We start from the raw sequence: 42,850 nt of genomic DNA on the forward strand, positions 1-42,850 counted from the left end.
GACTTAACAAGACACCTCTACTTTAGCATAAAGAAAAAGTAGTGAGTACTCTCTCCCGTCGGAGATTTCCTCACTACTAATCTTAGTATGTTTCTTTACATTTTCTAGCAGCAATGGAACGCTACAAGGAAGCCCACCGTTTGAATGTTTTGGTTATCTGTGCAACAGGTTACGGTAGTGCACAAATGCTAAAGAATCGAATTGAGAATGAACTGGGACAGCTTGTAACAATTGTTGATTTGGTAGGCTACTATGACCTATCAGACGAGAGATTAGAGGGGATAGATGCAATTATCTCATCTATTGATCTATCTCATCTGGTCTTTACCGTTCCTGTTTTTACGGTGAGTGTGTTTTTGAAAAGTGATGAAGTTAGTTGGATTAAGAATCAGTTGCAGATGATTGATGCTTCAAACAATCAATCATCTCAAGAGCGTTTAGAGGAAAGTGACGACTTTGATTCAATTTTTTCCAACTACTTCACCGAAGATGCTTTCTTTGTATTTGAAAATGCAGATAAGGAAGAGGTTTTAACAAGGTTAGTGGAGAGTGTCTGTCATGATTGCCAAAAGAGTAAGTGGCAGTTGTTAGATTTGATTAATCAAAGAGAGTCAATGAGTACGGTTGTCTTTGATCAAGATATAGCGGTTCCTCATCCTATCAAGGCTTTTGATGAGAGGCACCGTGTGGCAGTAGCTATCATTAAAAATGGTCTTAAATGGGATGATAATTTTCATGAGATAAGACTAGTATTCCTTGTTTCTCCATCTATTCATCAAAATACAGGATTACCAGTAATTACAAAAAGAATTGTTGATTTGACAGATTCCGATAATCAAAAACAAGAATTAATGTCTTGTCAGACATTTAAAGCGTTTAGACAAGTATTTCTAAGTCGTTAGACAAAAGGAGGATATATGAATACAGAGGAATTGCAGGTAGCTGCCTTTGGTATTATTTTAAGTAGTGGAAATGCTCGGACAACTGTACATGAAGCATTTTCAGCTATGAAGGAAGGCAATTATGAACAAGCATCTCAATTGTTAGAGCAAGCAAATGAAGAATTACTAGAAGCTCACCATGCCCAGACGGAATTGCTTCAGAAATATGCTAGTGGTGTAGAGATTACAATTGAAATTATCATGGTACATGCTCAGGATCATTTGATGACAACTGTTACCCTTCGAGAGGTTGCTTTAGAGATGCTAGAGTTATATAAAAAAATAAACTAGGAGTAGGCATATGAGTAAGAAAAAACAGATGACTAAACAGATTGTTAAATCCACTAATTCTAAAAATTTCCGACGAGAAATGGCGATTAAGAATAATCTTTTTAACCGATATATGCTTTTTCGTTACTCACTTGCAGGACTTTTCTTCTCTAATGTTTATTGGATTATGATTCAATTTTATCAGCCAAGCATTTATATTACTTTGCCGATTTTATTGGCAGTCCTTGTTATCATCGCTTGCGCTGAACAATTTAAAATGTATGGCACTAAAGAAGTCTATCTAAAATATACGGAGCTTGCTTTGAGACTTCAGGCTGGTCTCCAAGTATTGATGTTAGTCTTGTTGTGGTTGCCAGGTCAATTTGCAAAAGCTTTTCCAATATTCGCAGATAATAGTGTTGGTCATATCTTTATTGCACTTATCTTAGTTTTAGGTTTCTTGATGGTAGGAGTTAATATTAGACGTCTTAACCAAATTAAGAAAAATGAAGATAAATACTATTATCGTTTCTCAAATATTGAAAAATTGATTTAAATGACATTCAGGCAAACTCTATAAAAGTTTGTTTAGTAGCTTTGTATCACGTTATTTGAACACGGGACTAATTTCCGAGAAAAATAGGGAATTTTCGGTAAACCGAGTCGTCCCTTTGTATTATAAATTTGAAAGGAGTTCTTTATGGAAGAACAAAAAGGATTCTTCGGTTTCTTAGAAAAATACCTAATGGGACCGATGGGAGTTATTTCTCAATATAAGGTTGTTCGTGCAATTGCAGCAGCTGGTGTTGCAGCTGTACCGTTTACGATTGTAGGGTCAATGTTTTTGGTCTTTAGTATCTTGCCACAGGCCTTCTCATTTTGGCCAGTTGTAGCAGATATCTTCTCAGCTTCATTTGATAAATTTACAGATCTTTATATGGTTGCTTACTATGCAACAATGGGCTCTTTGGCGCTATATTTCAACCTGGTTATGGGATATGAATTGACAAAAATCTATGCAGAGGAAGAAGGGCTCAATCTGACACCACTAAATGGTGCCATGTTATCACTATTTGCTTTTATTATGACTGTTCCTCAAATTATTTTTGAAGACGGTGCAATGTCAGCGGTTACAAGTCTTGAAGAAGGTTCAGTAGTTGCTGATGGTTGGGCAATGTCAAACGGTGTAACACGATTTGGTACAGCTGGTGTATTTACAGCTATCATCATGGCAGTACTTGCAGTGCTTCTTTACAGAATGTGTGTGAAACATAACTGGGTTATTAAGATGCCTGATTCTGTTCCAGAAGGAGTATCACGAGGATTTACAGCTTTGGTTCCAGGCTTTGTAGTAGCATTTGCTGTCATCTTCATCAATGGTATTTTGGTTGCCTTAGGAACAGATATTTACGATGCAATTTCAATTCCATTTTCATTCGTAGGAGGCTTGACTAATACTTGGATTGGAATTATGATTATTTACCTCCTAACACAACTTTTGTGGATTGTGGGTATTCACGGTGCTAATATCATCTTTGCCTTTGTTAACCCAATCGCACTTGCTAATATGGCAACAAATGCTGCAGATGGAACACGTTTGATTGTAGCAGGTGAGTGGTCAAATATGTTTGTTATTGCTGGTGGTTCTGGTGCAACTCTAGGACTTTGTATTTGGATTGCCTTCCGAGCTAAATCTCAACAACTTAGCGCTATCGGTAAAGCTTCAGTAGTTCCAGCATTCTTTAATATCAACGAACCTCTAATCTTTGGTCTTCCGATCATTTACAATCCAGCTCTTGCAGTACCATTTATCCTAGCTCCGATGGTTTCAGCAACAATTTACTATTTCTCAATGAAATTAAATCTCATTCATGCTGTTATTGCTCAAGTTCCTTGGCCAACACCAGTAGGTATTGGTGCCTTCCTTGGTACGACAGATGTTAAAGCTATTGTAGTCGCTCTTGTCTGTGCTCTTGCAGCATTCCTTGTTTACTATCCATTCCTTCTTGCTTATGATAAGCAGTTGGTTGCACAAGAGCAAGGTGTCTAGGAAAAACTAAATCTAAGACAGGTGTTAGATGGCCTGTCTTTTCGTATCGGAAAATTGTCTTTTCTATCATTTTTCGATATGATAGGGCTATCAAAACAAAGTGAGGTTTTTCTATGACAACATTTGCAGAAGCAGTTAGCAACTTTGAAGCCATTACTGTTGCAGAAGCGCGTGAACGTATTGCGGCAGAAAGCAAGTTTATCCTTTTCATCGGACGCCCAACTTGTCCATACTGCCAACGTTTTGCGCCAAAATTGGCTAATGTAGCACAAGCAACAGGTGCAAAAGTGGCCTACATCAACAGCGAAGACGCAAGCCAAATCGAAGATATCCAAGCTTTCCGTAGCCGTTACGGCATCGCGACAGTTCCAGGACTTTTCGTTTCTGAAAATGGCTCAGCTAAGGTCGTATGTGACTCATCACTTCCTGAAGAAGATATCACAGACTTTATCAGCTAATATAAATCTGAAGAGGCTGGGAAAAAACTCCTATGCCTCTTCTTTTTTTGTAGTCTGATTTGCAAGACGCAGTGGTTGAGTGGGCTCTAATTCGTTGATAAATCAACTCTTACAGCCCTACTCAACTGTGCGGAGGTGGGACGACAAAATCGAATTCCTTCGGAATTACCGATTTTTGTCCCACTCTCTTTTCTACATCTTAGGACTGATTTTGTGTGAGTAAAGGGTTAGAAACCTTGCGACAGGCTTGTCTTTTATGTTATAGTAAGTACTGACTTAAATATTGGAGGAAGAAGCATGTCATCAATTATTATTCTACTTATCTTTGTTTTAGGTATGATGTGGTTTACACAACGTAATCAAAAGAAACAAGCTACGCAACGTCAAGAACAACTCAATAGCCTTTCAAAAGGTGACGAAATTGTAACTATCGGTGGTCTTTATGCCCTTATCGATGAGGTTGATGTTGACAATCAAAAAATGGTTTTGGATGTTGACGGTGTTTTCCTAACATTTGAATTGTCAGCTCTTAAACGTGTTGTTGCAAAGGCAGCAGACCAAACAAGTGCTGATATCATCGATGCTGAAGTTGTTGAAGAACTAGAAGAAATTGTTGAAGAAACAGTTGAGTCAGCCAAAGAAGAAGCATCAGACAACAACTAATGATAAAATGACTAAAGCTGAGGCACAATGCCCAGCTTTTTCGTCTTTCTAGACATTAAATTATCAACCAAAAGCTATATTTTGTGGTAAAATAGCAGTAGTACGCTTTTTAAAGGATAGCTATGTTTACATTTTTTAAATCACAAAAAGACAAAGAACTTCATCTGGATAATATTCCTAAGCATATCGGAATTATCATGGATGGGAATGGCCGTTGGGCTAAAAAACGCATGCAACCGCGTGTCATGGGACACAAGGCTGGTATGGATGCGCTTCAGAAAGTCACGATTGAGGCCTCAAACTTAGGTGTTAAGGTCTTGACAGTCTATGCCTTCTCGACAGAGAATTGGTCACGACCCCAAGATGAAGTCAAATTTATTATGAACCTACCTGTTGAATTCTTCGACAAGTATGTTCCAGAACTAGACAAGAATAACGTTCGTGTACAAATGATTGGCGATAGTTCTCGCTTGCCCAAGGAGACCTTTGATGCTATGACGAGAGCACTAGAGAAAACCAAGCATAACTCAGGTTTGGTGCTTAATTTTGCCCTCAACTACGGTGGTCGTGCTGAGATTACGGATGCTGTCAAATCGCTTGCGCAGGACGTCCTAGAGGCTAAGGTAAATCCTGGTGATATCACAGAGGATATGATTGCAGATCGCTTGATGACAAATCATCTCCCTTATCTCTATCGTGATCCAGACCTTGTTATTCGTACCAGTGGGGAAATTCGCACCAGCAATTTCCTCCCCTGGCAGACAGCTTATAGTGAGTTGTATTTTACAGATATCATGTGGCCAGACTTTGATGAGGCAGCTTTAAAAGAAGCCATTTCAGAGTATAATAAGCGTCATCGTCGTTTTGGTGGTGTCTAGAAGGATTTGTATCATTAGATTTGAACACAGCCTACGAGCAGTGCAAAAAAGATAAACTTCCTTGTGTCTAGAGGACATATCGTCATCTGTTGCGTCGTAGGCGTCTGGTGCTAAAGCCCCTAGTCGCCCTGACGTGGGTACGTCTACGAAATCGGAGATTTCGGACTTTTTGATGAAAGCTACGCTTTCTCTATTTTCCACCTCAAACTGTCTCCCAGACAATTTGAGCATATTTTTGCTTTGCTCGCTTAACGGCTTTTGTATCATCAAGAAAGGATTATGATGAGAGAACGTGTTATTTGGGGAGCGATTGCTCTTGCAATCTTTATTCCCTTCCTCCTTATTGGGGGATTGCCGATGCAGTTATTTGTCGGCGTCTTGGCCATGGTGGCCGTTTCGGAAATGCTCCGCATGAAAGGACTTGAGGTCTTTTCATTTGAGGGTGTCTTGGCAATGCTAAGTGCCTTTGTTTTAGTTATTCCGATTCAGAATTACTTTACATTTTTACCTGTTGATGGTAGCTTTACCAGTTTTGGTCTTTTAACTTTCTTGCTTCTAGCAGGAACAGTCATTGCTAGCGAAAGCTATTCTATTGAGGATGCTGCCTACCCTGTCCTATCTAGTCTATATGTTGGCTTTGGTTTCCAAAATTTAGTTAATGCTCGCATTGATGGCTTGGATAAGGTCTTCTTAGCTCTCTTTATTGTTTGGGCAACGGATACAGGAGCTTACCTGATTGGTCGTCAGTTTGGTCGACGCAAGCTTCTTCCGAGAGTTTCACCTAATAAGACAGTAGAAGGAAGTCTTGGTGGAATCCTTTGTGCTCTGATTGTATCCTTGATCTTTATGCTTTTTGACAGTTCTGTTTATGCACCGCATAATTTTCTTGTCATGCTGATTTTGGTTGTTTTCTTCAGTATTTTTGCTCAATTTGGTGACTTGGTTGAAAGTTCTATCAAACGCCATTTTGGTGTCAAAGACTCAGGGAAATTGATTCCAGGTCACGGTGGTATCTTGGATCGCTTTGATTCCTTGATTTTTGTATTCCCAATCATGCACTTCTTTGGTTTATTCTAAGGAGGTTCTATGCTCGGTATTTTAACCTTTATCATTATTTTTGGGATTTTAGTTGTTGTCCATGAGTATGGTCACTTCTATTTTGCCAAAAAATCAGGTATTCTGGTTCGCGAATTTGCCATCGGTATGGGTCCTAAGATTTTTGCTCATATCGGAAAAGATGGCACAGCTTACACCATTCGCATGCTTCCTTTAGGAGGTTATGTTCGTATGGCAGGTTGGGGCGATGACAGCACTGAAATTAAGACAGGTAGCCCAGCTAGCTTGACCTTAAACGCAGAAGGTGCAGTCACTCGTATCAATCTTTCTCAGAAACAGTTGGACACGACTAGCCTTCCTATGAATGTGACGACATACGATTTGGAGGACAAGTTAACCATTACAGGCCTTGTCCTGGATGAGACAAAGACCTATCCTGTTGACCATGATGCGACGATTGTAGAGGAAGATGGAACAGAAGTCCGTATTGCCCCTCTTGATGTTCAGTATCAAAATGCTTCAGTCTGGGGACGTATGATAACTAACTTCGCAGGTCCGATGAATAACTTCATTTTGGGAGCCTTAGTTTTCATTCTTCTCATGTTTGTCCAAGGCGGAGCTCCAAATTATCAGTCAAATGTTGTTCAAGTAACAGATGGAGGAGCCATGCAGGCTGCTGGTGTCCAGTCTGGGGACCGTATTCTAGAAATTGCTGGAACCAAGGTGGATACTTGGTCTGAGATTACAGACGCAGTTTCTACGGCGACGGAAAATCTCTCAGATGGTCAGACAATTGCGGTTACAGTTGAAACTGAAGATAATCAGACTGAAAACTTAGAAATTACACCTAAAAAATCAGGTAGTCAATACCTCATCGGTGTGTCAGTAGGCTTGAAAACAGGTTTCTGGGATAAGATTCAAGGAGGTCTGAGTGAGACTTGGACCGGAGCGACAGCTATTTTAACAGCCCTAAAAAATCTGATTGCCAGCTTCTCACTTGATAAACTTGGTGGCCCTGTTGCCATGTACCAAATGTCAAATCAGGCTGCTGCGCAAGGATTGACAACTGTTCTAAATCTGATGGCTATGCTTTCAATCAATCTAGGAATCTTTAACCTTATTCCTATCCCAGCCCTAGACGGTGGCAAGATTGTCATCAATATCTTGGAAGCCATTCGCAGAAAACCACTTAAACAAGAAACAGAAGCTTACGTGACACTTGCAGGTGTCGTTATCATGCTTATCTTGATGATTGCAGTCACCTGGAACGATATCATGCGTGCCTTCTTTTAAACTTAAGAATTTTTCCTGTTGTTGTTCAACTTAAATTTATAGTAGGGAAACACTGAAACTCGGAATGAAAATAGCTAAGCTAAAGTAGCGATTCTATCATATGAGTATGAAATTATAAGTGTTGAAGCGCAGCTATAGGCGTACGCAGTACGCTGCCTCCGATAGTCTCCGCCGTGGTGCTAAGAGCGACAAAGTTGCTCGGGAGTAAAACAGTCTACTGGACTTTTGGCAAGTCTGGATTTTCAGTTGCCGACCTAAGGAGACTATCGAAATTAAGAAAAATACAACAGAAAATGCCTAAATAAAAAATAGAAAGGAAAGAGTGACAAACTCTCTCTATCATTATGAAACAATCTAAAATGCTAATCCCAACACTTCGCGAAATGCCAAGTGATGCTCAAGTTATCAGTCACGCTCTTATGTTGCGTGCTGGTTATGTTCGCCAAGTATCTGCAGGTATTTATTCATACCTTCCACTTGCTAACCGTACCATCGAAAAATTCAAGACAATCATGCGTCAGGAATTCGACAAAATTGGTGCCGTTGAAATGCTTGCACCAGCTCTTTTGACAGCTGACCTATGGCGTGAATCAGGTCGTTATGAAACTTACGGTGAAGACCTTTACAAGCTCAAAAACCGTGATAAATCAGACTTCATCTTGGGTCCAACACACGAAGAAACTATGACAATGTTGGTTCGTGACGCTGTGAAATCGTACAAACAGTTGCCACTTAACCTTTACCAAATCCAACCAAAATACCGTGATGAAAAACGTCCTCGTAACGGACTTCTCCGTACACGTGAATTCATCATGAAAGATGGTTACAGTTTCCACACAAACTATGAAGACCTTGACGTGACTTATGAAGATTACCGCAAGGCTTATGAAGCTATCTTTACCCGTGCTGGACTTGATTTCAAAGGGATTATTGGAGATGGCGGAGCTATGGGTGGTAAAGACTCACAAGAGTTTATGGCCATTACACCAGACCGTACAGACCTTGATCACTGGCTTGTGCTTGATAAATCAATTGCATCAATCGAAGAAATTCCAGCTGAAACCTTGGAAGAAATCAAGACAGAATTGTCATCATGGTTGGTATCAGGTGAGGACACAGTTGCTTACTCAAGCGAGTCTAACTATGCAGCCAACCTTGAAATGGCTACAAACGAGTACAAACCATCTACAAAAGTTGTTGCTCAAGAAGAAATTGCCCGTGTCGAAACACCAAACTGTAAGTCAATCGACGACGTTGCTGCTTTCTTGCAAGTTGAAGAAGGACAAACGGTTAAGACACTTCTCTTCATCGCTGACAATGAACCTGTTGTAGCTCTCCTTGTTGGTAATGACCAAGTTAACGATGTTAAATTGAAAAACTACTTGGCAGCTGACTTCCTTGAACCAGCTACTGAGTCAGAAGCAGAACAAGTCTTCGGTGCTCACTTCGGTTCACTTGGACCAGTTAACCTTCCAGAGAACGTTCGTATCATCGCTGACCGCAAGGTTGCAGATGTTGCTAATGCTGTTGTAGGTGCTAACGAAGATGGCTTCCATTTGACAGGTGTTAACCCAGAACGTGATTTCAAAGCAGAATACGTTGACATCCGTGAAGTTAAAGAAGGTGAAATCTCACCAGACGGACAAGGCGTTCTTAAATTTGCTCGCGGTATCGAAATCGGTCACATCTTCAAGTTGGGCACACGCTATTCAGATAGCATGGGTGCTACTGTTCTTGATGAAAATGGCAGAGCTGTACCAATGGTTATGGGTTCTTATGGTATCGGTGTCAGCCGTATCCTTTCAGCCGTTATCGAGCAACATGCCCGCATCTTTGTTAACAAGACACCAAAAGGTGACTTCCGTTACGCATGGGGTATCAACTTCCCTAAAGAATTGGCACCGTTTGACGTTCACTTGATTACTGTCAATGTTAAAGACGAAGAAGCCCAAGCTCTTACAGATCGTATCGAAGCAGACCTTTTTGCCAAAGGTTACGATGTCTTGACAGATGATCGTAACGAACGTGTTGGTTCTAAATTCTCAGATAGCGACCTTATCGGACTTCCAATCCGTGTGACAGTTGGTAAGAAAGCATCTGAAGGTATTATTGAAGTTAAGATTAAGGCAAGTGGTGACACGATTGAAGTCAACGCAGAAAACCTTATCGAAACTCTTGAAATCCTAACAAAAGAAACAAACTAAAGTGAATTGAATAAGGGTTAGGACGCAGTTGACTTACTTTGATGAAGGTCAGTTCTATTCTATTCCTTCCTCAATTCTTATAATCACAAAATCCCAGTAGAAAAACTACTGGGATTTTTGCATTTTCAAACTAAGAAGATGAGGTTAAGAAAATATAAAAAAGCACTCCATTTGGAGTGCTTAGTGTCTTATCAAGGCGGTAGACGGATTTGAACCGACGATCAAGCTTTTGCAGAGCCGTGCCTTACCACTTGGCTATACCGCCATAACAACAAATAATATTCTATCGTAAAAAAGCCCATCCGTCAAGCAAAATTTTCTTGCAAACTGCAACTAATTTTGATATGATAAAAGGGTCGCAGAAATGCGAAAATACTCATCTTAAACCGATTGTGGACTTGTTGCCGCAAGGTTGGTCTGCGAGCCGACGTTTGAGAGAGGTAAAAAACATTTTATAAAGGAGAAACTACTCATGGCAGTAATTTCAATGAAACAACTTCTTGAGGCTGGTGTTCACTTCGGTCACCAAACTCGTCGCTGGAACCCTAAGATGGCTAAATACATCTTCACAGAACGTAACGGTATCCACGTTATCGACTTGCAACAAACTGTAAAATTGGCTGACCAAGCTTACGATTTCGTTCGTGACGCAGCAGCTAACGACGCAGTTATCTTGTTTGTAGGTACTAAAAAACAAGCTGCTGACGCTGTTAAAGAAGAAGCAGAACGTGCTGGTCAATACTACATCAACCACCGTTGGTTGGGTGGAACTCTTACAAACTGGGGTACAATCCAAAAACGTATCGCTCGTTTGAAAGAAATCAAACGTATGGAAGAAGAAGGAACTTTCGAAGTTCTTCCTAAGAAAGAAGTTGCTCTTCTTAACAAACAACGTGCTCGTCTTGAAAAATTCTTGGGCGGTATCGAAGATATGCCACGTATTCCAGACGTAATGTACATTGTTGACCCACACAAAGAACAAATCGCTGTTAAAGAAGCTAAAAAACTTGGTATTCCAGTTGTAGCGATGGTTGACACAAACGCAGATCCAGATGATATCGATGTTATCATCCCAGCTAACGATGACGCTATCCGCGCCGTTAAATTGATCACTGCTAAATTGGCTGACGCTGTTATCGAAGGTCGCCAAGGTGAAGATGCAGACGTAGACTTCGCATCAGAATCACAAGCAGATTCAATCGAAGAAATCGTTGAAGTTGTTGAAGGATCAAACGAATAAGATTGACCTTACCAATCTCATAGAATGAGGCAGGGCAGTTGTTCTGCTCCGCCTTATTTTTTATTTTTGTGATAAAACAGAAAAAAAAGTTTTCTGTTCAAATAAAGGAGAAAAAAATGGCAGAAATTACAGCAAAACTTGTTAAAGAATTGCGTGAAAAATCTGGTGCCGGCGTTATGGACGCTAAAAAAGCACTTGTTGAAACTGAAGGTGATATCGAAAAAGCAATCGAATTGCTTCGCGAAAAAGGTATGGCTAAAGCAGCTAAAAAAGCTGACCGTGTTGCCGCTGAAGGTTTGACAGGTGTTTACGTTGATGGTAACGTTGCAGCAGTTGTTGAAGTTAACGCTGAAACTGACTTCGTTGCTAAAAATGCTCAATTCGTTGAGTTGGTTAACGAAACTGCTAAAGCAATCGCTGAGCAAAAACCAGCTACAAACGAAGAAGCTCTTAACGTAAAACTTTCTTCAGGTGAAACTCTTGAAGCAGCTTACGTATCAGCTACTGCTACAATCGGTGAGAAAATCTCATTCCGTCGTTTTGCAGTTCTTGAAAAAACTGACGAGCAAGCATTCGGTGCTTACCAACACAATGGCGGACGTATCGGTGTTATCTCAGTTGTTGAAGGTGGCGACGAAGCTCTTGCAAAACAAATCTCAATGCACATCGCTGCAATGAATCCAAAAGTTCTTTCATACACTGAACTTGACGAACAATTTGTTAAAGATGAGTTGGCACAATTGAACCACGTTATCGACCAAGATAACGAGTCACGTGCAATGGTTAACAAACCAGCTCTTCCACACTTGAAATTCGGTTCTAAAGCTCAATTGTCTGCAGAAGTTATCGCTCAAGCTGAAGAAGATATCAAAGCAGAACTTGCAGCTGAAGGTAAACCAGAAAAAATCTGGGATAAAATCATCCCAGGTAAAATGGACCGCTTCATGCTTGACAACACTAAAGTTGACCAAGCATACACACTTCTTGCTCAAGTTTACATCATGGACGACAGCAAAACAGTTGAAGCTTACCTTGAATCAGTAAACGCTAAAGTTGTTGAATTCGCTCGTTTTGAAGTTGGTGAAGGTATCGAGAAAGCAGCTAACGATTTCGAATCAGAAGTTGCAGCAACAATGGCAGCAGCTCTTAACAACTAAGACTAGGAAAGATCACTTCGGTGGTCTTTTTTATTGTTAAATAATCTGTGGATAAGTTGTTTTTAGTAGCAGTTTCTTTATAGACTTATCCTCAAGAGTAGATAATTTGTGGATGAAGATGTTCATAAGTTAGCTCAAGTGTGTATAAGGTAAAAGAGTTTATATCTAAAAATCAGACTTATCCCCAGAAACTAAAAAGAAGTAGGAATCCAGAAACCATTATGGTCCCTTCCTACTTCTTTTATGTTATAAAAAGCTAGCTCATTTCAAGAGGTTTTAGTGTTTACGTGTTTTACCTATCTTGCTAAAACCGATTAGACTAAGGAGACTCACTCCTAGAAGACTTAGAAATGTCTGCTTGTGACTTCCTGTTTCAGGAAGTTTGTCCTCCTGAACTTTTTGGTAGCTAATTGATTCTGACTCTTTTGAGCTTAGTTCTAGACTTGATGTGTTTTTAGTTGACACTTGTTCATTAACAATCTGCTTTTGGCTACCGACTAGCCAAATATTATCAGTTGCAGGGATTTCTTCCTGAGAAATGAGTTTATGCTCAACCAGCTGATCGTCAATGTAGGTATCTTCATAGTAGCGTTTAAGATAACCTACTTGCCCAATCCTGATGAGTTTTTCTTGTCCGATTGTTAGATTTGTATCGACCTGCCACTGGTTGCTAGGAAGGATTTCTTCTGTTTCGCTGTAGCGTTTAAAACTGATAACAGCTTGAGGTTTTTCTTCCTGACTAGGAGCAGAGTCGGGTATAGCAGTCCCTAACTTTTTAAGACGTAGGACAGTAGCAGTCAATGGAGCGAGACTGAGACTATCTGAGCTTAGACTAACACCGACGGGATTTTCAATGACTTCTATGCCAGCGGTCTGACCATCTACGATAATATCTGCTTGCGCCAGCTTTTGATACTGTCCTTCTAAACTGAAGGAACGTTCTGTGCTATCTGCATTAACAAAGACAGCATAGATATCACCGTTACTTGCTATTGTTTGATAAGCGATGACGAGGTCGTCTGTATCTGAAGCTGGACTGATAAGGCTGACATTTTGATTGACTGCATCCAATGTTTTGAGACTGAAGGCATCTGTTGAGCGACGTAGTGCTATCAAACCTTTGGTGTAGTCATGTGACTGTGTATTTTCAGGATAGGCACTGCTGTCAGTCGCTTTTGTCCAATCAAATCGGTTGATACTATCACTAGAATCATAAGAGTCATGGATGAAGTAAGGATAATCGAAAGCTTGTCCATTTTCATCAACTAGCAGATGAGATTTATTGGGAACCTTGTCATCGCTGACCACAGTTTCATAAGCAGGGTCTAGAAATTGTTTTGTACGTCCGTATTCTTGACCTGAGTGGATAAATGGTGTTCCTTGAGCAGTTAGTACAAGGAGATTTCCTAGTCTCAATCGACGATGAATTTCTGCATTGTTTTCAGCGATGCTTGGATCTTTCTTGATAGATTGAGCAATAACATCAAAGAGAGTAAGGTTATCGTGTGCAGCAATATACTGGATAACATCACCTGGATCATCTGCAGTGAAGTTATTTGGCTGAGCCTTGATATTATTGAAGATACTTTGAATATTCTTGGCACCGCCAGTGATAAAGGCAGGAGTTCCTTCGCTAGGGTAGCCTGATTTGAGGCTGTTTCGAATATCATCTGAGAAGACGGCAACAGTATCTGTTGAGGCCATCCAAGTCTGGTCAGCTGGCTGCTCAGGGAGATTTTCATCTCCAGCATATGTAAGCCAGCCCTCACCGAGCATAATAATATTTGGGTTAAGCTCTTTAGCTGCTTGGTAGGCAGACTCAATTGAGCTGGCATCATGGTCACCCATCATATCAAAGCGGAAGCCATCAACCTTATACTCATCAACCAGGTATTTAATAGAGTCAACAAGAACTCGGCGAGACATATAGTGTGTTGTACCGAGACGACCACCGCCAAAGCTGGTACGAGGGGTTCCATCGGCATCCATGAAATGATAGTAGTTTGGCTCCAAGTCTTCAAAGATATCAAGAAGGGCTGTATGGTTATAAACAACGTCTAGAATGACACCCATACCACGTTTGTGAATCTCATTGACCAAGTTTTTGAATTCAAGAATGCGTTGGCCAGGGTCGCTAGGATCTGACGAATACATACCTGAAAGGGCAAAATAGCTCTGCGGATCATAGCCCCAGTTGTAGTTACTATTACTTGAAGCATAATCAGTAAGTCTTTGGCTGTTGAGATATTCATTGACATTATAGTAGCTCATGATTGGGAGTAGTTGAATATGGGTAACCCCTAAATCTTTGAGGTAATCCAACCTCTCAACAAAGGCAGAGAAGGTACCAAACTGACTTTGTAGTTCTGATGAGATGGATGGGTCTGACGTAAAGTCACGAACATGAGCTTCGTAGATGATGGCATCTTCTCTGGAAGTAAAGCCAGGTATATTAGCATAAGTGAGTCCAGCAATATCATAGTCTGAAGGGTCAACAAAGGCAGCCTTGGCAACCTTGTGAGCAGCATCTTGTTTCGCAATATCGCTGTTCCAAGCTGCTAGTGATTTAGCATAGGGGTCTAGCACGAGGTAACTTGCCCCATCTCTGATGATTTCGTAGTGATAGAAGTAACCACGATAGTCTGTGATGCCAAGATTAGACTGGGCATCCAAAGTAACCTGCCAAGTTCCTGCTTGAGCAGCCTGCATTGCGACCTTACCGATAACCAGATCTTGGTCATCCTTATCGTAGATGATGACATTGACCTGATCAGCACTTGGAGACCAGAGAGTCATGTCTACGACCTGTCCATTTTGACTAACGCTTGCTCCCAATTGCCCATCGTATTGGTAGAGTTCATCTTTTAATTGCCAGCTCATGCTAGTTGTGAAAGTATCACCATTATAGTTGATTTGATAAGGACTGTTTGCCTGACTAAAGTCACCATAGTAGGTCACTCTCTTAGTTTGACTGTCGATATCTAGATCAGCAATAGCAAGGCTTTCACCATTTTTATCGGTAATGCTTGTATTGGCTAGGATATAGGTTTTATCAGCTCCCTCTAGGTTGGTAAAACTTGCTGATATGGCTTTTTGGCTAATATGCTGTGCTCCTGTCATGCGAATGGTATTGATATAGTAGGGATTAGTATAGATATTGGCGTCATCATCTCTTAAGAAGATTTGACTATGATTTTTAAGGTCACTAAAATTATAATTCTCCTGACGAATCTTAGCATCATCGCCAGACTTAGTCTCGTCTAGAAGTAGAAAACCAATATTTCTAGCATCATCAGTTAATGCTATGTCGATATAGTAACCGTATAGACCTTGGTTGACAAAATCATAGCCGTCAGGGAAGGTACCTGAGCTAGGCTGAGTTACATCACCCCAAGTCCAAATGGATTTCTTATCATACTGCCCATCACTACGGTAATAGTTGATACGCAGAGTTCCAGCAGGTATGGGCTCATAAGTATGAATGCCATAATCCCTATCAATCCATGCCTCCTTCATATCAGGGCTGATAAGATCAATAGAGCGGTCCTGAGAGATATTGTCTCCTTTAACGTTGTTGATCAGAAAGCCAAGCTTATCTCGTTTTACCTCACTGAGTTTGACATCCATATAGTAACCGTAACTGTCTGTTTTTGCAGTCGTAAAAGAGGTAGCTCCACTAGGCCAGTTGCTAGAAGGCTCAGCAACATCATCCCAAGTCCAGAGACCAAGTGTAGCAAGATTATCAGAAGGTAGACTTTCAAAGTGAAGTCGCAAGTAGCCATCCTGGACCTGATCCTCATCCTGAGCGACTGTAGTCTCTTGCTTAATTTGGCTGTCAGTAGCTAGACTTATTGCTGGCGTTTCCTTAACTTCAGAACTTTCAGTAACTGTGCTTAGACTAGTCGTTTCTTCGAGAAGCTCAGCTGTTTCAGTAGTCTCACTAAGATCTGTTTGAGTCAGACTTGCTTGAGTTTCAGTGGTCTCCAGTTCTGGCAGGACCTCTTCTACGGTAGTGACACTGGTTTCTGCACTAGGGTTTTCTTGGCTGGCAATGGCTGTGCTTTCCTCGTTAGAACTTAGCAAAGTCTCTACTGTACTTGTTTCAGGTGAAAGGTCATCAGCTTGCGCAACCGATTGCATAAAAGGTGATAAAAAAAGAACAGATGAAGAAATGGCTACGGAACCAACCCCAAATTTTAGGGTACGAATGGCATAGTGAATTGTCTTATCTGTCCTGAATGTTTTCCTAAACTTATGATCTGTCATCTTAAAATCTCCTTTTTGAAAGATGCTTTACAAGAAATAGTATAGCCTTTCAAATCAATTAATGCAAGCGTTTTCCTGAATTGCTAATAAAAAGAGAATAAGACAGAGAACCCTACTAGCAGAGTAAACGTGTCTTATTCTCTTCTTTTTCAATATTAAGTGACTTTAGCCTAAAAAGGCACCAAGTCCTAGGACTGTCAAAGTTCCCATGATGAGACCTGCAAGGATGACCCCCAGCATAACAGCTATAACGCTGTTTTTAAAGTCCCAATCTAGGATTGAAGCGGCAAGAGTTCCTGTCCAAGCTCCAGTCCCTGGTAGGGGAATTCCCACAAAAATAAGGAGTGCCCAAAAGAGTCCTTTTTCACCAGCTGTTTTCTTCAGTTTTTCTCCACCGCTATGTCCTTTTTTAAGACACCAAGTGAAAAAGCCACCAATTACTGGTTTGTCTGCTCCCCATTCAAGAACACGACGAGCAAAGAAGAAGATGATGGGTACAGGAAGCATATTGGCAATAACACCGATAACAATTGCTTGCCACATTGGAATGCCTGTGGCGATGGCATAAGGAACTGCACCACGCAACTCGATCAATGGTACCATACCGATAAGGAAGGTAATAAGATAGTTCATGTTTAAAAGCCTTTCTGTCATTTGATAGACAAAACTATTGTATCTTATATCTGCTTTGAACTCAACTTTTATGCTAGATAGTCTAGATTCTTTCCATTTTTAAAAAGTATCGTTATTTTTACGAATAATTAAAATAGAGACTGCACTAAAACAAAGTAGCGCTACCATTGCCTCTGGGAGGGGTCTTTTCTTTCAAATGCTTGATATTTCTGATATAATAATAGTCAGTTATAGTCAAAAAAGCTAGGAAGGAGACCCTATGGTGTCACGAAATACATCTGACAATATTGAAGAGTACATTAAGCAACTTCTTGCCCAGACTGGTAGTGCCGAAATCAAGCGTTCGCACTTAGCAGATGCTTTTCAAGTCGTTCCTAGTCAAATCAACTATGTGATCAAGACGCGCTTTACTGAAAGTCGTGGCTACGCTGTTGAGAGTAAGAGGGGTGGCGGTGGCTACATTCGTATTGTCAAGGTACGTTTTTCAGACCAGCATCAGCTTCTAGGGAATCTGCTGAGCTCTATCGGTGAGCGTATCAGTGAGCAGGTCTTTAACGATATTATTCAACAGCTGTTTGATGATAAGGTTATTACAGAACGCGAGGGAAATCTTATTTTGGTGGCTTCATCTGATGAAGTTCTAGGAGAAGAGGGTCCCTACATCAGAGCAAGGATGTTGCGTCGTTTGTTACAACGATTAGATAGAAAAGGATAATAGATGACAGTTTATTCACATAAGATGCAAGAAGTTTTCCGTCTTGCCCAATTTCATGCTCAGGCTTTTGCCTGCGACTATCTGGAATCATGGCATGTTCTTTTAGCCTTGGTTGACAGTGATGAGACCATTGCAGGGCTAGTTTTTAGAGAGTATGAGGATCGTATTCGTCACGAAGAATACATGGCAGCAGCTATTTTAGCTACAGAGAAAGAGTATGATGCTAGCCGTGTTGAGACACGTTTTCTTCCTCGTTCTTCAGGTCTTGAAAGTCTAGAGCGATTTGCAGAAGGTATCGCAAAAGTCAGCCACAATGAGGAAGTGGGAACAGAGCACATTCTCTTAGCTATGCTATTGACACCGAATGGTATGCCAGTTCGTTTGCTTGAAGTCGTTGGCTTTAAAACAAAAGATGACGGTGAGTCAGTACGCTTGCTAGACCTTCGTAAGTCCGTTGAGCGTCATGCCGGTTTCAGTAAGGAAGATATGAAGGCTATCCATGAGCTGAAACGTCCTAAAAAATCTAAGTCTGCTGGGGGTAGTTTCTCAGATATGATGAAACCGCCTAGTACAGCAGGTGATTTGGCGGATTTCACCAGAGATTTGACAGCCCTTGCTAGAGCAGGTAAGTTAGAGCCTGTTATTGGTCGTGATCAGGAAATCACTCGTATGGTTCAAGTCTTGAGCCGTAAGACAAAGAACAATCCTGTTCTTGTTGGTGATGCTGGTGTCGGAAAGACAGCCCTTGCGCTCGGTCTTGCTCAACGTATCGTTGATGGTGAGATTCCTTATGAACTACAGGATATGCGTGTTCTGGAATTAGACATGATGAGCGTAGTTGCTGGAACTCGCTTCCGTGGTGACTTCGAAGAGCGTATGAACCAGATTATTAATGATATCGAAGAAGATGGTCGTATTATCCTCTTTATCGATGAATTGCATACGATTATGGGTTCTGGTTCAGGAATCGATAGTACGCTGGATGCTGCCAATATCCTCAAACCAGCTCTTGCACGTGGGACACTCCACATGGTTGGTGCAACAACTCAGGAAGAGTATCAAAAGCATATTGAAAAAGATGCTGCGCTATCACGTCGCTTCGCTAAGATTACCATTGAAGAGCCTAGTGTAGAGGATGCTTATACGATTCTTTCTGGTCTTAAATCAAGTTTTGAAGACTACCATCATGTTGCTATTAGTGATGAGGCTGTTATGACAGCAGTTAAGTCAGCTCATCGCTATTTGACTAGCAAAAACCTTCCAGACTCTGCTATTGATCTTTTGGATGAAGCTAGCGCAACTGTCCAAATCATGGTTAAAAAAGAGGCAGAGGAATTCTTAACGTCAGTCGATAAGGCTATCATGGACGGTGATATGAAGGCAGTTTCTCGTCTCTTGAAGAAAGCTCAGTTTCCTAAGGAAAGTAAGCCTATTCAGGTGACAGAGGAGCATATCCTTGCTACTCTTAGTCGTCTGTCAGGTATTCCTGTTGAAAAGATGACTCAGGCAGATAATAAAAAATACCTGAACTTGGAAAAAGAGCTTCACAAGCGCGTGGTTGGTCAGGACATGGCTGTTTCAGCCATCAGTCGTGCCATTCGTCGTAACCAGTCAGGTATCCGTACAGGAAAACGTCCTATCGGTTCTTTTATGTTCCTAGGACCAACTGGTGTCGGTAAGACAGAATTAGCTAAGGCACTAGCAGAGCTCCTCTTTGATGATGAGTCAGCACTTATTCGCTTTGATATGTCAGAATACATGGAGAAATTCGCTGCTAGCCGCCTAAACGGAGCCCCTCCAGGCTATGTTGGCTACGATGAAGGTGGTGAATTGACTGAGAAAGTTCGTCAAAAACCATACTCAGTTCTTCTTTTTGACGAAGTTGAGAAAGCTCACCCAGACATTTTCAATATTCTTCTTCAAGTTTTGGATGATGGTGTTCTGACTGATAGCCGCGGTCGTAAGGTTGACTTTTCAAATACCATCATCATCATGACATCGAACCTAGGAGCAACAGCCCTGCGTGATGATAAGACTGTCGGATTTGGTGCCAAAGCCTTGTCTCATGACCAAAAAGCCATGGAAAGTCGTATTATGGAAGAACTCAAGAAGGCTTATCGCCCAGAGTTTATCAACCGTATCGATGAAAAGGTTGTTTTCCATAGTTTGACTGAAGAAAATATGCAAGAAATCGTTAAAATCATGGTCAAACCTCTGGTCGCTGTTTTGGCAGAAAAAGGAATCACTTTGAAGTTCCAACCGTCTGCCCTCAAACATCTGGCTAAAGATGGTTACGATATCGAGATGGGAGCTCGTCCTCTCCGTCGTACCATCCAAACCGAGGTTGAAGATAAACTGTCAGAATTGATTTTGGCTGGAAACCTTCCAGAAGGTTCAGAACTGAAAATCGGTCTCAAACAAGGTCAGTTGAACTTCAGTGTTAATTAGAGCAAGACAAAACTCCTAAAACATTTGTTTTAGGAGTTTTCTTCTTTTCTGATATAAAGGACAAATTCTAGGGCGATATAGCAGACGATTCCAGTTGCTAGCAGTCCTTCTGCAAGTAGTAGTCCTCTTGTCACAGGGGTGATTAGCTCTAATCTTTCCAAGCTAAGTTTGAGGGCGAGAGCTGTTGAGACAGATGGGAAGGTCAGTGCTGCCCAGGCAGGACTAAATTGTTGCTGTGGCAACTTTCGTTCGAGAAATATCGTCAGGAAGTAGAAAAACTGTGAAGCGACGACCAGACTGACTATCCATTGGTTTGAGAATTGCAGAGCGTGACAGGCTAGTAGAAGAAGTGATGATGGTGCTGCCATGATCGCTAGATTTGCCCTTAGAGGCTCTGCTATTTTCCCAAAAATAAAGATGCGATATAAGAAGGCTAACATCAAAATCAGGTAGGAGATAAAGGAAAAGTAAAAGGTAATCAGGCTGAGCGAGGTCAGCTGAAGGGCAGGACCTGTGATACTGGCTGCGGCAATCCCGACATAGATGATAAACCAACTGGGGTAGAAATCATCAATAGTCCAGTGCTTCAGAATTTTGATGGTGAAGAGGATGATAAGAGTCACATGGAGACAAAAGCCAAGTCCCCAGAGGCCTAGTCGCAATCCTAGTGGGAGAAATCCCTGACCTGCCAGAAAGAGAAGAGCCATGGAAAAAGTCCCAAAACTAGATAGGGGGAGGACTGATTTCAGTTCATGTCGAACTCGCTTTTGGTCTCCTATCAGGGTGACCAGAAGGTTGAGTAAAATAAGCCCTGCTAGAGCCAAAAAGGGATAACCTAGCCCCATTACGACTTGATTAAAGAGATTATTGAGGGCAATCAGTCCTAGCATAAGACCAGATATCCCCAAAGGAATTGCTTTTATCAGTGTTTTCATACTCATATTGTAAGTGTTTTTCGTAGGATAGTCAATAATGGCCTTAAATTTCCTTATTTCCCTTGAAAACCCTAGCTTTTTTCACCTGTAATGGTTAGAAAATTTGGACTTGAGACTATAAATTGATATAATGTAAACAAACCTTTTAAGGGGAGAATAGAGATGAGCGTAAGAGAAGATATTATTGATCAAACACAAGATTTGATGTATCGTCAGGGTTATGTGGCGACATCAATCAGCGATATTATGAAGGCTGCCAATGTCGGTAAGGGACAGCTCTATCATTATTTTACATCTAAGAAACAGATTGGAATTGAGGTGACACAGTCACTCATTGAAAAGTGGGACAGAGAACTCTTTCAAGGGATTTTTGCCACAGACCAGTCAGCTGAGGACAAATTTCTTGCCATGCTAGATTGGGTCTACGAATTTCATGAAAATCAAGAGGGTGAAATCTACTATGGTTGCCCAATGGGGAACCTTATCGTTGAGTTATCAGCTCAGGAGAAGGATTTCCGTGTACTTCTAAAAGACTTTATCGATCAGTGGTTAGCTGGTACTGCTAAAGTTTTGCAGGGCATTCATCCAGATTGGTCAGAGAAGAAGAGCCTCCAGGAAGCAAGCAATATTATTGCTACTATTCAAGGGTCTATCCTCATCCTCAAGGTCAGTCAAGACTTGAGCGTTTTGACTAAGACGGTTAATGATCTCAAAGAAAAATATTTGTAAAAAACCTTGGAGCATAACTCCAAGGTTTTGTGTTTATATTAGCGGATAGTGCTAAAAATAGCTTGAACTTCAGCAACAGTGCTTGCGCGTGAGACCTCACCACGGACCTTAGCAGCACCAGCAGTACCACGAAGGTAATGAGGCGCTAAGCCACGGAATTCACGAACGGCGATCATTTCACCTTTCAGATCCACCAAGCGTTTGAGGTGGTCCTCAGCGATATCCAGTTTTTTGTCAAATGGAAGATCAGGCAATTCTTCGCCAGTCTCAAAGAAATGATTGATTTGAGTAAAGAGATATGGGTTGTTCATGGCTGCGCGTCCAATCATAACAGCATCCACACCGATTTCTTCAATCATAAATTTGGCATCTTGAACGCTGCGCACATCACCATTTCCGATAAAGGGAATCTTGGTGATAGCCTTAGAGACACGTCCAAGTGTTTCATGGTCACAGGTTCCAGTGTACATTTGCTCACGTGTACGCCCGTGCATGGCAAGGGCTGAGACACCAGCTGATTCAGCTGCCAAGGCATTTTCAACCGCAAGAGAATTGTCAGCCCAGCCAGTACGCATCTTAACTGTTAGAGGAATATCTAAGACAGAAGTCACTTCTTTAACGATATGATAAATCTTGTCAGGATCCTTGAGCCATTTAGCGCCAGCTTCATTTTTGACGACCTTATTGACTGGGCAACCCATGTTGATATCAACGATATCTGCCTTAGTATTGGTCTGAATAAAGTCAGCTGCACGCTTGAGCCCTTCGGCATCTCCACCGAAGAGTTGGATAGACATTGGATGTTCATTTTCATCGATATGAAGCATGTGAAGGGTCTTTTCATTGTTGTAGAGAAGACCTTTTTCAGAAATCATTTCCATGACAACTAGCCCAGCTCCAAATTCTTTAGCGATGGTACGAAAGGCTGAGTTAGTGACACCTGCCATAGGGGCAAGAACGGTACGATGAGGAATTTCCACATCACCAATCATAAAGGATGAATTGAGCTTAGTCATTGATGAGTGCCTCCAAATCTTGTTCAGTAAATGTATAGGTTTCCCCACAGAATTGACAGGTAATCTCCGCACCGTGATCCTCTTCTGCCATAGCTTTAAGCTCAGCATTTCCAAGAGTAATCAAAGCAGCTTCGAAGCGTTGTCGTGAACAGTCACAGGCGAAGCCAATCTCTTCTTCGGAGAGGACCTTGTAATCTTCATCTCCGTAGATAGCAGATAGGAGGGCATTGATATGGTCGTCAGATTCTAGAAGGGTTGAGATGGCTGGCATTTCTTGGATACGTTTTTCATAGCGAGCAATCTCTTCTTCTGTAGCACCAGGTAGAACTTGTAGCATAAAGCCACCAGCAACCTTGACTTTGTCATCTTGGTCCAAAAGGACATTGAGTCCAACAGCAGAAGGTGTCTGCTCAGACTCTGTCAAGTAGTAGGCAAAATCTTCACCAATTTCACCAGAAATCAAAGGTGTAGTTGAGGTATAAGGATTACCAGTACCATAATCGATAATTGTCACGAAGTGACCATTTCCCATGAAAGGACCGACCAAAACCTCACCAGTCGCTGTCTTTTTAATGTCAACGCCAGTATTTTGAATATAGCCCTTAACATGACCTTTAGTATCAGCTACTGAAATGATATGGCCGAATGAGCTATCGCCGATAACCTTAACAGTAATCTTGCTGTCGCCTTTTTGATTAGCTGCCAAAATCTGGTTGGCAATCAAGGTACGACCAAGTGCAACGGTTGATGATGATAGGGTTTGATGTTTTTCTTGAGCAGTTCGGACTGTCTCAGTGCTATCAAGAACATAAGCACGGAAAGAACCAGAACTTGAAATTGATTTAATAAGTTTATCCATAACTTCTATTATAACACAATGGCTTGATTTTGTATGAGGAAGTGGCGCACAAAGATGTTGTCGGAAATGGAAGGAAAACCCCAGACGATTTTAGAAATTTTGTCTGAGGTTATGGTAAATTGGCTATTCTAGTGAGTTGTGCTTTCTCTAGATTTGTATAAAATCTGTTATAGAAAGTCCTTGTCATCATTGTTCATCATCATGCGTAAACTGATTTCAAAATCACTAAGATCATTTTCATTAAGTCGTCGTAAGGTTTCATCGAGATCCAAATCAAATTGTTCAATGACATTCTTAGCTTGAGCTAAGCGTTGTTCGGAATCATAGTAGTTTTTAGGATTTGCTTTGATTTTGAGATAACCCTCTAAGATATCTTGAAAACGTTCCATATTGATGTCATGTAGTGCAAGTAGCTCAGCTCTATTTGGAGCTTGTTCAATCTTAGTTAAGATAATTAAGTGATCACGTTGAATATTTTGGAAGGAGATTAGCAATTCTGGAGCATAAGCGATGAGACGCTGCACAATATCTAAATTAGATTCCGATGTTGATAAATGTAACAAATTTAGTTGTTCTCTTACACCTTCTTCAATCTCCTGAAGTTTATTTATGAGACGATCATAGACAGACGCTTCAATATGTTTCTTAACTTCATCTGACTCAGTTGTAATTTTCTGGAGTTGAGGGAGGAGGCGCTGTGCAACTTGAGCGTATTTGGGATAATCCTGTTCTTCCAAATAATCTTCTAATAATACAGTAGCTCGATCAGCTTGACGAATATGGTCTTTCAAAGTTTGTAATTGTAAGCTGATTGATTTCTGTTTTTGAATCTGATAATAAGTTATCCCAAAGTAAATAATGGTAATTAAAGCAATAACGGCAACTAAGAGGACAAGGTGATCTTCAAACAGATAGACAATAGCCAAAGTAATGGCGGTGACAGCAGCCAATTGAAGACGAGTAGGTTTTCGATGGCCGTCTGAAGAATATTGAGATGTCCTTTCGTTGGGGCTCTTTTGATGCAAATGATGGTTCATAACTCTCCTAAAATTATTTGATAAAAAATAAGCTACTAATATTTTTATTTTACCTTAAAGTATGATTATAAACAATTCTTATCTAGTCAAAAGATTAGAAATCCTTTATAATCATAATTATGAAGAAGAAAATGAATAGAGAATCAGAAAGCCTTGAAGATATTGCAGAGGAACTTGGTAGAATTGTTGAGCGTCGAATGCTATCAAGGAGGTCATTATTTTCGCCACTCTACATTAGGATGCTTCTTACAGTGTGTACCTTAGTTATACTTGCTATTTTAATAAAAGCTAGTCAAAATATTGAGTTTAAAGTAAGTTCACCAGAATATACAGAGGAAAGAAATTTAAAGACCTATGTGGAGGGTTTATATGAAAATGTTGAACAGAAGGAATTTTTGTGGACCTATGAAGATTTTGAAGAATTGGATGTGAGTTTTGGTCAATCAGAAGCTCAATTACTTCAAATTATTGAAAAATATGGACGTCCAAATGATACCTATTATCGATCCTATCCTAATGAAATATCATCAAATGAAATATCTTCAATAGTAATTACTTATAGCAAGACTATTACTGAATCTCCTCTTAAAACGGTAGATGTTAAGTTGACTTTTTTGCAGAGTGGAGAAGACATAAGCTTACAGGTAAAAAGTGCTCGTAATCTTTATCAATTACCTAATATTGAGAATTATGATATCAAATCTTGGTCAACACAAGATGTGGATCAAATGATAGTTGGTTCGTCTAGTGATGGTACAGGTGGAAGTAGTATTGATCAAGTACTTGAAAAATTTGGGAAACCTTCGGATACAAGTACGTTCGTTATGGGCAGTTCTCTTGACAGTTCTTTACAATGTACCGTTAGTCTGGACTATGAATGGCCAGATACGCAGAAATCTAGTTTTACTTTTATAGAAAATTCTGGTCAATTTTTATTAACTAATAAGTCGATGGAATAGGAGAGTATTGATATGTCAAACGAAAAGAGTTTAGAAAAAGCAAAGGATAGCCTTGATGAGCTTGCTTCTGAAGTTAGTCGATCTTTCGAGATGAAGTACGAAGAGTATCAACAAGGGAAACAGCATATAAAAAATAGTTTCTTTATTCTTTTACTATTAGTTATTGCAGGAATTGGTGCTTATTTAATGTACCGCTAGCCACAGACTAATAATATGAATCCAACTAAATACAGTCAGATGAGATCACTTTCTATGATGACGTACATCTGAGAACAGCTAGGACAAAACCTCTAACAACAAGAAAAGCTTTTCAACTTGATATAAACATAGAAAAGTATAATAGTTTGAAAACTAATTTAATAACATTTATATAATCTGAAATGGTTTATGGGATTGAGAACTCCTATCAATCTCTTAATGAACTTGGGAGAGCAAGACAGATTATATTTTTTACTACAACAAATGAATTGAGACAAAACTAAAAGGACTTAGTCCTGTTCAATACAGAACTAAATCCTTTCAATAATTTCTTATCCAATTTTGGGTTACAATTCATTTCGTCTGGGGTTGATTTTTAGACCTTGTCGTAGTCATCTTTATGCTTATTTACAGTCTCTTCGAGAGCTTTTCGCCCATCGCCTTTGATACTAGTATCTAACTGATTTACAATAGAAGTAATTGCTGATTTTCCATCTTTGACGGCATTATCAATTTTCTGGTCATAGTCTGAAATAATTGATCCTTTTTTCTGAAGAATCAGAGGGGCATGAACTGTTTTAATTAATGTTTTTTCCAGATCTTTTTTTAATTTCTTAAAATCAGTTTCTGTACCCTTTAGTGCCTTACTAGTGCTTGTTGTTAGTTCACTCATCTCTTTTTCCTATCCTAAAATGATACGTTTTCGTTGAGCAAATGAGTCGTCAATCTTCTGCTCAATTTGGCTGTGCTCTTTGCTATATTTGGCATAGAGTTGATCAGATTGTTCTTCAAGTTGTTGGCGTTCTTTATGATAAACCAGGTCTGTGGTATCTGTGTAGTTGGTAATGAGTTGGTTTAGATTTGCAAATGACTCAGAGATATCTGCATCAACTTGCCTTAAAAACGACAGAGATTCATCGTATTTTTCCTCAAGAAAGTTATCAATAGCCCTTTTTCTATCCTCTAATTCAAAAAGAGCTTCATCTAACTTACGACGTTCAGACTGATAGTCATCTTCAAGTTTTTCTAGATGTCTTTTTTGTTTCTTGATTTCATCTTCAAGCTGCTCTAACTGTTTTTCTACTGAACTGACCATTGGTTAAACTCCTGTGCAAGATTACTGTCTGCTGCCAGAGCATCATTGATTCCAGTTTGAATCTTAGTCTCTAGCTGAGAATAGGCAGTAGCTATTTCATCAACTTTACTTCCTTTTTTTGCAAAATGATCTTCTACCTTAGTGACGATGCTATCGTAGGTTACTCCAGCCCCTGCAAAAGCTTCTTGAATCTCATCAATACTTAGCTCAGAAATCCCCCAAGGAGCTGTTTTAGTAGATTGAAAAAGCTCTTCGGCTTCATTAACAGCATCTTTCTTAGCTGTTTCTACCTCGCTTTTAACCGTCTCAGAGGCAGTAACCAAACCTTGAGCAATCAAGCCAGCTTGAACACTATCTAAAAAGAAAGTCTCATTTTTGGAGAGTTTCCCATCTTTTTTCCTCTGAGATTTGAGAGTAGAGAAGTTATACATACCAAGGGATACAGCATCTAAACTAGAACTGTATTTGTTTTCCCAAGCTGAACTGTCGGATTCTATTTGAAGGGAGCCATCAGAGTTCCATTGGTAACCACCCCACATATGTTGTTCAACTGGGTTTATTCTTGACTTACTATCAACATGGTAAACAATACCCACTGCATTTTGGCTATTCAAATCGAACTTATGATTTGAAGTATTTTTAACATAACCCAGTGTAACGAAATCTTTTGGATCAATATAATTATGGATACGGTATTTTAGTGCATCAGCTTTTGCCTTCTGCTTATCTGTCAGAGCAGGATAGGTATTTGGTCCTTCATAAACATAAGCTCCAGAAATGCGGTTGACATCAGAAACATTAGCTAGGGCATATTGAGCATCCATAGAGCCTAGAGAATGACCATAGACATCGATTTTAGCATTAGGATAATCTTCAAGGACTTTATTAAGGGTTTTTGCGGCTGATTTTAACTGAGAAGTAGCTTTAGGGGTAGCTGTAGTGATATTTTTTGCCATAGGAATGTCATTATCTATCCAGTCAACTTTTGAGCCTTCCTGTCCTATTCCCTCTGACCCCTTGTACAAAATAGAAACAGTCTTTTTATCAGGACTTTCCACGACATAGGCATTTAATCCTGTTTTATCCGTAATAACTTGGCGAACGGTACCGATAAGCTTAGTATTTTTTCCACTGCCTATTTTTATAGGGAGCCCTTTATGAATACTTGCATTGTATTCTTGCTGAGCAATTTGCTTACGCTCATACTCACTATAACTATCAGTCATTAGAAGTCTCCTTTTTTACTGAGTCGCTTAATTCTGGTGACCAACTTCCACCTTCACCCACTATTTTGTCTTGCATTTTACCCAAAAAAACTGTTACACTGTAATTTTTATTATCATTTATTCGTAGGTAAACAATTATCCCACCCATAGGATTTTGTTCAAATGAATCAATCTGATATGATTTTATTATACCATCGTCTGTTAAAGCATTTTCATCAATAAATTTTAATTCATCTTCATATATTTTTTGGGCTTCCTCGCTTTTTACGATTTTTGCCATCTCTTGATGCTCAATAATTTCTTTCACTTTCCAACCTCCCAGGCTTATTCCAATAACTGCTAAAACTCCTATAAGGAAAATCCCTACTTTTTTCATATCTCCACCTTTATCCTATTTTATAAATATATTAAAGAATTAATGTACTTATAGTATAGCATAAAGATAGTATACAGAAAACGTTTACTTTTATTTTTGAATTGATTGGATTTTCATTAGCAATCCATTGCCCAGAAATATCAGATTCGATAGTTTTAACGTAACTTAACTTATCACTACCTAAACCAATGCTCTGTAAATCTGTCTCAAAATTTTTGAAATCATTTTGATTTGTTCCTGCATAGGCAATGACAACCTCGCTATAATCCACATTACCATTGTTATCCACTGGAGCCACTGACATAGCTTGCATACCATTGTCGGTATTGTCTTCGGCTCTTAGGACTTGGAATTGACCAGCTGCTACAGCATCACCCGTTTTAACGGGATTAGCTACTTTTCCAGAATCAACATCATAAACGCGATCAGAAATATTTTTGTAATCTTCATCTGTTATCATTTATTACTCCTTGAAATATTCTATTTCAATATCTTTTATAGAATAATCATTACTTAACTTTTCATAACTTTCTTCAAATTCCTTAGGAGAGTAATTAGCTGTTTCAATTTCTCCGCCTAAAGAATCTTCTGAAAAAGAAATATCGTATTTTTCATTGATTGTGGCGGTTATTCTCCAGGTTCCTGTCATATTATTTTTTTGAAATTCAACGAATTCAATTTCTTTAATAGATTCTCCATCAACTAATTCTATGTGTTCAATCAGATAGTTAGCTATCCTATCCTGCTCAAGTTTGTACTTCGTGTTTTCTTCTTTTTTACTCCCAAACATGCTACACCCCTCAAGCGTTAATAACACTCCAATAGCAACTAGTGCAAACAAATTTTTCCATTTCTTCATTCTAATTCCCTTATCCTATTTTATAAATAAATTAAAGAATTAACGTACTTACGATCTTCTTCAAACTTATATTGGGATTCTTTCTCGCTATTAAAATTGTTAAACATCAAAACTCCACCCATTATTAAAACAATTAGTCTCATTAGTATTATCGTAGACTTGGGAGACTCGACCAACATAGGTTCTATTTTGAGTTTGGACTTTACTTCCTTTTTGTAGATTAGGTAGGTACTCAGTCATAGCAGTCTGTAAATTTATATCATTTATATACTTTGACAGACTGCTCCTCCTTTTTATCCAACATATCAGCTAAATTGGGAGATTCAGAGTAGTAGGCTGAGTGGTAAGTACCATCACCATTATCTATTAAATTAAAATCAATGTATAAATATGAGTTGCTATTTAATATGATTTTTACCATTAGCCCACCCATAGGATTATAAGATAGACTGTTTTTATCTACTGTATAATTTCTTATAGAGCCATTTTCTTGGAAAGCATTAGAATCAATATAAGATAAAATGTATTCTTCATAAACTACCTTAGCTTCGTTACTCATTGCAATATTAATCATTTCCTGATATTGAACTTTTTGTTGATAGTTCATAAACAATATACCTCCGAAGATCAGACCAAGGATACCGATTGGTAGCACAATAGATAAAAGTTTTTTCTTCATATCTCCTCCGTTATCCTATTTTACAAATATATTAAAGAATTAATGTACCTATAGTATAGCATAAAGATAATATACAGAAAACGCTTACTTTTATTTTTGAAACGATATGTTTACCAATAGTTACTGCCATAGTCTACATATCATTGTCGGAGTTATCTTTGGCTCTTAGGACTTGGAAAGTTTGATTGTTTGATTGTTTGATTGTTTGATTGAAAGGTATAACCTTTTTTCACAGTATAATTTTCTTTTCCAAACTCTACGGCATAAACTCTTTTGGCAATATCATTGTAATTTTTATCAGTTACCATTTTTTTCTCCCAAATAAATGATTTCAATAGAACTTATGTCTGTTTTCAACCTTTTTTCTGATTTTTCTTTTAGTTTAAAAGAATCAGGATTCCATCCTGGAGAATAACTGTCCACATCATAAATATCATCCCCTACAGAAATAGACAGATAACTATTTTCATTTACTTTCACATTAATAAAAGTTGTTCCTGCAAGCTTGTTTGGGTCTATATTTTCAAATTCAACAATTTTGATTTCTTCAAAATTGTTAGCAATATACTGTACAATCTGATTTTGTTGTTCTTTTGTTAAAGTAGATTTATTAGACATACTACAACCTCCTAAAATGGCAATTAAGCTGGTCAAGCTTAAAATAAATAACAATCTTTTTTTCATTCAAACTCCCTTATCCAATTTTATAAATATATTAAAGAATTATTCTCCCAGGTATGTAATTTGAATATCACTAGTATCGATATTTTCTGTTAATAAAACATTCTCTCGTTCTAATGATTTAAATGTCTCAATAGGGCTAAGACCAATCTCGTCTGTAGAGTTATTAAGCCTTTCTATATTTCTTATTGATATACCTGTTTTATACTTTTCATTGTTATTTATAATAAATAGTAAATTGTATGTTCCAGTCTTAGTATCCTGACTAAATTTGATAAACTCTATACTTTGAATATCATAATTTCTCGCAATTCGTTTAACCACATTGTCCTGTTGTTCTTTTGTTAAAGTAGATTTACTAGACATACTACATCCTCCTAAAATGGTAATTAAGCTTAAAATAAATAATAATCTTTTCTTCATTTTAATTCTTTTATTCTATTGAATATGCTTTATCAGGCTCAACATTATAAACTTGTCCTGCGAGAGTGTTGCAGCTGTTATCTTGTATCATATTTTCTCTCCATTAACTGCTTGAATAAGTGATGGTTACATTGGATAAATCTACCTTAAGTTCATTAGAAATAATTTTTTTACTAATGGATACTGGTGAGTCATCTTTGTTCTCTTCGTTTTCTAACAAATGGAAACTATCAGAATGATATGAGATGCCACTTATTGAAGTAATATCTTTTCTATCTCCTAATGAAAATGATATTTTATTAGTTTTATTTACTATAACAGTGACTCCCCAATAACCAGTTTCATTGGAATATCCCCACTTTTTAAAAGTAATTGTCTCAACATCACTATATCTACTAACTATATATTTTGCTAGATCATTTTCCGTCTTCTTTACCTGTTCGTTTGATATTTTATTCACACTACAGCCTCCTAAAATGGCAATTAGGCTGAACAAGCTTAAAATAAATAATAATCTTTTTTTCATTTCAGCTCCCTTATCCTATTTTATAAATAAAGGTAATACACAGAAGAATCTTACTTTCATTTTTGAAACGATATGTTCACAAATGATTATTACCATAGCCTGCATACCGTTGTCGGTGTTATCTTCGGCTATTAGGACTTGGAAAGTTTGATTGTTTGATTGAAAGGTATAACCTTTTTTCACAGTATAATTTTCTTTTCCAAACTCTACAGCATAAACCCTTTTGGCAGTATCATTGTAATTTTTATCAGTTACCATTTTGTTCTCCCAAATAAATGATTTCAATAGAACTTATGTCTGTTTTCAACCTTTTTTCTGATTTTTCTTTTAGTTTAAAAGAATCAGGATTCCATCCTGGAGAATAATTATCTACATCATAAATATCATCCCCTACAGAAATAGACAGATAACTATTTTCATTTACTTTCAGATTAATAAAAGTTGTTTCTGCAAGCTTGTTATGGTCTATATTTTCAAATTCAACAATTTTGATTTCTTCAAAATTGTTAGCAATATACTGTACAATCTGATTTTGTTGTTCTTTTGTTAAAGTAGATTTATTAGATGTACTGCATCCTTCTAAAATAGTTATAAAACATACCATCCCTATAAGGACTAAGAAATATTTTTTTAACTTCATACAAGCTCCTTTGGCTATCTTATTTAAATAAGTTAGAAACACGAATTGAAACTTAAAGATTTAATTGTTTCTCTTGGTACCAATATAACTATTAGTCATTAGAAGTTTCCTTTCTTACTAAATTGGCTAATTCTGGTGAGGAACTCCCACCTTCCCCCACTATTTTGTCTTGCATTTTACCTAAATTGACTGTAACTTCGTAATTTTTGTTATCATTTATCCGAAGATGGACGAATATTCCTCCCATTGGATTCCGTTTAAATGAATCAATCTGATATGATTTTATTATGCCATTGTCTGTTAAATCATTTTCATCAATAAATTTTAATTGATCCTCATATATTTTTTGGGCTTCCTCGCTTTTTACGATTTTTGCCATCTCTTGATGCTCAATAATTTCTTTCACTTTCCAACCTCCCAGGCTTATTCCAATGACTGCTAATACTCCTATAAGGAAAATTCCTACTTTTCTCATATCTTCTCCCTTATCCTATTTTATAAATAAATTAAATAATAACTGATTTCTATGTTGCTTCCCTTATCTGATTTTACTATCATTGTTTGATTAGGTGTATCATTTATATCCTCTTCATTTGCAATTCTCTGTCATTCATGATCAGAATATTTAACCATTATTACTTATACTCTCTTTTATAAATTTTGAGAATTCTTTAGAGTATCCTCCTCCTGATTGTTTTAAAACACCCTTATCTTTCTCTAATGTAAAATGCATAAGTAATTCATGATTATTATTGATATAGATATCAAATAAAATTCCCCCCATAGGGCTACGCTTAATGGTCGTATCATCAATCATGTATGTCTTAATAATCCCCTTTTTTGTTAGAGCGTTTTTATCATAAATTTTTAAATTATCCTCAATAATATTTTTGACGTCGTTACTATTTACGATCTTTATTATTCCTTGCTGCTCGACGGTTTCTTTTATTTTCCATCCTCCTAGACTTATTCCAATAACTGCTAAAACTCCTATAAGGAAAATCCCTACTTTTTTCATATCTTCTCCTGATTGCAATTTTAAAAATAAATTAAAGACTTAATATATTTATAGTATAGCATGATTTTGCTGGTGTGCTTGGAGTAACTAAAATCCCCAGACGATAAAAATTTCATCTGGGGATTAGTCGTTATCTTGCTAGAGCTTTTTTGGCAAACTGGATAATTTTATAGGTTGTTGGTTTTGGATAGTAGCGGAAGGTTCCCATCTTACGGACGATGTAGCCATTAAAGTTTTGTTTGAAGCGAAGGACACCGTCGCAACCATCGAATTTTCCTTGAATACCTAAGAAGTTGTAGAGAGGAATTCCTCTCTTGATTGCCTTAGTCATAGCAGCATCTTGTAGCAATGCTGGCGCAGCCAAGAAATTGTAGTCTGTATAGAAACCACCAAAGAGATAGGTCACTTCAGCCGAACTATAGAGGACAAGGTTCGATGCCAGAGCTATTTCAGTATTTCCAAATTTTTGAGCATAAGGAAGTATCTGTTGGATCTCAGCCTCTTTCTTGTCTAAGAGTCCAAGACTGTGTTTATAATTGGCAGTTAGTTTTTTAGTGCTATTTTTTTCTAGTTGCTTTTCTAGGTTGGCTAGGCTCTTTTTGAGAGCCTTATTTTCTTCCTGAAGTTTTTCGAGATAATCTTGAAAATGGATTGTAGCGGTTAGAAACTCCGCCTTGTCTCCAAACATATCAAAGAGATTTTCATAGTAGGAAAGTGGCTTTGCAGCGTAGCCATTGCGCTCAGCGGTGCTATCTTGAATATCTTTGAAAATCTGTAACTCATTGCGCTCTAAATTTCTGACTTTAAGCCCCACTTTACGGGCTTTTTTGACGAGACGTTGACCATTTTTATTGTAGGACTTGAGAAGTTGGTCCTCTGTGAGGTCTGTCAGATCCTTGACAAAGTGCCAAGTTGACTCGCCATTAGGATAGCCAACTGTCAGTCCATCGTGTTGAAAACCGATAGTTTGCAAGGAAGTTAGCTGATCATGAAAGCTGTCAGAAAGAGGATTACCGTTTTTGTCAAAGATTTGAAAATCTTCATAGGGCTTAACGACGAGCTCTAAGACATTGTGCTTTTTGGCATAAGTCTGTAATAGCCTATAAAAACTCAGCAGATGATCGGGTTTGCTATAGACGGGACCTGAATGCAGCTCCATGCGAAGACCACCAAGCATCTTACGTGAGTAGAGACTGGCAATGATTTCTAGATTGCCATCAACCTCTAGACCAATATAGTGGACCTGATTTCCCTGTCTATCCAACAAATCACACATTTCCTTAGACTGCATGAATGAAAAATTAGTCATCTGAGCCAGAGTCTGTTCATAGTTTTCTTTCGTTAATTCCTTGAGTTTCATATCCTAACCTCATATTTTCTCTTTTCAATAAATCTATTCGTAAATCCGCAGCTTTGATCAAAAATTTTTTTGAAAATAGCTGAGCTAAATGACGTCTAAAATGATATTATCAAAAAACTAGAAGATTTTGCAAGTGCTTACAAGGTTTTAATGACTTACTTTATTTATATATGTTTGTATAGTTTTAAACTATATCTGATAAAAATTCTAAAAACAGATAAATTAAAGTTTGAAAAGCTAAATATATACAGAAAACCCAGTTAATAGGAATAATTAACCGGGTTTTAATTTGATACAAAAAATTGAAAAAATATTTTTTGAAAGAGAGTTATAGGCTGTAACTATAGGTAATCGTAGTTATCTATAGTTGAGCTCTTCGGATCTTACTCGCCCTCGGGAGTGACATCTTCCCGAGGTTTCTCGACCTCAGCCTGCACTTCACGCCCCTCATTAAGGAGAGGTTCAACAGTTTGGGGAACTGTTGAATGTTGCGGATGGTAGAAACGTTAGTTTCTTACATTTGAGCTCTTCGAAGCTTATTCTTACTCAGGAGTGACATCTTCCCGAGGTTTTTCGACCTCAGCTTGAACTTCACGCCCTTCATTGAGAAGAGGCTCAACAGTTTGGGTAACCTGTTGAAGGTTGCGGATAGTAGAAACGTCAGTTTCTTACAGTTGGGCTCTTCTGATTTTACTCGCTCTCAGGAGTGACATCATCCCGAAGTTTCTCGACCTCAGCCTGTACTTCACGCCCTTCATTAAGGAGAGGTTCAACAGTTTGGGTAACCTGTTGAAGGTTGCGGATAGTAGAAACGTTAGTTTCTTACATTTGAGCTCTTAGAATTTTACTCACCCTCAGGAGTGACATCATCCCGAGGTTTCTCGACCTCAGCTTGTACTTCACGTCCTTCATTAAGAAGAGCTTGCACGATTTTTTCGTCACGGAGTTTGACCGAGTCATTAATGGTTTCAGCTGATTTGACGATAGCTGATTCAAGTTGGGCACGCTGTTTGCGACCGTTGTCAATTGCTGCAATGATGCCGTTATTCTGTGCGACAAGGCTTTCAGCTAGAGCTGTAACAGATTCAACAGTGACAGTAGGGCTTTGTGCAGAGCGTTCCAAGGCTGGAATAGCTTCTTTGCTGGTTTCAGCGAGCATTTGAAGGGCAGCATTATTAGCATTGACAATCGCATCCGCTGTGGCACCTGATTTGATAGATTGTTGCAACATGCCAAGTTGAGCGATAGAGAGCTTCATAGTTGGAATGGTGTTGCGACGCAACATACCAAGTTTCTGACGCATATCAGAAGAAACCTTAACCAGATTACGCATCTGAGGTGTTGTTGCCCAGGCAACATAGAGACGGCTAACATACTCAGTATGCTGTTGCTCAAGGGTATTGACAACTTCTGTCATACGAGCCAATTCATTAGATTTGATTTGATAATCAGGTGTTGAGCTGTCCAGTGTTGCAAGTTCTGTTTGCAGATTACCCGCACGTTTGGCAGATTCTGCTTGGCTAGCCTCGATAAAGGCGATAACTCCAACCAAATTCTCGATAGATTTGGTATTATCTTCAATCAGTTTTTCAGCTGAGACAATATTACGAGCAAGGGTATCTTCTTGTTTAACGACAGTCACAGACATGCCATCCAATTTCTCCTCGACTGTTTTTGAGTCAAAGTAAAATTCTTGCAAGGTATCTTTGGTTTGTTTGAAGAATTTTGAGAAGAAGCCCTGCTTTTTCTCAAGTTCTGCAGGTTTGGCATCCTTGTATTTAGCAACGAAACCATTGAGTTCGCGGTTTGCATTGAGCAGAAGTTCATCAACTTGTGGAATTTCCAATTTTTTCTGCTCTGAGAGAATGTGGTTGACAGTCTGATTGACGTTTTCAACAGCTGATGTTCCAAAGTCCAAAAGGGCATTCTGGTCAGCGATAAAGCTGTCAACAATAGCTGGCGCCTTAGCTTGGATTGCTTCTTGTTGTTCGGGCGTCAGCTTTTCCAAGAAAGCCATTTGACCTGTGCTTGTCGCTGAGGTTTCAATGATTTCAGTTGTCTTATCCTTAGTTGCGATTGCATTGTTAGCAATCTGATCAATATCAAAATTAAATGTATCTGCCATGTTGTTCTCCTATCTTTATAAATCGTCTTTGCTGGCGTCTCTTTGCGTCATCATGCGTAGGCTAATTTCAAAATCGCTGAGCTGGTTCTCATTGAGCTTACGCAAGGTCTCATCCAAGTCCAAATCAAATTTTTCCAGCGCAGACTTGGCTTGCGCTAATCGTTCATCAGCATTGTAAAAGTCTTTTGGAGACCGTTTAATTTGAAGGTAGCCTTGCAGGATATCATCAAAACGCTTCATGTTGATGTCGTGAATAGCTTCAAGTTCAGCCTTGTTGTCAGCTTTTTCCAATTTTTCCAGAACTAACCTATGGTCGGCTTGGATATTACGGTAGGTCTCCAGAATCTCAGGTGCAAGCTTGTAGATTTCCTTTTCATCGCTAGTCTGTGGGCTAGCTGACGGTGTGACATGAAGCTTAGTCAGTTGAGCAGTGATGTCCTCTTTTTCATCTTCAGCCTTTTTAACGATACGCTTATAGATGGAAAGGTCCATATCATTTTTGAGCTCCTTAGCTTCCTTGTCAATGCTCTCTAATTGAGGAAGAACCTGATTGGCTAGGACGGCATATTGTGTGTAGTCTTTCTCATCAAGGTAATTTTCCAAGAGTTTCAGTTGGCGATCGCAACGACCGATACTGTCCTTTAAATCTTGGAGTCTAGCTGCTGTGTTTGCTTTTTGCAGACTTGATTTACGAGTAGCGAGCTTGTAGACCCCATAGCCTGCACCTCCAATGAGCAGTAGGGGCAAAATATATTGAATAAAGAGCACCAATCCGATAAGAATAAGGAAAGCAAGTCCGATGATTCCTCCGAAACTGGATTGGCGACGATAAGGTTTTCGACCCATAGACATACCTAATACTTTCTACTTATAGTTTCTATCATTTTACCTTAAATTAGGGGGAAAAGACAATATTTAACAGATAAGAATCTTTCCCGTTGTTGTACTTTTAGTATATTTTGTTGCTTTTCTTAGGTAGTGAGGGGCGGAAGCGACCGACTATCGAAACGATAGAGACAAGCTTGCGCTTGTTCTATTTCCAACCTTTAACAGTCCACCGGACTGTTAAAGCATTCCTTTCTAGCGAACCCGAAGTCTCGCTAACCCCTAGTGCTAGAACTTTTCAGTTCTAGCACTTCCACTACGGCGAAAAGCAACTGGGTTACCTCAAACAGTCTCCCAGACTGTTTGAGCACTTCGCTCGCCCAGTAGCTGACGCATCTAAACGTAATCTATCGTGCTCATACGATGAAATTCTTATTTTACCGTGGCAATTTTTATTTTTGCTATTCGGCAATCTCTTGTTTGCGTTGGGTTTAGCAACAGTGGGAATGGTTTGATAAAACCAGCCAAATTTGACTGGTCTTCATTTTCTAATCATCCAATTCAGGGAAGAGTTTAGCTAGGATTTTTGGTGTGATAGCTTGTCCAGGTCCTTCATGGCAGTAGGTATGCATGTACATAGAAGGGTTAAAATTGAGTTCAATGCAGGTACAGTTTGCCTGCTCTTTTAGAGAAGGTTGACTAGCGTCTGGAATAATCAAATCCACACCGCAGGCCCAGGCTCCCATTGCAGTTGCCATTTGAGCAGCCAATTCCTTATAAGATGGGTCCATCTTATCGGTGACATCGATAGAATCTCCACCTGTTGAGATATTTGAATTCCCACGCAGGTCAGCCTTTTGTCCATCAGCGAGGATGGTCTCAGGTGTAAAGCCTTGCTGATCTAGCATGAGTAGCTCGATATCTCCAAGATTGATGATTTCAAGAGGAGAACGGTGGTCACGACCACGTAGAGGATTTTGATTTTTTAAGGCAACCAATTCAGCGATAGTATGTTTTCCATCTCCAACAACATTGGCAGCCACACGTAGAAGCACTGCCTCGCATTTGCCATCAAGAACGAAGAAACGGTATTCGGTACCAGCGACAAATTCTTCAACCAAGAGACTAGAGTCTTCCTTGAAGGCGATATCCAGAGCTTTCTCATAGTCTTCTAGGTTAGCTGCTTCTTGAAAAATAGAGATACCCAGTCCAAAATTAGTAGATTTTGGCTTCACAACGATAGGTTTTTTCTGAATGATGGGGTAGTAGGCTAGAGCACTATCTTTGTCATCAAACTCACTACCTGCTGGTACGGGGAAACCTGCCTGAGACAGAATTTTCTTAGTGACAACCTTATTTGCCATGGCTAGGGGAATGACATAGTTATCCTTAGAGGTCATATTACCATTTTTGACATATTCGACATGGTCACCATGCCAAAGCTTGAGAAACTGATCGCTCTCATCTAAAATTTGGAAATTCACACCCTTTTGAATAACATCAAAGAGGAGCATTTGAGTTGATAACTCCATTGACTCGTAGCCCTTGAGAGCGTAGTGGGCAGTCCAAGCATACTCTTTATATGCCAAACCGTGCTTACGACCAAAGTCCTGCAGTGACTGATTTTGGATATGCTGAGCGAGCTGTCCACCGATAGTCAGGCTTGGATCCTCAATCGCTGCTTCAATTTTTGAGATTAAGTCTTGATAGTAACTATTTAGTTGGAAATGCTGGGCTAAGTCACGAAAAGCCTGCAACAAATCTTGGATTGGTGCTTCTTTAGGAAGTTTATCCAGCGGATGGGCTAGCGCAACTTGCTCATTGATATCTTTTCCAAGCTGGATAGCCTGGTCAACATCCTCAACCTTATCCAGCCAGAGGAGGCTAAGTGCAAATAGATGAACAATATCCAAGGTCTCCTGTGTAATACCACGATTGTCAAAAGGATTGAGGTCAAAACATCTAAATTCTAAATAGCTGACGCCTTTTTCAAGATAGTCACGATTGCGTTTGCTGCCACGAAGTCGGACAGAAGAGTAGAACTCCTTCTCAGCAATCAACTGACCTGAAGAGACATAGCCTTCAATATCTGAAATGTATTTTTCCAAACTCTGATAAGAAACCTTGATATCATCATGATTGACATAGCCAAATTGACTGTTGCGAAGAGATCGAACAGGTCCTTTCAAGTCGCTATCCAAAAAGCCCTGCTCTGCAATTGGGCTTGCCCCAAAAAGATAGGTTAGGAAGAACTTATAGCGCAAGAAGTTTTGTGCCAGTTTGAGGTGGAGATCGTTTTTAAAGTCAACTAAACTATCGTAATGACTGGTTTCAAAGAGACTAGCCACCAAGTCCTTGCCCAGTTCCATATTGAAATGAATGCCACTCATAGACTGGAGTTTTTTGCCATAGACATCTGCCAAATGCTGACGATAGTCACATTCAAACTGACTGTCTAGCTTAGCGATTTCAATCTCATCCTCTTCAATCTGAGGTGGCATAGAGAGAGGCCAGAGATAGTCATCGTCATCCAAGGAACGTCCAGCAACATCTGTGATGGCACCCAAAAATCGCAGAGCTTCTTTGGTAGATTGACCGATAGGAGTGATCAACTCAATCTGAGGTTCGCTGTAATCCGTCTGGATATAAGGATGGAAGGAGCGTGAACCTAGCGTCTTAGGATGTGGCTTCTGGGAGACACGCCCCGTTTTTTGAGAGACACGTAGGCTTTCACGTTCTAAGCCGAAAGTCGCCTGAAGGATGGGAAGAGTCTTTGGAGACTCTTGAAGAATACCGTTTAAATGCATAGCAATCCTTTCTAAAAACAGGCTGAAAACTCTTTTTGAGGAGGGGACTTTCAGACTGTTTCATCTATAAGAAACACTAGTTATATCTTGATTGCGCTAGTGTTGGTGAGGTAAAAATTCTTTTTATGATAAATATTGTAGCTTAAATCGTTTTCAAAAAGCAATTTTCTACTACGAAGGTTCGGAATTTTTTGAAAATAAACTAATATCCGAACGACTAATAAATATTGTTCGTCTTTTGATGTATATTTAAGTTATTTTCATTTACGAATAGAGCTATTAACTGAATATTGACTTTTTATTGAAAAAACGTCTGTTATTTTGGTATAATGGATTGTAAGATAAAACAGCAGGTGAAATTCCTGCCTAGTGATATTCTGAAAGGATTTGAAGAGAGTTCTGGCTCGTTTTACTTGCTAGACCTGTCTTCTAGGTATCTTAGTTATGACATCAGTAGTAGTTGTTGGTACCCAGTGGGGTGACGAAGGTAAGGGGAAAATCACAGACTTCCTTAGTCAAGATGCAGAAGTGATTGCTCGTTACCAAGGTGGTGACAATGCAGGGCATACTATCGTAATCGATGGCAAGAAGTTCAAACTTCACCTGATTCCATCTGGTATTTTCTTCCCTGAGAAAATCTCTGTTATCGGTAACGGTGTCGTTGTCAATCCAAAATCATTGGTCAAAGAGTTGGCTTATCTTCACGAAGAAGGTGTTTCAACAGATAGTCTTCGTATCTCAGACCGTGCTCACGTGATTCTTCCATATCATATCAAACTCGACCAACTCCAAGAAGCTGCTAAGGGCGATAACAAGATTGGTACAACCAACAAGGGTATCGGTCCAGCTTATATGGATAAGGCTGCGCGTGTCGGCATTCGTATCGCCGACCTTTTGGACAAAGAAATCTTTGCAGAGCGTCTTAAAATTAATTTGGAAGAAAAGAACCGTCAATTCACAAAACTCTATGATGACACAGCGATTGACTTTGATGACATTTTCGAAGAGTATTATGAATATGGTCAACAAATCAAGAAATATGTAACAGATACTTCAGTTATCTTGAACGATGCCTTGGATGCAGGTAAACGTGTTCTCTTTGAAGGTGCTCAAGGTGTTATGTTGGACATTGACCAAGGAACTTATCCATTTGTTACCTCATCTAATCCAGTTGCTGGTGGTGTAACGATTGGTTCAGGTGTTGGTCCATCTAAAATCAATAAGGTTGTAGGTGTATGTAAAGCCTACACTAGCCGTGTTGGAGACGGTCCATTCCCAACTGAACTCTTTGATGAAGTTGGAGAACGCATCCGTGAAATCGGTCACGAATACGGGACAACAACTGGACGTCCACGTCGTGTTGGTTGGTTTGACTCAGTTGTTATGCGCCACAGTCGTCGTGTATCAGGAATTACCAACCTCTCTCTTAACTCAATTGACGTTCTTTCAGGACTTGACACTGTTAAAATCTGTGTGGCCTACGACCTTGATGGTGAACGCATTGACCACTACCCAGCAAGCTTGGAACAACTCAAACGTTGTAAACCAATCTATGAAGAATTGCCAGGCTGGCAAGAAGATATTACAGGTGTTCGCAGCCTAGAAGATCTTCCAGAAAATGCCCGCAACTACGTTCGCCGTGTCGGTGAGTTGGTAGGTGTCCGCATTTCAACCTTCTCAGTTGGACCAGACCGTGATCAAACGAATATTTTGGAATCTGTTTGGGCAAATATTTAAGATTAATTTAGAAACTTGAAATACTGATTTCAGGTTTCTTTTCTATATATAAGGAATTTAAGGAGTTTCTATGTTTCTACCAATTGTCAAGTATTTCAATGCTTTAAAGAGAAAATAATTTTTAGACAGTAGATATTTTGAGATTACTATCTGATTTTTGCACTCATTTAGCTTAAAAAGCGTACGCAAAAACAACACCTTATGTTGAAAAAATTTGATAAGGTGTTACAATGATAGGGCATAAGACTTTACTGACTTTTGGCTAAGTTATAGTCGTAAAGTTTATTATGCGTGATGAGGTAATGTATCGTTCTGATAAGACGATGCATAGAGGCAATTGTATGTGGCTTGGTTGAAGCCGTTTGCGATTGCCTTTTTCGTTTCTCATAGAAGTCTGCGATATGACAAGGATTGGTGTGGCTAGCAGAAGTAATGTTGTGAATACACTTGAAAAGAATCTTTCTAGC

At 39.2% G+C, this 42,850-nt stretch carries 43 protein-coding genes, 1 tRNA gene and 2 pseudogenes; 19 read left to right on the plus strand and 27 right to left on the minus strand.

The window, feature by feature from the left end; translation table 11 throughout:
* Positions 1-113 precede the first annotated feature (113 nt).
* The 10 genes from JOC28_RS05040 to JOC28_RS05085 all read left to right on the plus strand — a co-directional run bounded on the left by JOC28_RS05040 (position 114) and on the right by JOC28_RS05085 (position 9,813).
* Positions 114-902: a PTS sugar transporter subunit IIA gene (locus tag JOC28_RS05040; protein WP_205009557.1), complete on the plus strand. Its 789-nt coding sequence runs from the start codon at positions 114-116 to the stop codon at positions 900-902.
* 15 nt (positions 903-917) lie between these two features.
* Positions 918-1,232, plus strand: a complete 315-nt coding sequence (locus tag JOC28_RS05045; protein ID WP_205009558.1) for a PTS cellobiose transporter subunit IIA — start codon at positions 918-920, stop codon at positions 1,230-1,232.
* 10 nt (positions 1,233-1,242) lie between these two features.
* Positions 1,243-1,767, plus strand: coding sequence for a hypothetical protein (locus JOC28_RS05050; protein WP_239548880.1), 525 nt, complete (start codon positions 1,243-1,245; stop codon positions 1,765-1,767).
* A gap of 144 nt (positions 1,768-1,911) precedes the next feature.
* Complete coding sequence (gene celB / locus JOC28_RS05055) at positions 1,912-3,261, plus strand: PTS cellobiose transporter subunit IIC (protein WP_205009559.1); 1,350 nt, start codon at positions 1,912-1,914, stop codon at positions 3,259-3,261.
* Between the two features lie 113 nt (positions 3,262-3,374).
* Positions 3,375-3,719: a DUF6568 family protein gene (locus JOC28_RS05060; RefSeq protein ID WP_205009560.1), complete on the plus strand. Its 345-nt coding sequence runs from the start codon at positions 3,375-3,377 to the stop codon at positions 3,717-3,719.
* Between the two features lie 297 nt (positions 3,720-4,016).
* A complete protein-coding gene (gene yajC, locus JOC28_RS05065) occupies positions 4,017-4,382 on the plus strand; it encodes a preprotein translocase subunit YajC (RefSeq protein ID WP_205009561.1) in 366 nt (121 codons plus the stop codon).
* Positions 4,383-4,504: 122 nt separating this feature from the next.
* On the plus strand, positions 4,505-5,260 hold the full coding sequence (locus JOC28_RS05070; protein ID WP_205009562.1) for an isoprenyl transferase: 756 nt from the start codon (positions 4,505-4,507) through the stop codon (positions 5,258-5,260).
* Between the two features lie 282 nt (positions 5,261-5,542).
* Complete coding sequence (locus JOC28_RS05075) at positions 5,543-6,337, plus strand: phosphatidate cytidylyltransferase (RefSeq protein ID WP_205009596.1); 795 nt, start codon at positions 5,543-5,545, stop codon at positions 6,335-6,337.
* 9 nt (positions 6,338-6,346) lie between these two features.
* A complete protein-coding gene (gene rseP, locus JOC28_RS05080; protein ID WP_205009563.1) occupies positions 6,347-7,609 on the plus strand; it encodes an RIP metalloprotease RseP in 1,263 nt (420 codons plus the stop codon).
* A 344-nt stretch (positions 7,610-7,953) separates the two neighbouring features.
* A complete protein-coding gene (locus JOC28_RS05085) occupies positions 7,954-9,813 on the plus strand; it encodes a proline--tRNA ligase (RefSeq protein WP_205009564.1) in 1,860 nt (619 codons plus the stop codon).
* 194 nt (positions 9,814-10,007) lie between these two features.
* Here JOC28_RS05085 and JOC28_RS05090 read toward each other — a convergent pair.
* Positions 10,008-10,078: transfer RNA gene (locus JOC28_RS05090), tRNA-Cys, on the minus strand.
* A gap of 207 nt (positions 10,079-10,285) precedes the next feature.
* On the opposite strand from JOC28_RS05090, the gene rpsB reads away from it, so the two are divergent.
* Together rpsB and tsf are read left to right on the plus strand one after the other, a co-directional pair.
* A complete protein-coding gene (gene rpsB / locus JOC28_RS05095; RefSeq protein ID WP_205009565.1) occupies positions 10,286-11,053 on the plus strand; it encodes a 30S ribosomal protein S2 in 768 nt (255 codons plus the stop codon).
* 116 nt (positions 11,054-11,169) lie between these two features.
* Positions 11,170-12,210, plus strand: a complete 1,041-nt coding sequence (tsf, locus tag JOC28_RS05100) for a translation elongation factor Ts (protein WP_205009566.1) — start codon at positions 11,170-11,172, stop codon at positions 12,208-12,210.
* Positions 12,211-12,486: 276 nt separating this feature from the next.
* On the opposite strand, the gene JOC28_RS05105 is transcribed toward tsf, so the two are convergent.
* Together JOC28_RS05105 and JOC28_RS05110 are read right to left on the minus strand one after the other, a co-directional pair.
* Entirely contained in the window at positions 12,487-16,476 is a 3,990-nt protein-coding gene (locus JOC28_RS05105; protein WP_205009567.1) for a pullulanase, read from the minus strand.
* Between the two features lie 165 nt (positions 16,477-16,641).
* Entirely contained in the window at positions 16,642-17,109 is a 468-nt protein-coding gene (locus JOC28_RS05110) for a COG2426 family protein (RefSeq protein ID WP_205009568.1), read from the minus strand.
* Between the two features lie 259 nt (positions 17,110-17,368).
* Here JOC28_RS05110 and JOC28_RS05115 point away from each other — a divergent pair, with 259 nt between their 5' ends.
* Positions 17,369-17,824 (plus strand): CtsR family transcriptional regulator, encoded by a 456-nt coding sequence (locus tag JOC28_RS05115; protein WP_205009569.1) that lies wholly within the window; start codon positions 17,369-17,371, stop codon positions 17,822-17,824.
* Positions 17,825-17,827: 3 nt separating this feature from the next.
* Complete coding sequence (locus JOC28_RS05120) at positions 17,828-20,272, plus strand: ATP-dependent Clp protease ATP-binding subunit (protein WP_205009570.1); 2,445 nt, start codon at positions 17,828-17,830, stop codon at positions 20,270-20,272.
* 29 nt (positions 20,273-20,301) lie between these two features.
* Here JOC28_RS05120 and JOC28_RS05125 read toward each other — a convergent pair whose 3' ends face one another.
* On the minus strand, positions 20,302-21,207 hold the full coding sequence (locus JOC28_RS05125; RefSeq protein ID WP_205009571.1) for an SLAC1 family transporter: 906 nt from the start codon (positions 21,205-21,207) through the stop codon (positions 20,302-20,304).
* Between the two features lie 162 nt (positions 21,208-21,369).
* Here JOC28_RS05125 and JOC28_RS05130 point away from each other — a divergent pair, with 162 nt between their 5' ends.
* A complete protein-coding gene (locus JOC28_RS05130; protein ID WP_205009572.1) occupies positions 21,370-21,936 on the plus strand; it encodes a TetR/AcrR family transcriptional regulator in 567 nt (188 codons plus the stop codon).
* A 38-nt stretch (positions 21,937-21,974) separates the two neighbouring features.
* Here JOC28_RS05130 and dusB read toward each other — a convergent pair whose 3' ends face one another.
* From dusB to JOC28_RS05145, 3 genes are all read right to left on the minus strand, one after another.
* Positions 21,975-22,952: a tRNA dihydrouridine synthase DusB gene (gene dusB / locus JOC28_RS05135; protein ID WP_205009573.1), complete on the minus strand. Its 978-nt coding sequence runs from the start codon at positions 22,950-22,952 to the stop codon at positions 21,975-21,977.
* Positions 22,945-23,811, minus strand: coding sequence for an Hsp33 family molecular chaperone HslO (gene hslO, locus JOC28_RS05140; protein WP_205009574.1), 867 nt, complete (start codon positions 23,809-23,811; stop codon positions 22,945-22,947). The genes dusB and hslO overlap by 8 nt, the downstream gene beginning before the upstream one ends.
* A gap of 167 nt (positions 23,812-23,978) precedes the next feature.
* Positions 23,979-24,848 (minus strand): hypothetical protein, encoded by an 870-nt coding sequence (locus tag JOC28_RS05145; RefSeq protein ID WP_239548881.1) that lies wholly within the window; start codon positions 24,846-24,848, stop codon positions 23,979-23,981.
* Positions 24,849-24,979: 131 nt separating this feature from the next.
* Between JOC28_RS05145 and JOC28_RS05150 the strand changes: the two genes are divergently transcribed.
* From JOC28_RS05150 to JOC28_RS10880, 3 genes and pseudogenes are all read left to right on the plus strand, one after another.
* Complete coding sequence (locus JOC28_RS05150; protein WP_205009575.1) at positions 24,980-25,807, plus strand: hypothetical protein; 828 nt, start codon at positions 24,980-24,982, stop codon at positions 25,805-25,807.
* 12 nt (positions 25,808-25,819) lie between these two features.
* Positions 25,820-26,005, plus strand: coding sequence for a hypothetical protein (locus JOC28_RS05155; RefSeq protein WP_205009576.1), 186 nt, complete (start codon positions 25,820-25,822; stop codon positions 26,003-26,005).
* 176 nt (positions 26,006-26,181) lie between these two features.
* Positions 26,182-26,273, plus strand: a pseudogene (locus JOC28_RS10880) (IS3 family transposase); the annotation flags it as partial.
* A gap of 108 nt (positions 26,274-26,381) precedes the next feature.
* Here the strand turns inward: JOC28_RS10880 and JOC28_RS05160 are convergent.
* The 19 genes from JOC28_RS05160 to gshAB all read right to left on the minus strand — a co-directional run bounded on the left by JOC28_RS05160 (position 26,382) and on the right by gshAB (position 40,646).
* A complete protein-coding gene (locus JOC28_RS05160) occupies positions 26,382-26,678 on the minus strand; it encodes a hypothetical protein (protein WP_205009577.1) in 297 nt (98 codons plus the stop codon).
* A gap of 9 nt (positions 26,679-26,687) precedes the next feature.
* A complete protein-coding gene (locus tag JOC28_RS05165; RefSeq protein WP_205009578.1) occupies positions 26,688-27,101 on the minus strand; it encodes a hypothetical protein in 414 nt (137 codons plus the stop codon).
* The gene (locus JOC28_RS05170) at positions 27,086-28,327 is read right to left on the minus strand and encodes an Mbeg1-like protein (protein ID WP_205009579.1); all 1,242 of its coding nucleotides are present in this window, start codon (positions 28,325-28,327) and stop codon (positions 27,086-27,088) included. The genes JOC28_RS05165 and JOC28_RS05170 overlap by 16 nt, the downstream gene beginning before the upstream one ends.
* On the minus strand, positions 28,320-28,703 hold the full coding sequence (locus tag JOC28_RS05175) for a DUF1310 family protein (protein WP_205009580.1): 384 nt from the start codon (positions 28,701-28,703) through the stop codon (positions 28,320-28,322). Before JOC28_RS05175 ends, JOC28_RS05170 begins: the two co-directional genes overlap by 8 nt.
* Positions 28,704-28,734: 31 nt before the next feature.
* Positions 28,735-29,163: a hypothetical protein gene (locus JOC28_RS05180; RefSeq protein WP_205009581.1), complete on the minus strand. Its 429-nt coding sequence runs from the start codon at positions 29,161-29,163 to the stop codon at positions 28,735-28,737.
* 3 nt (positions 29,164-29,166) lie between these two features.
* Entirely contained in the window at positions 29,167-29,562 is a 396-nt protein-coding gene (locus JOC28_RS05185; protein ID WP_386701032.1) for a hypothetical protein, read from the minus strand.
* Positions 29,563-29,821: 259 nt separating this feature from the next.
* Positions 29,822-30,241 (minus strand): DUF1310 family protein, encoded by a 420-nt coding sequence (locus tag JOC28_RS05190; protein ID WP_205009582.1) that lies wholly within the window; start codon positions 30,239-30,241, stop codon positions 29,822-29,824.
* Between the two features lie 152 nt (positions 30,242-30,393).
* The gene (locus JOC28_RS05195) at positions 30,394-30,549 is read right to left on the minus strand and encodes a hypothetical protein (protein WP_205009583.1); all 156 of its coding nucleotides are present in this window, start codon (positions 30,547-30,549) and stop codon (positions 30,394-30,396) included.
* A complete protein-coding gene (locus JOC28_RS05200) occupies positions 30,539-30,925 on the minus strand; it encodes a hypothetical protein (RefSeq protein ID WP_205009584.1) in 387 nt (128 codons plus the stop codon). The genes JOC28_RS05195 and JOC28_RS05200 overlap by 11 nt, the downstream gene beginning before the upstream one ends.
* 39 nt (positions 30,926-30,964) lie before the next feature.
* Complete coding sequence (locus tag JOC28_RS05205; protein ID WP_239548882.1) at positions 30,965-31,288, minus strand: hypothetical protein; 324 nt, start codon at positions 31,286-31,288, stop codon at positions 30,965-30,967.
* A gap of 160 nt (positions 31,289-31,448) precedes the next feature.
* Positions 31,449-31,871 carry a hypothetical protein gene (locus tag JOC28_RS05210; protein WP_205009586.1) on the minus strand — a complete coding sequence of 141 codons (423 nt, stop codon included), beginning with the start codon at positions 31,869-31,871 and terminating at the stop codon, positions 31,449-31,451.
* A 15-nt stretch (positions 31,872-31,886) separates the two neighbouring features.
* Entirely contained in the window at positions 31,887-32,129 is a 243-nt protein-coding gene (locus JOC28_RS05215; RefSeq protein ID WP_205009587.1) for a hypothetical protein, read from the minus strand.
* Positions 32,119-32,511 (minus strand): hypothetical protein, encoded by a 393-nt coding sequence (locus JOC28_RS05220; protein WP_205009588.1) that lies wholly within the window; start codon positions 32,509-32,511, stop codon positions 32,119-32,121. The genes JOC28_RS05215 and JOC28_RS05220 overlap by 11 nt, the downstream gene beginning before the upstream one ends.
* Before the next feature lie 91 nt (positions 32,512-32,602).
* On the minus strand, positions 32,603-32,986 hold the full coding sequence (locus JOC28_RS05225) for a DUF1310 family protein (RefSeq protein WP_205009589.1): 384 nt from the start codon (positions 32,984-32,986) through the stop codon (positions 32,603-32,605).
* Between the two features lie 150 nt (positions 32,987-33,136).
* Positions 33,137-33,529 carry a DUF1310 family protein gene (locus JOC28_RS05230; RefSeq protein ID WP_205009590.1) on the minus strand — a complete coding sequence of 131 codons (393 nt, stop codon included), beginning with the start codon at positions 33,527-33,529 and terminating at the stop codon, positions 33,137-33,139.
* 130 nt (positions 33,530-33,659) lie between these two features.
* A complete protein-coding gene (locus JOC28_RS05235; protein WP_205009591.1) occupies positions 33,660-34,889 on the minus strand; it encodes an aminoacyltransferase in 1,230 nt (409 codons plus the stop codon).
* An 844-nt stretch (positions 34,890-35,733) separates the two neighbouring features.
* A complete protein-coding gene (locus tag JOC28_RS05240; protein ID WP_205009592.1) occupies positions 35,734-37,014 on the minus strand; it encodes a toxic anion resistance protein in 1,281 nt (426 codons plus the stop codon).
* A 15-nt stretch (positions 37,015-37,029) separates the two neighbouring features.
* Entirely contained in the window at positions 37,030-37,860 is an 831-nt protein-coding gene (locus tag JOC28_RS05245; RefSeq protein WP_205009599.1) for a hypothetical protein, read from the minus strand.
* Positions 37,861-38,387: 527 nt separating this feature from the next.
* Positions 38,388-40,646 (minus strand): bifunctional glutamate--cysteine ligase GshA/glutathione synthetase GshB, encoded by a 2,259-nt coding sequence (gshAB, locus tag JOC28_RS05250; protein ID WP_205009593.1) that lies wholly within the window; start codon positions 40,644-40,646, stop codon positions 38,388-38,390.
* A gap of 444 nt (positions 40,647-41,090) precedes the next feature.
* Here gshAB and JOC28_RS05255 point away from each other — a divergent pair, with 444 nt between their 5' ends.
* Complete coding sequence (locus JOC28_RS05255) at positions 41,091-42,383, plus strand: adenylosuccinate synthase (protein ID WP_205009594.1); 1,293 nt, start codon at positions 41,091-41,093, stop codon at positions 42,381-42,383.
* Between the two features lie 248 nt (positions 42,384-42,631).
* Here the strand turns inward: JOC28_RS05255 and JOC28_RS05260 are convergent.
* Positions 42,632-42,850 (minus strand): annotated as a pseudogene (locus JOC28_RS05260) (IS110 family transposase); the annotation flags it as partial.

The organism is Streptococcus loxodontisalivarius, from assembly GCF_016908645.1.
GTDB lineage: Bacteria > Bacillota > Bacilli > Lactobacillales > Streptococcaceae > Streptococcus > Streptococcus loxodontisalivarius.

Bases quoted from the DNA above. Each gene is read 5' to 3' on its own strand.
- JOC28_RS05040 (WP_205009557.1), top strand. From the start codon at position 114: ATGGAACGCTACAAGGAAGCCCACCGTTTGAATGTTTTGGTTATCTGT.
- JOC28_RS05045 (WP_205009558.1), top strand. From the start codon at position 918: ATGAATACAGAGGAATTGCAGGTAGCTGCCTTTGGTATTATTTTAAGT.
- JOC28_RS05050 (WP_239548880.1), top strand. From the start codon at position 1,243: ATGAGTAAGAAAAAACAGATGACTAAACAGATTGTTAAATCCACTAAT.
- celB (WP_205009559.1), top strand. From the start codon at position 1,912: ATGGAAGAACAAAAAGGATTCTTCGGTTTCTTAGAAAAATACCTAATG.
- JOC28_RS05060 (WP_205009560.1), top strand. From the start codon at position 3,375: ATGACAACATTTGCAGAAGCAGTTAGCAACTTTGAAGCCATTACTGTT.
- yajC (WP_205009561.1), top strand. From the start codon at position 4,017: ATGTCATCAATTATTATTCTACTTATCTTTGTTTTAGGTATGATGTGG.
- JOC28_RS05070 (WP_205009562.1), top strand. From the start codon at position 4,505: ATGTTTACATTTTTTAAATCACAAAAAGACAAAGAACTTCATCTGGAT.
- JOC28_RS05075 (WP_205009596.1), top strand. From the start codon at position 5,543: ATGAGAGAACGTGTTATTTGGGGAGCGATTGCTCTTGCAATCTTTATT.
- rseP (WP_205009563.1), top strand. From the start codon at position 6,347: ATGCTCGGTATTTTAACCTTTATCATTATTTTTGGGATTTTAGTTGTT.
- JOC28_RS05085 (WP_205009564.1), top strand. From the start codon at position 7,954: ATGAAACAATCTAAAATGCTAATCCCAACACTTCGCGAAATGCCAAGT.
- rpsB (WP_205009565.1), top strand. From the start codon at position 10,286: ATGGCAGTAATTTCAATGAAACAACTTCTTGAGGCTGGTGTTCACTTC.
- tsf (WP_205009566.1), top strand. From the start codon at position 11,170: ATGGCAGAAATTACAGCAAAACTTGTTAAAGAATTGCGTGAAAAATCT.
- JOC28_RS05105 (WP_205009567.1), bottom strand. From the start codon at position 16,476: ATGACAGATCATAAGTTTAGGAAAACATTCAGGACAGATAAGACAATT.
- JOC28_RS05110 (WP_205009568.1), bottom strand. From the start codon at position 17,109: ATGAACTATCTTATTACCTTCCTTATCGGTATGGTACCATTGATCGAG.
- JOC28_RS05115 (WP_205009569.1), top strand. From the start codon at position 17,369: ATGGTGTCACGAAATACATCTGACAATATTGAAGAGTACATTAAGCAA.
- JOC28_RS05120 (WP_205009570.1), top strand. From the start codon at position 17,828: ATGACAGTTTATTCACATAAGATGCAAGAAGTTTTCCGTCTTGCCCAA.
- JOC28_RS05125 (WP_205009571.1), bottom strand. From the start codon at position 21,207: ATGAAAACACTGATAAAAGCAATTCCTTTGGGGATATCTGGTCTTATG.
- JOC28_RS05130 (WP_205009572.1), top strand. From the start codon at position 21,370: ATGAGCGTAAGAGAAGATATTATTGATCAAACACAAGATTTGATGTAT.
- dusB (WP_205009573.1), bottom strand. From the start codon at position 22,952: ATGACTAAGCTCAATTCATCCTTTATGATTGGTGATGTGGAAATTCCT.
- hslO (WP_205009574.1), bottom strand. From the start codon at position 23,811: ATGGATAAACTTATTAAATCAATTTCAAGTTCTGGTTCTTTCCGTGCT.
- JOC28_RS05145 (WP_239548881.1), bottom strand. From the start codon at position 24,848: ATGAACCATCATTTGCATCAAAAGAGCCCCAACGAAAGGACATCTCAA.
- JOC28_RS05150 (WP_205009575.1), top strand. From the start codon at position 24,980: ATGAATAGAGAATCAGAAAGCCTTGAAGATATTGCAGAGGAACTTGGT.
- JOC28_RS05155 (WP_205009576.1), top strand. From the start codon at position 25,820: ATGTCAAACGAAAAGAGTTTAGAAAAAGCAAAGGATAGCCTTGATGAG.
- JOC28_RS05160 (WP_205009577.1), bottom strand. From the start codon at position 26,678: ATGAGTGAACTAACAACAAGCACTAGTAAGGCACTAAAGGGTACAGAA.
- JOC28_RS05165 (WP_205009578.1), bottom strand. From the start codon at position 27,101: ATGGTCAGTTCAGTAGAAAAACAGTTAGAGCAGCTTGAAGATGAAATC.
- JOC28_RS05170 (WP_205009579.1), bottom strand. From the start codon at position 28,327: ATGACTGATAGTTATAGTGAGTATGAGCGTAAGCAAATTGCTCAGCAA.
- JOC28_RS05175 (WP_205009580.1), bottom strand. From the start codon at position 28,703: ATGAAAAAAGTAGGGATTTTCCTTATAGGAGTTTTAGCAGTTATTGGA.
- JOC28_RS05180 (WP_205009581.1), bottom strand. From the start codon at position 29,163: ATGATAACAGATGAAGATTACAAAAATATTTCTGATCGCGTTTATGAT.
- JOC28_RS05185 (WP_386701032.1), bottom strand. From the start codon at position 29,562: ATGAAGAAATGGAAAAATTTGTTTGCACTAGTTGCTATTGGAGTGTTA.
- JOC28_RS05190 (WP_205009582.1), bottom strand. From the start codon at position 30,241: ATGAAGAAAAAACTTTTATCTATTGTGCTACCAATCGGTATCCTTGGT.
- JOC28_RS05195 (WP_205009583.1), bottom strand. From the start codon at position 30,549: ATGGTAACTGATAAAAATTACAATGATATTGCCAAAAGAGTTTATGCC.
- JOC28_RS05200 (WP_205009584.1), bottom strand. From the start codon at position 30,925: ATGAAAAAAAGATTGTTATTTATTTTAAGCTTGACCAGCTTAATTGCC.
- JOC28_RS05205 (WP_239548882.1), bottom strand. From the start codon at position 31,288: ATGTCTAGTAAATCTACTTTAACAAAAGAACAACAGGACAATGTGGTT.
- JOC28_RS05210 (WP_205009586.1), bottom strand. From the start codon at position 31,871: ATGAAAAAAAGATTATTATTTATTTTAAGCTTGTTCAGCCTAATTGCC.
- JOC28_RS05215 (WP_205009587.1), bottom strand. From the start codon at position 32,129: ATGGTAACTGATAAAAATTACAATGATACTGCCAAAAGGGTTTATGCT.
- JOC28_RS05220 (WP_205009588.1), bottom strand. From the start codon at position 32,511: ATGAAGTTAAAAAAATATTTCTTAGTCCTTATAGGGATGGTATGTTTT.
- JOC28_RS05225 (WP_205009589.1), bottom strand. From the start codon at position 32,986: ATGAGAAAAGTAGGAATTTTCCTTATAGGAGTATTAGCAGTCATTGGA.
- JOC28_RS05230 (WP_205009590.1), bottom strand. From the start codon at position 33,529: ATGAAAAAAGTAGGGATTTTCCTTATAGGAGTTTTAGCAGTTATTGGA.
- JOC28_RS05235 (WP_205009591.1), bottom strand. From the start codon at position 34,889: ATGAAACTCAAGGAATTAACGAAAGAAAACTATGAACAGACTCTGGCT.
- JOC28_RS05240 (WP_205009592.1), bottom strand. From the start codon at position 37,014: ATGGCAGATACATTTAATTTTGATATTGATCAGATTGCTAACAATGCA.
- JOC28_RS05245 (WP_205009599.1), bottom strand. From the start codon at position 37,860: ATGGGTCGAAAACCTTATCGTCGCCAATCCAGTTTCGGAGGAATCATC.
- gshAB (WP_205009593.1), bottom strand. From the start codon at position 40,646: ATGCATTTAAACGGTATTCTTCAAGAGTCTCCAAAGACTCTTCCCATC.
- JOC28_RS05255 (WP_205009594.1), top strand. From the start codon at position 41,091: ATGACATCAGTAGTAGTTGTTGGTACCCAGTGGGGTGACGAAGGTAAG.